51 protein-coding genes, 3 tRNA genes and 1 pseudogene (1 of these 55 running past the window's edge) are annotated in these 57,671 nt (G+C 44.7%); 29 read left to right on the top strand and 26 right to left on the bottom strand.

Annotated elements, in window-relative coordinates:
• Positions 1 to 648, bottom strand: partial view of a class I SAM-dependent methyltransferase gene (locus KUG37_RS08145; protein WP_216935125.1) — the 5' portion only. 129 nt of this gene lie to the left of the window's left edge; 648 of the gene's 777 nt are visible here — the first part of the coding sequence; its start codon is at positions 646 to 648; its stop codon lies beyond the left edge, outside the window.
• Between the two features lie 113 nt (positions 649 to 761).
• Between KUG37_RS08145 and KUG37_RS08140 the strand changes: the two genes are divergently transcribed.
• The 3 genes from KUG37_RS08140 (at position 762) to KUG37_RS08130 (ending at position 3,400) form a co-directional block, all read left to right on the top strand.
• Entirely contained in the window at positions 762 to 2,033 is a 1,272-nt protein-coding gene (locus KUG37_RS08140) for a hypothetical protein (RefSeq protein ID WP_216935126.1), read from the top strand.
• Between the two features lie 125 nt (positions 2,034 to 2,158).
• On the top strand, positions 2,159 to 2,356 hold the full coding sequence (locus KUG37_RS08135; RefSeq protein WP_216935227.1) for a hypothetical protein: 198 nt from the start codon (positions 2,159 to 2,161) through the stop codon (positions 2,354 to 2,356).
• Positions 2,357 to 2,443: 87 nt separating this feature from the next.
• Positions 2,444 to 3,400, top strand: coding sequence for a 2-hydroxyacid dehydrogenase (locus tag KUG37_RS08130; protein ID WP_216940349.1), 957 nt, complete (start codon positions 2,444 to 2,446; stop codon positions 3,398 to 3,400).
• A gap of 65 nt (positions 3,401 to 3,465) precedes the next feature.
• Here the strand turns inward: KUG37_RS08130 and KUG37_RS08125 are convergent, their stop codons facing one another.
• The 5 genes from KUG37_RS08125 to glyQ all read right to left on the bottom strand — a co-directional run bounded on the left by KUG37_RS08125 (position 3,466) and on the right by glyQ (position 8,857).
• Complete coding sequence (locus KUG37_RS08125) at positions 3,466 to 3,948, bottom strand: hypothetical protein (protein WP_216935130.1); 483 nt, start codon at positions 3,946 to 3,948, stop codon at positions 3,466 to 3,468.
• 244 nt (positions 3,949 to 4,192) lie between these two features.
• Positions 4,193 to 4,582: a hypothetical protein gene (locus tag KUG37_RS08120; RefSeq protein ID WP_216935132.1), complete on the bottom strand. Its 390-nt coding sequence runs from the start codon at positions 4,580 to 4,582 to the stop codon at positions 4,193 to 4,195.
• 161 nt (positions 4,583 to 4,743) lie between these two features.
• Positions 4,744 to 5,736, bottom strand: coding sequence for a DUF4062 domain-containing protein (locus KUG37_RS08115; protein ID WP_216935134.1), 993 nt, complete (start codon positions 5,734 to 5,736; stop codon positions 4,744 to 4,746).
• Between the two features lie 68 nt (positions 5,737 to 5,804).
• Positions 5,805 to 7,874, bottom strand: a complete 2,070-nt coding sequence (gene glyS / locus KUG37_RS08110; protein WP_216935136.1) for a glycine--tRNA ligase subunit beta — start codon at positions 7,872 to 7,874, stop codon at positions 5,805 to 5,807.
• Positions 7,874 to 8,857, bottom strand: a complete 984-nt coding sequence (gene glyQ / locus KUG37_RS08105; protein ID WP_216935138.1) for a glycine--tRNA ligase subunit alpha — start codon at positions 8,855 to 8,857, stop codon at positions 7,874 to 7,876. The genes glyS and glyQ overlap by 1 nt, the downstream gene beginning before the upstream one ends.
• A 310-nt stretch (positions 8,858 to 9,167) precedes the next feature.
• Between glyQ and KUG37_RS08100 the strand changes: the two genes are divergently transcribed.
• Complete coding sequence (locus tag KUG37_RS08100; protein WP_216935140.1) at positions 9,168 to 9,965, top strand: transglutaminase family protein; 798 nt, start codon at positions 9,168 to 9,170, stop codon at positions 9,963 to 9,965.
• 253 nt (positions 9,966 to 10,218) lie between these two features.
• Positions 10,219 to 11,337 (top strand): HPP family protein, encoded by a 1,119-nt coding sequence (locus tag KUG37_RS08095; protein ID WP_216935142.1) that lies wholly within the window; start codon positions 10,219 to 10,221, stop codon positions 11,335 to 11,337.
• A gap of 122 nt (positions 11,338 to 11,459) precedes the next feature.
• On the opposite strand, the gene KUG37_RS08090 is transcribed toward KUG37_RS08095, so the two are convergent.
• The 3 genes from KUG37_RS08090 to KUG37_RS08080 all read right to left on the bottom strand — a co-directional run bounded on the left by KUG37_RS08090 (position 11,460) and on the right by KUG37_RS08080 (position 14,225).
• A complete protein-coding gene (locus tag KUG37_RS08090; RefSeq protein ID WP_216935144.1) occupies positions 11,460 to 12,872 on the bottom strand; it encodes a DASS family sodium-coupled anion symporter in 1,413 nt (470 codons plus the stop codon).
• A gap of 76 nt (positions 12,873 to 12,948) precedes the next feature.
• Positions 12,949 to 13,734: a sulfite exporter TauE/SafE family protein gene (locus KUG37_RS08085; protein ID WP_216935146.1), complete on the bottom strand. Its 786-nt coding sequence runs from the start codon at positions 13,732 to 13,734 to the stop codon at positions 12,949 to 12,951.
• Positions 13,735 to 13,949: 215 nt separating this feature from the next.
• Positions 13,950 to 14,225, bottom strand: coding sequence for a PspC domain-containing protein (locus KUG37_RS08080; RefSeq protein WP_216935148.1), 276 nt, complete (start codon positions 14,223 to 14,225; stop codon positions 13,950 to 13,952).
• Positions 14,226 to 14,471: 246 nt separating this feature from the next.
• On the opposite strand from KUG37_RS08080, the gene KUG37_RS08075 reads away from it, so the two are divergent.
• Positions 14,472 to 15,161: a hypothetical protein gene (locus tag KUG37_RS08075; RefSeq protein WP_216935150.1), complete on the top strand. Its 690-nt coding sequence runs from the start codon at positions 14,472 to 14,474 to the stop codon at positions 15,159 to 15,161.
• A 184-nt stretch (positions 15,162 to 15,345) separates the two neighbouring features.
• Here the strand turns inward: KUG37_RS08075 and KUG37_RS08070 are convergent.
• The 5 genes from KUG37_RS08070 to KUG37_RS08050 form a co-directional block, all read right to left on the bottom strand.
• Positions 15,346 to 15,421: transfer RNA gene (locus KUG37_RS08070), tRNA-Lys, on the bottom strand.
• 59 nt (positions 15,422 to 15,480) lie between these two features.
• Positions 15,481 to 15,556 (bottom strand) — tRNA-Lys (locus KUG37_RS08065).
• A 20-nt stretch (positions 15,557 to 15,576) separates the two neighbouring features.
• Positions 15,577 to 15,652, bottom strand: a tRNA-Lys gene (locus KUG37_RS08060).
• Between the two features lie 193 nt (positions 15,653 to 15,845).
• Positions 15,846 to 17,687: a long-chain-acyl-CoA synthetase gene (locus KUG37_RS08055; protein WP_216940348.1), complete on the bottom strand. Its 1,842-nt coding sequence runs from the start codon at positions 17,685 to 17,687 to the stop codon at positions 15,846 to 15,848.
• Positions 17,688 to 17,861: 174 nt separating this feature from the next.
• The gene (locus KUG37_RS08050; protein WP_216935153.1) at positions 17,862 to 21,377 is read right to left on the bottom strand and encodes an Rne/Rng family ribonuclease; all 3,516 of its coding nucleotides are present in this window, start codon (positions 21,375 to 21,377) and stop codon (positions 17,862 to 17,864) included.
• Between the two features lie 765 nt (positions 21,378 to 22,142).
• On the opposite strand from KUG37_RS08050, the gene KUG37_RS08045 reads away from it, so the two are divergent.
• The 7 genes from KUG37_RS08045 (at position 22,143) to KUG37_RS08015 (ending at position 30,000) form a co-directional block, all read left to right on the top strand.
• Complete coding sequence (locus KUG37_RS08045; protein WP_216935155.1) at positions 22,143 to 23,108, top strand: RluA family pseudouridine synthase; 966 nt, start codon at positions 22,143 to 22,145, stop codon at positions 23,106 to 23,108.
• A gap of 222 nt (positions 23,109 to 23,330) precedes the next feature.
• Entirely contained in the window at positions 23,331 to 23,999 is a 669-nt protein-coding gene (locus KUG37_RS08040) for an HAD-IA family hydrolase (protein WP_216935157.1), read from the top strand.
• Between the two features lie 406 nt (positions 24,000 to 24,405).
• The gene (locus tag KUG37_RS08035; protein WP_216935159.1) at positions 24,406 to 25,203 is read left to right on the top strand and encodes a 2-keto-4-pentenoate hydratase; all 798 of its coding nucleotides are present in this window, start codon (positions 24,406 to 24,408) and stop codon (positions 25,201 to 25,203) included.
• A gap of 24 nt (positions 25,204 to 25,227) precedes the next feature.
• Complete coding sequence (locus KUG37_RS08030) at positions 25,228 to 26,124, top strand: acetaldehyde dehydrogenase (acetylating) (RefSeq protein WP_216935161.1); 897 nt, start codon at positions 25,228 to 25,230, stop codon at positions 26,122 to 26,124.
• Between the two features lie 12 nt (positions 26,125 to 26,136).
• Positions 26,137 to 27,156, top strand: a complete 1,020-nt coding sequence (dmpG, locus tag KUG37_RS08025) for a 4-hydroxy-2-oxovalerate aldolase (RefSeq protein ID WP_216935162.1) — start codon at positions 26,137 to 26,139, stop codon at positions 27,154 to 27,156.
• Positions 27,157 to 27,586: 430 nt separating this feature from the next.
• Complete coding sequence (locus KUG37_RS08020; protein WP_216935164.1) at positions 27,587 to 28,861, top strand: OprD family outer membrane porin; 1,275 nt, start codon at positions 27,587 to 27,589, stop codon at positions 28,859 to 28,861.
• Positions 28,862 to 29,139: 278 nt separating this feature from the next.
• Complete coding sequence (locus KUG37_RS08015) at positions 29,140 to 30,000, top strand: alpha/beta fold hydrolase (protein WP_216935166.1); 861 nt, start codon at positions 29,140 to 29,142, stop codon at positions 29,998 to 30,000.
• Positions 30,001 to 30,383: 383 nt separating this feature from the next.
• Here KUG37_RS08015 and hcaR read toward each other — a convergent pair whose 3' ends face one another.
• Positions 30,384 to 31,292 carry a DNA-binding transcriptional regulator HcaR gene (hcaR, locus tag KUG37_RS08010; protein WP_216935169.1) on the bottom strand — a complete coding sequence of 303 codons (909 nt, stop codon included), beginning with the start codon at positions 31,290 to 31,292 and terminating at the stop codon, positions 30,384 to 30,386.
• A gap of 280 nt (positions 31,293 to 31,572) precedes the next feature.
• On the opposite strand from hcaR, the gene hcaE reads away from it, so the two are divergent.
• The 9 genes from hcaE to KUG37_RS07965 all read left to right on the top strand — a co-directional run bounded on the left by hcaE (position 31,573) and on the right by KUG37_RS07965 (position 40,727).
• Positions 31,573 to 32,940, top strand: coding sequence for a 3-phenylpropionate/cinnamic acid dioxygenase subunit alpha (gene hcaE / locus KUG37_RS08005; RefSeq protein ID WP_216935171.1), 1,368 nt, complete (start codon positions 31,573 to 31,575; stop codon positions 32,938 to 32,940).
• Positions 32,937 to 33,455 carry a 3-phenylpropionate/cinnamic acid dioxygenase subunit beta gene (hcaF, locus tag KUG37_RS08000; protein ID WP_216935173.1) on the top strand — a complete coding sequence of 173 codons (519 nt, stop codon included), beginning with the start codon at positions 32,937 to 32,939 and terminating at the stop codon, positions 33,453 to 33,455. The genes hcaE and hcaF overlap by 4 nt, the downstream gene beginning before the upstream one ends.
• On the top strand, positions 33,455 to 33,781 hold the full coding sequence (gene hcaC / locus KUG37_RS07995; RefSeq protein ID WP_216935175.1) for a 3-phenylpropionate/cinnamic acid dioxygenase ferredoxin subunit: 327 nt from the start codon (positions 33,455 to 33,457) through the stop codon (positions 33,779 to 33,781). The genes hcaF and hcaC overlap by 1 nt, the downstream gene beginning before the upstream one ends.
• A gap of 2 nt (positions 33,782 to 33,783) precedes the next feature.
• Complete coding sequence (gene hcaB, locus KUG37_RS07990; RefSeq protein ID WP_216935177.1) at positions 33,784 to 34,599, top strand: 3-phenylpropionate-dihydrodiol/cinnamic acid-dihydrodiol dehydrogenase; 816 nt, start codon at positions 33,784 to 33,786, stop codon at positions 34,597 to 34,599.
• Positions 34,600 to 34,734: 135 nt separating this feature from the next.
• A complete protein-coding gene (locus KUG37_RS07985; RefSeq protein WP_216940347.1) occupies positions 34,735 to 35,700 on the top strand; it encodes a 3-carboxyethylcatechol 2,3-dioxygenase in 966 nt (321 codons plus the stop codon).
• 4 nt (positions 35,701 to 35,704) lie between these two features.
• Positions 35,705 to 36,934, top strand: a complete 1,230-nt coding sequence (gene hcaD / locus KUG37_RS07980; protein ID WP_216935182.1) for a 3-phenylpropionate/cinnamic acid dioxygenase ferredoxin--NAD(+) reductase subunit — start codon at positions 35,705 to 35,707, stop codon at positions 36,932 to 36,934.
• Between the two features lie 300 nt (positions 36,935 to 37,234).
• Positions 37,235 to 38,143 (top strand): DMT family transporter, encoded by a 909-nt coding sequence (locus KUG37_RS07975; protein ID WP_216935184.1) that lies wholly within the window; start codon positions 37,235 to 37,237, stop codon positions 38,141 to 38,143.
• Between the two features lie 186 nt (positions 38,144 to 38,329).
• Positions 38,330 to 39,265: a cation diffusion facilitator family transporter gene (locus KUG37_RS07970; RefSeq protein WP_216935186.1), complete on the top strand. Its 936-nt coding sequence runs from the start codon at positions 38,330 to 38,332 to the stop codon at positions 39,263 to 39,265.
• A 406-nt stretch (positions 39,266 to 39,671) separates the two neighbouring features.
• On the top strand, positions 39,672 to 40,727 hold the full coding sequence (locus KUG37_RS07965; protein WP_216935188.1) for an MBL fold metallo-hydrolase: 1,056 nt from the start codon (positions 39,672 to 39,674) through the stop codon (positions 40,725 to 40,727).
• A 94-nt stretch (positions 40,728 to 40,821) separates the two neighbouring features.
• Here the strand turns inward: KUG37_RS07965 and KUG37_RS14730 are convergent, their stop codons facing one another.
• From KUG37_RS14730 to KUG37_RS07950, 3 genes are all read right to left on the bottom strand, one after another.
• The gene (locus KUG37_RS14730; protein ID WP_254202652.1) at positions 40,822 to 40,974 is read right to left on the bottom strand and encodes a hypothetical protein; all 153 of its coding nucleotides are present in this window, start codon (positions 40,972 to 40,974) and stop codon (positions 40,822 to 40,824) included.
• 135 nt (positions 40,975 to 41,109) lie between these two features.
• Positions 41,110 to 41,553, bottom strand: a complete 444-nt coding sequence (locus KUG37_RS07955) for a thiol-disulfide oxidoreductase DCC family protein (RefSeq protein WP_216935190.1) — start codon at positions 41,551 to 41,553, stop codon at positions 41,110 to 41,112.
• A gap of 107 nt (positions 41,554 to 41,660) precedes the next feature.
• Entirely contained in the window at positions 41,661 to 43,181 is a 1,521-nt protein-coding gene (locus KUG37_RS07950; RefSeq protein WP_216935192.1) for a catalase, read from the bottom strand.
• 642 nt (positions 43,182 to 43,823) lie between these two features.
• On the opposite strand from KUG37_RS07950, the gene KUG37_RS07945 reads away from it, so the two are divergent.
• Positions 43,824 to 44,003: a hypothetical protein gene (locus tag KUG37_RS07945; protein WP_216935194.1), complete on the top strand. Its 180-nt coding sequence runs from the start codon at positions 43,824 to 43,826 to the stop codon at positions 44,001 to 44,003.
• On the opposite strand, the gene KUG37_RS07940 is transcribed toward KUG37_RS07945, so the two are convergent.
• The 3 genes from KUG37_RS07940 to KUG37_RS07930 form a co-directional block, all read right to left on the bottom strand.
• A complete protein-coding gene (locus KUG37_RS07940) occupies positions 44,000 to 44,500 on the bottom strand; it encodes a hypothetical protein (protein WP_216935196.1) in 501 nt (166 codons plus the stop codon). The genes KUG37_RS07945 and KUG37_RS07940 overlap by 4 nt on opposite strands.
• A 42-nt stretch (positions 44,501 to 44,542) precedes the next feature.
• On the bottom strand, positions 44,543 to 46,840 hold the full coding sequence (gene ptsP, locus KUG37_RS07935; RefSeq protein WP_216935199.1) for a phosphoenolpyruvate--protein phosphotransferase: 2,298 nt from the start codon (positions 46,838 to 46,840) through the stop codon (positions 44,543 to 44,545).
• Between the two features lie 88 nt (positions 46,841 to 46,928).
• A complete protein-coding gene (locus KUG37_RS07930; RefSeq protein WP_216935201.1) occupies positions 46,929 to 47,411 on the bottom strand; it encodes an RNA pyrophosphohydrolase in 483 nt (160 codons plus the stop codon).
• Between the two features lie 182 nt (positions 47,412 to 47,593).
• Between KUG37_RS07930 and KUG37_RS07925 the strand changes: the two genes are divergently transcribed.
• Positions 47,594 to 48,244 carry an HAD family phosphatase gene (locus KUG37_RS07925; protein ID WP_216935203.1) on the top strand — a complete coding sequence of 217 codons (651 nt, stop codon included), beginning with the start codon at positions 47,594 to 47,596 and terminating at the stop codon, positions 48,242 to 48,244.
• Positions 48,245 to 48,412: 168 nt separating this feature from the next.
• Positions 48,413 to 48,661, top strand: a complete 249-nt coding sequence (locus KUG37_RS07920) for a DUF2789 family protein (RefSeq protein ID WP_216935205.1) — start codon at positions 48,413 to 48,415, stop codon at positions 48,659 to 48,661.
• A 43-nt stretch (positions 48,662 to 48,704) separates the two neighbouring features.
• On the opposite strand, the gene ovoA is transcribed toward KUG37_RS07920, so the two are convergent.
• From ovoA to KUG37_RS07905, 3 genes are all read right to left on the bottom strand, one after another.
• Positions 48,705 to 50,879 (bottom strand): 5-histidylcysteine sulfoxide synthase, encoded by a 2,175-nt coding sequence (gene ovoA / locus KUG37_RS07915; RefSeq protein WP_216935208.1) that lies wholly within the window; start codon positions 50,877 to 50,879, stop codon positions 48,705 to 48,707.
• A 150-nt stretch (positions 50,880 to 51,029) separates the two neighbouring features.
• A complete protein-coding gene (locus KUG37_RS07910; RefSeq protein ID WP_216935209.1) occupies positions 51,030 to 51,905 on the bottom strand; it encodes a LysR family transcriptional regulator in 876 nt (291 codons plus the stop codon).
• A gap of 193 nt (positions 51,906 to 52,098) precedes the next feature.
• Positions 52,099 to 52,335 carry a DUF2061 domain-containing protein gene (locus tag KUG37_RS07905; RefSeq protein ID WP_216935211.1) on the bottom strand — a complete coding sequence of 79 codons (237 nt, stop codon included), beginning with the start codon at positions 52,333 to 52,335 and terminating at the stop codon, positions 52,099 to 52,101.
• Between the two features lie 261 nt (positions 52,336 to 52,596).
• Between KUG37_RS07905 and leuC the strand changes: the two genes are divergently transcribed.
• The 4 genes from leuC to leuB all read left to right on the top strand — a co-directional run bounded on the left by leuC (position 52,597) and on the right by leuB (position 56,528).
• On the top strand, positions 52,597 to 54,030 hold the full coding sequence (gene leuC / locus KUG37_RS07900) for a 3-isopropylmalate dehydratase large subunit (RefSeq protein WP_216935213.1): 1,434 nt from the start codon (positions 52,597 to 52,599) through the stop codon (positions 54,028 to 54,030).
• Between the two features lie 74 nt (positions 54,031 to 54,104).
• On the top strand, positions 54,105 to 54,755 hold the full coding sequence (leuD, locus tag KUG37_RS07895; RefSeq protein WP_216935215.1) for a 3-isopropylmalate dehydratase small subunit: 651 nt from the start codon (positions 54,105 to 54,107) through the stop codon (positions 54,753 to 54,755).
• Positions 54,756 to 54,842: 87 nt separating this feature from the next.
• Positions 54,843 to 55,406 carry a hypothetical protein gene (locus tag KUG37_RS07890; RefSeq protein ID WP_216935217.1) on the top strand — a complete coding sequence of 188 codons (564 nt, stop codon included), beginning with the start codon at positions 54,843 to 54,845 and terminating at the stop codon, positions 55,404 to 55,406.
• Positions 55,407 to 55,448: 42 nt separating this feature from the next.
• A complete protein-coding gene (leuB, locus tag KUG37_RS07885; protein WP_216935219.1) occupies positions 55,449 to 56,528 on the top strand; it encodes a 3-isopropylmalate dehydrogenase in 1,080 nt (359 codons plus the stop codon).
• A 70-nt stretch (positions 56,529 to 56,598) separates the two neighbouring features.
• On the opposite strand, the gene KUG37_RS07880 is transcribed toward leuB, so the two are convergent.
• On the bottom strand, positions 56,599 to 56,985 hold the full coding sequence (locus KUG37_RS07880; RefSeq protein ID WP_216935221.1) for a hypothetical protein: 387 nt from the start codon (positions 56,983 to 56,985) through the stop codon (positions 56,599 to 56,601).
• A gap of 151 nt (positions 56,986 to 57,136) precedes the next feature.
• Positions 57,137 to 57,518 (bottom strand): annotated as a pseudogene (locus KUG37_RS07875) (hypothetical protein).
• Between the last annotated feature and the right edge of the window lie 153 nt (positions 57,519 to 57,671).

The following is a 57,671-nucleotide window of genomic DNA, read 5'->3' as shown; positions in this document are numbered from 1 at the left end:
GGGCATGGCTGCAATAAAACTGGTCGAGAGCAAGCGTTTGGATACTACCTGCTCCACGGGACCGTGCTGTTGCTGGGTCATTGTGGTTTCTGCATAGGGCTGAAATAGTGTTTGCTGTGCAAAGACTTCGCGCCAGGCACCACTATGAAAGCGTGGGGCATCACCTTCTAAGGGTGCAATACAATCAGCGAGGGCCTGAACCCAGTCCACCCGAGTATCGCGCTGATTCCAGATTAAGACCAAAAAACCATGCGGTTTAAGCACCCGATCTAGTTCTTTCAAGCTGGCAGCGTTGGCAAACCAGTGAAATGACTGTGCACAGAATACTGCATTCAGGCTATGATCAGGCAGGGGAAGCTGATGGCTAACGCCTTCAATCGCATCAATGTCCGGATGAGCCATTTTTAATTGAGCCAGCATTTCCGGAACAGGATCAACAGCAATGATGTGCCTGCTGAGGGGACGTAAATAGGGAATAAATTTGCCGGTACCACTGCCTAAATCCAAAAGATGCGCATCTGCAGCTAAACCCAGCATCTCGTTCAGCCACTGGCTGATTTCTGCCGGATAATCGGGACGTACTTGCTGATATAGCTCAGCAGACCTACTAAAACCCCGTTTTGCTGCAGGATGTAATGATTGTGTCATATTTTGCGCTTTTTAATCTTTTTGATCGATATAAAATAGCATATTCACTTTTTTGACAGCGTTCATTGATTGAATTGTTGTGGAAGGGTTCGATTTACCAGCACGGGAAAGTTATGGACAAGCAGATTGTTTTTGAAGATGAACATATACGCGCGATTTTTATGCCGGGATCTTCTTCAGAACTGATTTTTTCATTTGGCGATTTGATTACCCGTGCCAAGGGCCTCAACATCAATGCAGAAAAGTCACTGGCGAAATTTGAATTTAACGTGCTCGGCATTATGCCCAAGCATAAATCCTGGTTTCCGCAAGGTTCCATGTGGAACATGTTGCAGGCAGTTGCAGAACTTATTGCACCGTTCCAGCAACGGATTGCCTATGGTGGTTCAATGGGGGGCTATGCCGCGATTAAATATTCCCGTACCTTGGGCGTACAACGGGTAGTGGCGATGGTGCCGCAATATTCAATTGATCCGGAAGATGTGCATGATGCCCGCTACAACATGTTCTATCAGCCAGAGCTGAATGCCGGGATGCGGGTTGAGGCCAAGGATATCGACCCTGCTTGCGAATATATTATTGTTTATGATCCCTACTGTGCCGAAGATCGGGCGCATTATCTGAAATTAAAAACACTGATTCCGCATCATCATGTGCTGCATCTGCCTTTTACCGGGCATGATGCGATTGCAGTTCTGGCCAGTTCCGAGCTGCTGTATGACTTTTTAGTGCATGACTATGAGCCTCGCTATTTTTACCAGAAAATGCGCAGGGTCAAGAAAAACAGCAAGTTCTATTACCGCAAGGTGATTGAAAATGTCTTGCCACGACACCGGATGGCTTTAGGGCAGATCCTGAAAAACAATGATCTGCAACTGGATAACCAGTTTTTTGATGCCAGCCAGAAACAGGTAATCCTGCGGGAACTGTTGCAAAATAAACAGGTCGATCAGCATGACCTGCTCAAGCTCGGCATTCATGTGAATTTACCGCAGGAAAACCGTCAGTTGCTGTTGGACCAGTATGGACATGGTCTGGTATTTAATGTCATTAGCCATAAAATAGAAAGTTATGCAGAAGGCGCGATTGCCCTGAATCATAAATTCCTGATTCCAATTTATGCCAAAGGCAATGGTTTATTGAGCATTAATCTGAATGATGAGCGTTATCTGGTGGTAATGAACGACCGTCATATCATGAAACTTGTCAAAGAAAATGATGCCTTGTCGGTCGGTATGCACCCGATTTTAATGAAGCGTTATAGCGATTTTTATATATTTAGCTATAAGCAGCTGAATCTGAGCACCAATGAATATGGCGCTGCTGCTTTTATTGAGGCTAGTGACAAAAATACGCAGTTTGTGACACAGAGTGAAACAAATTAACTAAAATTATTTATAAAAAACAAATACTTGACATGTGATGAGCTTGGCATAATATAGAGAAAAGCGGTAAAAATAATAGACTAATTATATCGCTCCCGATGTTTGAAGCGAAGAAGGGGATCTCTATCATGCAAGCAACTCGGATGATGCAAGTGTGTTTTATCTTCGGTTTGGCTTTGCCGAATCTGGCACATGCAGGAAGTGTGCATCCTGCGGTGATCATGGTCAGTGCGTCCATTATCTTTATGATTATCCTGTCAGTATATGTGGTGTATCGGATCCGCAAGTCACTACGTAATCACATGGATAAACCGCTGGATTAATCCTTTCCGGCTGAAAAAGGTTGAAAAGCCTGAATGACCTGTTTTAAATGACAGGAATAAATTGTCAACAGGATTGAGGGAACAGCCGTGAAAGCCGTTTATTTAGACTATGCTTCTTTAGACCAGCAGTATTTGGACTTTCAGGCACTGCATGCAGCATTTGATCCGCTGGTTTTGTATCCCACGACTTCGGCTGCCGAGATTATGTCCCGTGTGGCCGATGCTGAAGTCATTATCAGCAACAAGGTAGTGATTGATGCTGCCACGATTCAGCAATGCCCTGAGCTTAAACTGATTTTAATCTCGGCAACCGGCACCAATAATGTCGACCTTGAGGCGGCCAAAGCACGCGGTATCGTCGTGTGTAACTGTCAGGCTTATGGCACCTCGGCAGTCGCACAGCATACGATTATGCTGATGCTGAATCTGGCGACTTCATTCCTGAGTTATCAACGTGCATTGCAACAGGGCGAATGGCAAAAGGCCAGCCAGTTCTGTCTGCTGGATGCACCGATTGTTGAATTGGCCGGAAAAATCCTGGGCATCGTGGGTTATGGTGAACTGGGCCATGCGGTGGCTAAACTGGCCGAGGCCTTTGGCATGAAAGTTTTGATTGCTGCGCTGCCAAACCGTGCAGTGGATGCATCCCGTGTGCCATTTGCCGAGCTGCTTGCTCAAGTTGATTTTCTCAGTCTGCATTGTCCACTTAGCGAAGACACCCGACATTTAATCAGTCATGCTGAACTGGAGGCAATGAAAACCAGTGCATTTTTAATTAACTGTGCGCGTGGTGGCATTGTCGATGAAGCCGCTTTGGCTGAGGCGTTGCGAGCAGGCAAGATTGCCGGGGCAGCGACGGATGTTCTAACGGTAGAGCCACCGAAGCAGGGCAATGTACTACTGGACCCTACGATTCCAAACCTGATTGTGACGCCACATAATGCCTGGGGCAGTGTCGATGCACGGCAACGTATTGTGGATCAGATGGTCGAAAATGTAGCAGCATTTAAACAGGGTCAGCCGATTCGTCAGGTCAATGAATAGATCAAGTCGATAACAAGATAACTGTTTTATGCTCTGACAATAAAAAAGCCCGTCACGGGCTTTTTTTATAGATCAGTGATTGCATAACTGGTGGCTGAGCCTGAACCAGATTGAGGCTGCATCTGTGGTGTTGTCGTTTGCTGAGGTGCAGAGGACTCACTCAAAGGCTGCTGCACAATCGGTGCTGCCTGCTGTGAATTACCGCGCCAGACTTCTTTGGTCTGCTGGATTTTCTGACCGGTTTGTTGGGCTGCCTGAGTTGCACCCTGATCTACTTTTTGCAGGGTATCCAAGGTTGCAGATTTGGTATTGCTCCAGGCCCGGTCGACGCCCGGCTTGATTTTGGCAATGCCTTTTTCAGTCACTTCACCCACTTTCTCGGCAGTATTCACTACGCCTTCCTGCGCTTTATAAGCAAAGACATGCAGCAGGTTCGGATTTTCACCATAAGGCTTCACCGGTTTAGTGGGCTGAGTCGTGGTTTGTGCAAATGCCGGAACAGAAAGCATTAAAGCAGTAGTTAAAATAATGGGGGTTTTGATGTTCATTATGCATCGACCTCGAATTCGTCTGAGTGCGGCCTGAGTTTGTTTTTCAGTGTAACGGATAATAAGTCAAAAACAATGAATATCCTGTGAAGGGAGCAGGGCTTTCAGGTCGAATTGTGGCGGAATATTGTAATTTTAAAAGAGAGGATCGTAGATATTAAACAGGAATGTTGGATTGATTTTTAGCAAAATAAATAGCCCTGTTTTTATATGAAAAGCTATATTAAAAACAGGGCCATATTTTTTAGTCACATTGTGTCAGTGCATCTTTGGCAAAATGTTCGCGTAAGCTGACAAAGTTCTTTTGTACGCCAGCATCGTGCAGGTTAAATTTTTGTGCGCTGCTGGTGCCATCGCGCTGGAAAGTTGCAGAGCCGGCATCTATCAGGGCCATGCCTTTAAATGACCACTGTTCAATGACACGGTTATTGCCAATATTGCCGGTAAATTCAATCACGCATTTGTCGAGGAATTTGGTCAGTTTTGCCTTGTTGTTGGTGGTCGCAGGTACAACCTCGAGGTTTTGTACTTCCTGCAAGACACCAATTTGAAGCTGTGGAATTTTGGGTGCAGATGTACACGCTGAAAGAGCAATACCCGCAAGACCAGTCAAAATAAGAGCTTTAAATTTCATATGATTCTTTCTTGTTGAGTGTTGTTGAGATGAGTATAGGGAATAGATGATAAGTTGGCTAGATGACATCTGAGTATTATTCAGTTCATAAAGTAGAACAATATAATTTACTGTTGAGTTTTGAAATTAAATTTTTTAAGATGAATTGTGGAACCAATAAACTAATCATATGACCATAAACTTAATGATAATAGAGATCTTAATTCATTTAGGTCATTTAATAATGAATAATTTTTATTATCAACATGATTTAACGCTAAATTATAAATTTGATCATGTATGGGTAGCCCGCTTTGAATCAATCTTTTGATAAATTCTTTTGGAGAGTCTGAGATTGTTATAAGGTTAATTAAAGTATCGAGTTGTTTATAATTGAGACTTTCTCCATTAAAAAGATAACTAAATATAAATAATTGATGTAATTGTTCTATAAAATGTGCCCTAGTGATTTTCTCATTTTCAGCTTTAATAATATCATTTTTAGATAGTTTATTATCTGCATTGATTAAAACCTCTAAATAATTTTTTAAGGTTAAATTCAGTGTTTCAAGATGTCTAATTTGACTTTGAAGGGATTCAAATTTTTTTGAATTCCCTCGTTTAACTAAGAAATCTTTAAATAATCCAGACCATTGTTCTTTTAGCCATTCTTCTATTTCATTGTATTTCTCAAAGGAAAAAATGGGGTTGTTGTTTGGTTTATTATGGATATCATCAATTAATTTAAAGATATTTATATTATCAACATGGGCATACTTAATTGAATCATTATTTCGATTGTTTTTAAAGGTTTGATATTCAGCATATACGCCTTTTTCAACTAAAATATAAGTTGGAATGTGGTTGTTATGAGCGGTTTCGTATTCTTTCTTTGTAATGCTATTATAATCTGTGTATTGAGTGCTTTCTTTGATTTTGGGTTCATTACTAATAATGGAGCCGTAGCGACCTCCTATAATTAATACAAAAATATCTGCTGATTCGGCTTCTCTATAACAAGAAATATCTAATGGATCATCTCCAATAAAAGCAATTTGTCCTTTTTCAAATAGAATTGATTCATAGCCTAATGAATCAATGAATAAGCTTAAAGATGCCCTTATATGTTTTAAATCATAGTATGTTGAACTTACAAAAATACGTGGTTTTGCCATCTTATATCTCAATAAAAAACCCCACTAAGTTATAGCGGGGTTTAGTTTAAACTTCAAGCAATTAAAACTTAGTGCTGTAATACCGAAATATCAGCCACTTTGGTAAACAACTCACGCAATTGAGCAAGCATACGTAAACGGTTTGCCTTAAGGTCAGCATCATCAGCCATCACCATGACACCATCAAAGAACGCATCCACTGGCGCACGAAGTGCAGCTAGAGCAGATAATGCAGCAGTGTAGTCTTTAGCAGCAAATAACGGCTCAACTACAGGCGTGATTTTCGAAAGTTCAGCGAACAATGCTTTTTCAGCATCTTCAACCAAGCTTGCTTCAACCACTGAACCTTCAGGCGCAGCTTCTTTGGCAAGAATGTTGGCAACACGCTTGTTGGCAGCAGCAAGAGCCGCAGCTTCAGGAAGTTCACGGAAATGATTGACCGCATTAACACGCTTGTCAAAATCCAGCGGTGATTTTGGAGACAAAGCTTGAACCGCTTGAATCACGTCAACAGCAACACCCTGATCTTCATATTTCGCACGGTAACGACCCTCAAGGAATGCCACTGCATCTTTTAAAGTCTTGTCGTGATCTTTCAATACATCGCCATACGCAGCAAGTGCAAGTTTGATCAAATCTTCAATTGAAACATCAAGCTCGTTTTCAGTTACAAGACGCAAAATACCAATGGCAGAACGACGCAACGCAAATGGGTCTTTTGAACCTGTAGGCGCTTGACCAATGCCAAAAATACCGGTCAATGTATCTAAACGGTCGGCAAGGGCAATCGTTGTACCTGTTTTAGTTTTCGGTAAAACATCACCCGCAAATTTAGGGAGGTATTGCTCACCTAAAGACTCAGCCACTTCATCATTTTCGCCTTCAAGACGGGCGTAGTACGTACCCGCGATGCCTTGAAGTTCAGGGAACTCACCTACAAGCTCAGAGGTTAAGTCGCATTTCGCAAGCAGGGCTGCTTTTTCAGCATCTTCAGCCTTAGCACCGGTAATAGGCGCAAGTGCAACAGCCAGTTTTGCAATACGTGTCGATTTGTCCCACAGTGTACCAAGCTCAGCCTGGAATACCATGTTCGCCAGTTTCTCTTTACGAGAAGCAAGCGGTTGTTTCTGGTCTTGCAGGAAGAAGAATTCGGCATCCGACAAACGGGGACGAACCACTTTCTCGTTACCTTCAATGATTTGTGCCGGGTCTTTCGACTCAATGTTCGACACAGTAATGAAGTACGGTTGAAGTTTGTTGTCGCTGTTCACCAGGCAGAAGTACTTTTGGTTGTCCTGCATGGTGGTAATCAACGCTTCTTGCGGAACCGCAAGGAAACGTTCTTCGAAGCTGGCACGAAGTGCAACAGGCCATTCAACCAGTGCTGTCACTTCGTCACGAAGATCCGCAGGGACAATCGCAATGGCGTTGACTTCATCAGCCAAAGCTTTGACTTGTTGATCGATGATCGCTTGACGCTCTTCAAAAGAAGCCACAACGTGCGCCGCTTTTAATTTCGCAAGATATTCATCTGCATGGTTCAGCACAATTGCTTCAGGCGCGTGGAAGCGGTGACCATAAGTCACGTTGCCAGCTTTGTGATCCTGAATCGTTGCATCAATGACGTCGTTGTCTTTCAGCAATACTACCCATTTTACAGGACGCACAAATTCAGTACGGCTTGCTGCAGAACGCATACGTTTTGCGATTGGCAGGTTGTCTAACGCATTTTGCAAGATTTGCGGTAAAAGTACGTCCAGGCTTTGGCCTTTCACATCTTTTAAGTAGCAGACTTTTTCAACTTTACCCGCTTGGAAAGTAGATACTTGATCTACAGTAATACCTTGACCACGCATAAAGCCTTCTAATGCTTTGGTTGGTTTACCTTCAGCATCAAACGCTGCCTGTTTGGCAGGGCCATCAAAACGTTTTTGTGTGTCTGCTTGAGCGCCATCAACATTGATAATTTTAAGCGCCAGACGACGTGGTGCTGCATAGGCTTCAATTGCATCGAATGCCAGACCGGCATCTTTTAAGCCTTTAACGGTTTCAGCGTGCAACGCATCACGTAATTTTTTTAAGCTTTTTGGTGGAAGTTCTTCACAACCCAATTCGAACAAAACGGTATGTTTAGACATTATTTGCTCTCCTTGTGGGCTTCTTTCGCTTCTGCTTCAACTTGTGCTTTTAATTGTGCCAGAACTTCATCACGTAACTGTGGTTCAGCCATTGGGAAGCCAAGCTTCGCACGTGCTGCCACGTAGCTTTGTGCAATTGAACGTGCCAAAGTACGTACACGTAAAATATAACGCTGACGTTCAGTCACTGAAATCGCACCGCGAGCATCCAGCAGGTTGAAGCTATGTGATGCTTTAATGACTTGTTCATACGCAGGCAATGGCAGTTCCGCTTCGATTAAACGCGTTGCTTCAGCTTCGTAGAAGTCGAACAATTCAAACATTTTTTCAACGTTGGCATATTCGAAGTTATAGGTCGATTGTTCTACTTCATTTTGATGGAATACATCGCCATAGGTTACTGTACCGAACTGACCTTTGGTCCAAACCAGATCGTAAACTGAATCTACACCTTGCAGGTACATAGCTAAACGCTCAAGACCATAGGTGATTTCACCAGTCACCGGGTAGCATTCCACACCACCGACTTGCTGGAAGTAAGTGAACTGTGTCACTTCCATACCATTCAGCCAAACTTCCCAGCCTAGGCCCCAAGCACCTAATGTTGGAGATTCCCAGTTGTCTTCTACAAAACGGATGTCATGAACCAGTGGGTCAATCCCGATTGCTTTTAACGAGTCGAGGTAAAGCTGCTGGATATTGTCCGGGTTTGGCTTCAGCACCACCTGGAACTGGTAGTAATGTTGCAGACGGTTCGGGTTTTCACCATAACGGCCATCCTTGGGACGGCGTGATGGTTGAACGTAAGCTGCGTTCCAGGTTTCAGGCCCTAGTGCACGAAGGAAAGTCGCAGTGTGGAATGTCCCTGCACCCATTTCCATATCATAAGGTTGCAAAATGACGCAGCCTTGCTCCGCCCAGTAAGTTTGTAAGGCAAGAATTAAGCCTTGGAAGGTATCAATATGCGATATGGCGCGACTCATGGTCATCCACTTAAAATTAGAGAAAAATTGTGCTCAATTATAAGGACTTTGCAGGGGAGTGGCAAAGGGTTAATGTGAGGATCCTTTTTTGAAAAAAACAAAAGAGACTGAAACGATGCGGGCATGGATCGGCATACTGTAATTTTGGCTTTCATGGTCGATGACCGCGGGTCTGAAAGCAGGAATAAATCAGATGGATGACCTGCTGTAAACTCGAGAGTTATAAAGTTCAACTGATCTAATACGATTGCTGTTGTTAAATTAGTTTAATATTCACGCAATAAAATAATGCTTAAAAATAAGGAAGTTCATGACCACTTACCAAATTCAATGCCATTTAAAATACAAGATAGTGCAACCTACAGAATTTATTTTTATGGTTCAGGCGGCGCATCATCCTGACCAGAATATTCTCGAAGAACAACTGAGCTTTAACCTGCCGGTAGCATGGCATGAATTTCAGGATGCTCAGCATCAAAACCGTCATGTACGGCTACAGGTCGAACCCTGTGAGGTTTTTGAGCTGAATTATACTGCAACAGTGGCTCGGCAACCGGGGATCCCGCTTGAGCTGCAGCAAAATCTGAAAGAAGTGGCAATTCCTGAGCTACCCGATGAAGTACTGCCTTATTTATTGGCCAGTCGCTATTGTAATTCAGACCTGCTGGTCGACATGGCAAACCGCTCATTTGGCTGGATGACACCGGGCTATTCGCGGGTCAAAGCGATTGAACAGTGGATTTATAATAATATTTTTTATGTGTCGGGCAGTTCTGACCAGTTCACCACAGCTACAGATGTGCTCGTGCATCGCGCAGGCGTATGCCGGGACTTTTCCCATTTAGGTATTGCACTATGCCGCGCCTTGGGCATTCCGGCACGCATGGCGGTTGGTTATGTGGAAATTGAAAAGTTTTTACCAGATTTTCATGCCATTTTTGAAGCTTATCTAGACGGTGGGTGGGTACAGTTTGATCCGACCCGTTTGGCTCCGGTCGAAAATATTATCCGGATTGGCACCGGCGTTGATGCCGGAGATGTCGCATTTTCAACCTATTATGGTCAGGTCGAGCTGTTAAGAATCCAGCCCATGATTCAACCTGAGTGAGCAATCAGGTTGTCTTGAAAGGATCTGGAATTATATTTAAACACAATGACTAAAAGGATTTTTTCCATGCAAATGGCGATCGGTGATGGAGCGCTCATGCCGTGAAATCAGGATGAATGTTTTCAACCTGAGCGAACTATTGTTTTAAAAAGCATGTATTCGCGAATGGTGAAAAGATGTAAAACACCGATGCCTTTCATCCGGCTTGGTTCTATAATGCGCAAAATCTGCAAACAATAAGATCAGGCGCACTGTGTTTCATTCCCATCTCGACTGGCTCAACACCCTAAAACCAAACTTCAAAGTCCTTCCGCTCAAAGACCGTTTGCTCTGCGGGGTTGGAGCACTCCTGGGTTTGGTGGTTTCATCCTTGTTGAGCTTATGGATTCTGGGGGATTTTGAAGCCTGGTACATTGCCCCGATGGGTGCTTCTTCAGTCTTACTTTTTGCGGTACCAGCCAGTCCCCTGGCGCAGCCCTGGAATATTCTGGTCGGCAATACCATTGCTGCCATCATGGGTGTGAGCTGTGCCTTGTTGATTGCCAATCCGACTGAAGCCTTTAGTCTGGCCGTGGCCGCAGCAATTGTCCTGATGATGACCACAGATTCCCTGCATCCACCCAGTGGTGCCGTGGCCATTACCGCAGTGCTGGGCGGCCATTCGGTACATGAACTGGGTTATGCCTTTGTATTTTATCCGGTGTTGCTCAATTCAATTCTGCTCATGATAATTGCCATGGTCTTTAACCGGATGATTGGCAAGGATTATCCGCAGCAAGCCCAGTTAAATAGCCGTTCCAAGGATCCGACCCCGACCCAGAAAGTCACGATTCAGCCGCAGGATATTCAGGAAGTGCTGGATCAGCGCACCGAGCTGCTGGACATTAGTGAATATGACCTGCAAAAAATCATTCTGGAAGCACAAAACCGGGCCAATGCACGAGCCGTGAATCAGTTTAGCTGCCAGGATATTATGACCAGGGATGTGGCGACGCTACATGAGCATGATGATATCCAGCATGCGCTGGACAAATTCAAGCAGATGAACCTGATGAGCCTGCCCGTTGTCAATGCTAATGAGCAGCTGGTCGGCACCCTGGCGATGTATCAGGTGGTAGAATGGTTCAAGCGTGCTGCCGATGTACGCAGCAGCTGGGAGCATCAGGTCAAACATATCATGACCCGTAAGGTCATCACGGTACAGCCCTTACAGCCGATTCAGGATCTGGTGCCGTATTTTGTCGAGCGTTCTTTTAACTATATTCCGGTGGTGAGCGAGCAGAAATTATTGGGGATGATCAGCCGGGCAGACATGATTGCCGCGCTGAATCAGGAACTCAATCAGTTCAAAATGCAGGATAAAAGAGATTAGGCGCATGTCAGGAAAACCACCTGACTTTATCTTTGTATGTTGCCGAAAGGTTGGATTTAAGCATAACGATCTCTGGAAATGAAAAAAGCACGCCGAAACGTGCTTTTTTAATAAGGTCGGGCTTAGAGGAAGAACCAGTAAATGAACAGGGAAACAACAAAGATACACATGATATTCAGTACAAAGCCGACTTTCATCATCTCGCTTTGTTTGATATGACCGGTACCAAAGACAATTGCATTTGGCGGGGTAGCTACTGGCAGCATAAAGGCACATGAAGCACCAATCCCGATCACAATCACCAGAATTTCTTTGGGCATACCCATCTGATCGGCAATCGCAGCAAATACCGGCACCAGCAAGGCAGCGGAAGCTGTATTACTGGTAAATTCGGTCAGGAAAATAATAAATGTCGCCACGACAAAAATAATCATTAGCGGAGAAGCATCCCCAAAGGCATTGGCCAGGGTTTGACCCAGCACCAGTGAACTGCCTGAATCTTTTAAAATGGCACTTAAGGTCAGGCCACCACCAAACAGATACAGCACACCCCAATCGGTATTTTCTGCAATCTGTTTCCAGCTCGCGGTACCCAGAATCACGACCAGACAGGCTGCAAAAATCGCCACCCAAGTATCCGGCTGCGAAATGCCGAAAATCTCGGTGAATTTTTTACTGAAAATCCAGGCAATCGCAGTACAGATAAACAACAGCATCGTAGCAATCCGGGTACCGGTCCAGGGAATATCTTCAGTGATAAATTGCACTTTCTGATTCAGTTTTGGGCGCAGCACCAGATATAGACTGGCCAGCATCGCCGGCAAAAGCAGCAACATCATCGGTAAGCCGATTTTCATCCAGTCGGCAAAATCATAGCCGATTGCCTTAGCAGCAATGGCGTTTGGTGGTGAACCGACCATGGTGCCCAGCCCGCCAATACTGGCTGAATAGGCAATTCCCAGCAGGATAAACACAAAGGTTTTGCGGTCTTTGCTGACATCCAGATGCGACAGCAAGCCCAGTGCCAGGGGCAGCATCATGGCAGCCGTCGCCGTATTGGAAATCCACATGGACAGCAGCGCCGTCACTGCAAAAATTGCCAAGACAGAAATACCCAGATGCCCTCCGGACAGAGAAATGATCCACATGGCAATTTTCCGGTCCAGTTTCTGGATATGCAACGCCGTTGCCAGCGCAAAACCACCAAAAAACAGGAAAATGACCGGATCGGCAAAAGTGGCCAAAGCGGCTTGTGTGGTTATCGGCACCAGATCTTCACCGGAGGCCATCGGCATGGCCAGCAATACCGCCATAACGGGTACCAATAGTGCCGTAATGGTGATATGAATGGCTTCAGTCAGCCATAAAATCCCGATAAAGGCGAGCAGGGCCAGACCCTTGCTAGCATTCTGGTCATAGGGCAGGTAAAGATATAAGCCGTAGGCCACGAGAGCCGCAACTAGAATGAGAATCCAGCCTTTAAGCCGTCCTTTGGGCATGGCATTGGTCGGGGTAGCTAGGTTGGTATAAGTCATATGCTCTCCTTGCAAGTTTTTTATTTACATCATTTTTATATGTGAGTTTTTAAGTTTTCTTTGTTTAAAAAATATCCTATTTGAAGATACTATAACCGGATTGTGGTAATAATGCAGCACTTTGCCAGAGGGCATACAGGCCCAGGCCGAAAAGTAAAGTCAGGACAATCCGTTCAAAATGCCGCTGAGATAAGTGATGACGTATTTTTCCTCCGATCCAGACACCAGCAAGGGCGAATACGCTGATCCCGATCAGAATATGCTGCTGATGGGCTTGCAGCGAGATCAGAACAGGAAAGAGCAGAATCAACTGGATCAGTTTGCTGGCAATAAAATTAAGATTAGTGATAATGACAATGTCGGTTTTAGAGAGCTGGCAACTCATCAGATACATCATCAGAAAAGGTGTCATGGCATTGGTCGCACCCCCAATAATGCCGGCCAGCAAACCAAAACAGAGCATGCTGGAAATGTGCGGACTGACCCGCAACGGTCTTGCCCGTAACTGGTCCAGGACATAAAACACAATCACCAGACCCAACAATAATTTTAAATAACCTTCATTCAGCCAGAGTAACAGCTTGACCCCGAGCACGCTGCCAATCAGGCTGCTGAGCACCAGTGGCCAATAGCGTTTTATATAATAGCCCACACTGCTCAACAGAGTATGCGCAGGGTCGGCATTGAGCATGATCAGATTGAGAAGCAAGCAGGGCAGGATGACCAGTGTTACCGCCATACTCAGTGAATATTCACTGGAAAGAACGGCTGTACTCATCATTGGAAAGCCAAATCCGCTTAAACCATGCAGCAATGCAGCCACGGCACAGAGCCAGAGCAGCATCCATTCTGACTGATTCATCTGAAATCCATTTCAAGGCTAGAACATTTAACTTATAGCGAAATCTGCTGAAAAATAAAGCAAAAAGCGGTGAAACAATGTGGAAATCACAAAAAACAGATGAAAAAAAGCCACGCTAACTTGGGGAAATTAGCGTGGCATTAAAAGTTCATCCCATGGAATCGGGGTGAAAGAGGAAGCTCTACGATGAAACTTGTTAAGAAATAGGGTACAGCTTAATAACGTTTATCTTGATTCACAGTACGGACGGGATTTTGATAGCCCTGAGGTTGATGAACGCTGTCATACTCAATTCTGTCCTGTTTTTTCGGCATGATTAACCACAGCACCAGATACACCAAAATACCCGGAAATGCGGCACTCATTATTGAAACGATCACGAAGATAATACGTAATAGATTTGCGTTCCAACCAAAACGTTCAGCAATACCACCCATTACACCTGCAATCATGTTTGAGCGGTTAGAGCGATATAAACCAACATTGGCCATTAAAATCTCCTGGTGAAAATAGGTTTGAATCCTAAAAAAAGTAGATCCTTAATTAAAGAAATGGAGTTAGATCAAACTTTTTAAAGTACTGATTCAAAATAAAATCGTTAAGTAATGTTAACAAAGATTAAAACCGGACTTAAGAGCCACTAACATAGTGAAAATTCTATTGAACTCTTGTGTAAAGTTCATCGACTTTGCTGTGTACTTTTCGCTCGCTATATTTCCTATTTAGGTCTATTAAAAATGAAATTAGATGCATCATTTTGTACATTAAGCCGTTTTTTAAAATGTAGCCTGGTGTTGGGAAGTATGGGGATTTTACCGGCCTGTCATCAGCAACAAGTCAAACCTGAACAGGAGAGTCAAGCAGTTTCAGAAGAGGGTGTAAAAATTTCCGCTGCCAATACCACGGCCGATGTCGTGGCGAGCAGTGCCAAATCACTCACTCAGGTGGCGGCTCAAGCCAGATTACCACTAGAGACAGACTTGAATCCTCCGACTGTTCCAGATGATGCCAAAAAATTTATTGGTCGCTATCATACCGAGATTGAGTGTGATGGACGTTTTGCTCCATGTAGTGAAGGGACTGCCAAATTTATTTTGACTTTATTGCCCGATGGAACGGTGCATCGCAGCATTTTGCAGTATGGCAAAGTCTTTATTGATAATACAAAAAATACCAGTGCAAACAATATTACCTATCGTAAAGAACGCTGGTTTATCAATCCCGAGCGTACTGAGGTGGTGGTAAATCGGAGAGAGGGGGCCAGTTTTTACTATACGATTAAAGACGCTAACCATCTGGTGATGAATCTGGAAAAAATCTATAGTGAAAAGGAAAGAGTCAATCGTGAATTATTTGATCGCGGCTATCCTGCACCCTCTAAGGCTTATGAACTGGTCAAAGATACTTCCTTTCATATCAAACAATAATGTCAGATAAAGTTGGTTGATCTAGTCTAAGATGTTGTTCAAAAAAGATTTAAATTAATACAATAAACGTGAGCTGTTGGAACGCGTGAGCATAAAATCTGGATGCAGAAATACACGACCAGAAAATCGTATTCAATAATTAAAATATAAATAGGTAAATCTGAGAGGGTATTCTAAGAAAGAATGGTGGGCCGTCCGCGACTCGAACGCGGGACCAATGGATTAAAAGTCCACTGCTCTACCAACTGAGCTAACGGCCCATTCTGGGTAATCAAAATGAATTTGATTAAGGTTTCTAAAACTTGATGTTTTAGAATGATGGTGGGCCGTCCGCGACTCGAACGCGGGACCAATGGATTAAAAGTCCACTGCTCTACCAACTGAGCTAACGGCCCATCAAGGGATATCAAAGAAATGGTGGGCCGTCCGCGACTCGAACGCGGGACCAATGGATTAAAAGTCCACTGCTCTACCAACTGAGCTAACGGCCCTGAACCAGCATTCAAGCGTTACTTGAATTTGTAGTGCAAGAAAAACGATAGCGTTTTTCACCACTTTGTTTGATGGAGCGTATTGTAGCAAGATCTCATTTCAGCGCAAGTGAAAAATAACAAAGTTGCCTATGTTTGATTATAAATACAACAATTATGCTTTATCTAAACAAAAAATAGGCAACTTCAGTACTTAGAAGCGATATTGATAGGCTTGGATATTCGCAAAAGTCTCTGCGGTGAGCTCGGAATATGCCGTTGCGCCTGGTAATAACACCAGCAGGCGTTCATCGGTTTTACTCGGATCAAATGCTTGCTCTTTCAATTTATTTTTCTGGTATTTAAAGGTACCTGTAGTCTCAACCTGCTGTTGTACGCGTAAAAATACCGGTACCGCATAAGCCGGTAAGCATTTTCTAAAGCAAGTGGCTATTGCTGCCAAATCGGCGTCATCTAATTCTGCATCAGGTTTCAGGGTAATCGCGGCCATGCCTGCACGACCGTTGGTATTTGGGATCTCTACCCCATACACCACCGCTTCAACAATTTTGTCATACTCGGTCAGCATGTTTTCAACTTCGGTTGTTGAAACATTCTCGCCTTTCCAGCGGAAAGTATCCCCTAGACGATCAACAAACTGGGCATGGCGGAAGCCGATATTACGTACCAGATCTCCGGTATTGAAGTAAGCATCACCTTTGGTAAAAACATCCTGCATGATCACTGACTTGTTTTTTTCCGGGTCGGTATAACCATCAAAAGGCGAACGACGAGTGATTTTACCAATCAGTAAACCGGCTTCTCCTTTTTTGACCCGTTTGCAGTGACCTTTAGCGTCGCGCACCGGCTCATTTTTGTCTTTATCAAAGGCAATAATGGCATACGGTGTCGGTGAGAAACCGACGGTATTGTCAAAATTGAAAATATTGCTAAAACCGACATTGCCTTCACTTGAAGCATACAGTTCCAGCACTTCCTGAATGCCAAAACGGGATTTAAATTTGTCCCAGATATTTGGGCGCATCCCATTACCAATCATCTTGGTTACGCGATGGCCTTTTTCCAGTTCAGATGGGGGAGCATCCATCAGATAGCGGCACAGCTCACCGACATAACCAATCGCAGAAGCATCAAATTTTTTCACATCCTTCCAGAAAGAGGAGGTCGAAAATTTACGTCGAATGGCCAAGGTGCTGCTACCTGCAATGACACCGCACCAGCACACCACCATGCCAGTGGCATGATAAAGCGGCAGGGTACAGTACATGACATCATCTTTGTTTAGATTCAGCACATGCCCATAGGTACCATAAGCCAGGGTCCAGCGGCCATTGGTAAAGATGACCGCTTTGGGCAGGCCTGTAGTGCCAGAAGTGTAAATATAGAACAGACCGTCTTTGCCTTGCACCGAATGGGTGGTTGGCGGATTAAATTTTGGGGAGAGATCGATTTTTTCCGCCAGGTTGATAAAGCCTTCAGGCGCCTGACCTGGATCAGCTTGGGTATTCTGATCTGCAAACCAGTGCAGGCGGTCACTGCTAATATTCAGGTCATCACGAATTTCGTTGACTGCCTGACGACACTCTTCCCCGACAATCAGGGCAATCGGTTTGACCAGATTGATACTATGGGTCAGCACCTTGCCCACTTGCGAGGTATTGACCAGAGCCGACGTCACACCTAATTTGGCCAGACCAATCACACTGGCAATCAGTTCAGGTCGGTTCTCGATCATCACAGCTACGACATCACCTTTTTGGGCGCCCAAGGACAGATAGTAGTGTGCAATCTGGTTGGCCCAGGCATTGAGAGCGGCATAGCTATAGCTTTGGTCTTCAAAACGCAAGGCGATGCCTTCCGGGTTGCGCTTAACCGCTTTTTCAAAAGCCAGACCCAGGCCGGCCGGTGTGTTCGGAGTACGTAAATACGCCTGTCTTAGACCGGTGAGCAAATTGGGCACTTTGGTCAAGAAAGCCGGGAGTTTGGCAGCGACATCTGCAATACCAATAAGATCGTGTGGTTTCATTTCGGTCATGAGAATCCTATTTATTTTTCGTATCCGATACGTTCAATTTATATACAGTAGACGAGCTATCCATCTTTTAACGTTAAAACACTAGTGCAATCAACCTATTCTGCCCAACTCTAGCAAAAAAAACCTAGTCACCGAAATGACTAGGTTTTTTTTATATGACTGCAATTGAGCAAATTATGATTCAGTTGCAGTATTGGCTTTTTTCGGTGGACGACCACGTGGACGACGTGGGCGAGCAGCCTGCTTCTCTGCTTTTTCACGTTCGCTGGCTTCAGTTTCCTCTGGGGTTGCTTCAGCCTGATCCTGGGTCTCTGCTGCAGGAGCTTCTGATTCAGCATTTGCTTCAACTGGCGCAGCATCTTCAGCCTGAGCTATAGTTTCAGTTTCAGGAGCTACATCCACTGGTGCTTCGGTTTCAGTTGCTTGTTCAGCTGGCTGAGCATTTACCGTTTCTTCAGTCGCTACTTCCGTGACTACTGGAGTTTCAGCTACGGCCGGTTCTGCAGGCTCTGCTTTGGCTTCTATTGCTACAGCTGCTTCTGGTACAGCTTCAACTGCCGGAGCTGCTTCTACTTTAGCCTGTTGCTTAGCTTGTTGCAGAGCCTGTTCTGCAGCCTGTTTGGCCAGACGGCGACGCTCACGTGGATCGTTTGCGACACGTTTGTCCGACACCGGTTTTGGTGGAGTCAGATCCAGAACGGGAGCCGGCTCTACTTCAACCTTGGCTACTGTCATTTGAACATCACGAGTGACTGGTTTTTTCTCTGCGGCAGGTGTTGCTGCAGCCACTAGACTCGCGTTGTACTCTTTCGTGAACTTTTCTAAAGCGCGGTTGAAAGTTGGCAATAAACCAAACTGTTCAATCAGCACGGAGCAGTCTTCACCATAGACATGGCGAATCAGGCTACCAATAGTGAACTGCCCCAGAGTCGGCACTTGTGACGGAGTCAACTGCTGAACTGCAGCCTGTTGAGACTGTTTTTCACGCTGCTGACGACGACGCTGACGCGGATCGTTGCTGGCACGTGGTTTTTCAGCACTTGCTTCAGCTGACACCACTTCTTCAGTAGGCGCTGTAAGTGCAGCTTCCACCACATTTTCAGCAGCGGCTTCTTCAACTGGCGCATCTGCTGGTGCAGTAACTTCAACCGCTGGCGTTGCAACTGCCGTATGGTCATTCAATGCCACGATTTCACTTTTCGCCTGGTCGATATTCACCACCAGGGCTGTTGGCATCACCTCTTGACGTGGCGCATCAACCAATTCAACACGAAGTTGCTGGTCATTGACTGCCGGAGCTTCAACGGCTACAGCTACAGGTGTTGCTTGTACTTGCGGTGCCTGCTCATTCAGCACGCTTGGATCGCGGTGGCGATTTGGACGTTCCTGACGTGGCTGGTTACGACGGTCACGACGTGGCACTGTCTGCTGTGGCTGTTGTTCATTGTTTTGAACATCATTTTGCTGAGATGGCTCATTGTGAGGCTGACGGCGAGAATTACGCTTGTTTTCACGTGCTTCATGACGTTGCTCTTGACGAGACACCTGAACAACTTCTTCATGCACCTGATGTTGCTGAGGAGCAGAAGCTTCAGACTGAACCTGCTCACGCGGCTCTCTGTGCTTCGGGTTCGGGTTGCGCGGCTTTTTATTGTTGTGACGAGGTGTTCTTTCCTCACGCTCTGCCGGTTTTTCTGTAGCATCACGTTCCTGCTTATAGGCCACTGTTGATGGTACCAAATAAGCATTGTTCGCAGGTTCTACAACTTGTTGTTGTACAGGTTGCTGTACATGATTTTGTACCTGTTGTACAGCGGGTTGTGCCACAGGTGCAGCGACTTGACCAAACTGACCACGGCTTACGGCACCGCCATTGATCATCTGTTCAATCGCTGCTGCTGCATTGTTGGCAGTACGAGATTGATCAACAGTCGTAGCTTGCTTTTGTACAAACAGGTTTTCTAACCATGCACATGGGCTGGTTGCAGGTGCAGCAACTTGCGCTTGGACAGGAGCTGGTTCAACAACAGGTGCTTGCTGTACATTTGGGTTCTGCTGATTACTGCGGCGTTTATTGTTTCTGCCGTCGTTTTGCTGTGGGGCAGACGCTGGCGCAGCAGCATGCGTATGTTGTTCTTCTTCTAAATGCCATTCAGATGACTCATAACCCAACTCTTTTTCACTTGAACGAGTTGCTTCAGTGCGTTCATAGCTGGTTGGTGCAAAGCCTTCGGCATTATAAGTAATTTCATAATGCGGTGTTTCTAGATGCGGATGCGGCAACACAGTGACACGCACATTTGACGTCTGTTCCAAATACACCAGGGTGTGACGCTTTTCATTTAATAAGAAAGCAGCGATTTCGACTGGAACTTCGACTTGAACTTCACCATGACGTTCACGCAGGGCAATCTCTTCCACTTTACGCATAATCGAAAGCGATAAAGAACGAAGATCACGTACCATACCGGTACCATGACAGCGTGGGCAAACGTAGCCAGTCGCTTCTTCAAGAGAAGGACGCAGACGTTGACGGCTCATTTCCATTAAACCAAAACGTGATAATTGACCGAATTGAATACGGGCACGGTCACTTTGAGTGGCTTCACGAAGTTTCGCTTCAACCATACGCTGGTTGCGATCTTTGGTCATGTCGATAAAGTCGATCACAACCAGACCGCCGATATCGCGTAAACGCAGTTGACGCGCGATTTCTTCAGCTGCTTCGATATTGGTGCTCAGCGCAGTATCTTCAACGTCGCTACCGCGAGTCGATTTTGCTGAGTTAATGTCGATTGACACCAAAGCTTCAGTCTGGTCGATTACGATCGAACCGCCAGAAGGAAGTTTTACTTCACGTTCATAAGCCGTTTGAATCTGGCTTTCGATACCGAAGTGAGCGAATAGAGGCTCATTTAAGGTATAAGTTTTTAATTTGTCTAATTGAAGTGGCATCACCGCTTTTACGAAGTTATAGGCTTCGTTATAAGCTTGCTCAGAGTCAATCAGGATTTCGGCAACGTCATCACGTAAGTAATCACGAATGGCACGTGTCACCACGCCCGCTTCCTGATGTACCAGCATTGGAGATGGGCCAGAACTTGCTGTTTTCTGGATTTGTGCCCAAAGGTCGAGCAAGTGTTGCAAGTCGAGTTGCAGTTCTTCTTGTGAACGGCCGATGCCAGCAGTACGCACAATCACGCTCATGCCGCGTGGTACGTTAAGCGTTGCCAGCATTTCTTTCAAATCTTCACGAACTGTGCCAGAAATTTGACGGCTGATACCACCACCCTTAGGGTTGTTTGGCATCAGTACCAAATAACGTCCGGCAAGTGAGATAAATGTAGAAAGAGCAGCGCCTTTATTGCCACGCTCTTCTTTTTCGACCTGAACCAGAAGCTCGGTGCCTTCAGTGATCAGTTCACGGATATTTGAAGTTTGGCGAGGATCGGCTTTGTAATATGAGTTTGCGATTTCACGCATTGACAGGAAGCCTTGGCGACCTGCGCCGTATTCAACGAATACAGCTTCTAAAGAAGGTTCAACGCGAGTCACGTGACCTTTATAGATATTGGATTTTTTTTGTTCACGGGTACGATTTTCTAAATCAAAATCGTAAAGACGCTGACCAGTGACAAGTGCAACGCGAATTTCTTCGGCATGTGTTGCATTAATCAACATACGTTTCATGGGTGTAACACCTTATAGTGATACACAGCAAAAAATCGCTATACACGTAGCTAACATCACACATCACGGATCAATGGCTCAAATCTGCAATGAAATTCATTGTGGTTTGAGTCTTTTCTGACCGAGCTCTATTTAATATAGATGGGCTTCGGTTTTTGATTCACGTATTGATGATGGCAATACGGCTTCAATCTCTAAACGATTAAAGTCACCTGAACGCTTCACTGGCGGACGAGCGGTGCATTGGATGTGTGTAACTTTCACTGTCACATTGCTCGAAGATCATCCCTTCTTTATAGAAAGTGTCTTGATACGGAATTGTCGTCGTACCTTTACAAACTGTGCAGATCCAATGCATCAACGCTGTAGCCTGAAGTCGTCTTCAGGTTGCGACTAATCTGATGTGTATCAGTTTACGTTTAAAAACCAACAAAGTTGGCGACATATTTTTTAAGACAAACTGATTTATGTACCTGAGGTACAATTAAACGCAACAGTTTGCTTTGTTTGCCGATATAATAAGCCTTCGGCGCGGCATAATTCTTTGGGGACCTTCCCGTATCATGTGAGTCTTTAATTGAACAATCAAGTTCAGAAAAATCTGAAATGATTCAACTTTTACTCACAAACGATGGTTTCCGTGCGCTGACTATATCAAACCTTGCATCATCTGCCTATGGGCTAAGCTTATGTTTCTTGTGTAAAGCATAACCTGAGTGGTCAGTTTTTAAACAATTTTAGTATTTTTTGGGTCATAGTAACTGTATGAATTCTACGCAACAATGGCAAAACGTCACTTGGTTTGAAGTGGATGAACATCAAGATGGACAACGCATCGATAATTTCCTGTTTAGTCGTCTGAAAGGTGTGCCAAAAAGCCGTATCTATCGTCTGATTCGTGAAGGCCAGGTTCGCGTCAATAAAAAACGCATTAAAGCCGAAACCAAACTGGCGATTGGTGATCAGATTCGCGTTGCGCCAATTCGTTATGAAATCAAAGATGAAACCGATGCGCCTGTTTCAGACAAGGTTGCACAAAGCTTACTCAGCCGTATTGTCTATGAAGATGAAGGCTTAATGGTTGTTAATAAACCATCTGGCATTGCAGTACATGGCGGGAGTGGTATGGCCTATGGGCTGATTGAAGGTCTGCGTGCTGCCAGTGGTAAAAAATATTTAGAGCTCATTCATCGAATTGACCGTGATACCTCAGGTCTGGTGATGATTTCTAAAAAGCGCAGTACGCTAAAATTACTGCAAGATATGCTCCGTGAACATAAAATCAAAAAAACCTATGTCGCTGTGGTTAAAGGGCAGGTCAGTCTGGATAAACAGCTGATTGATGCACCTTTACATCGTTATGAGCTGGCCAACGGCGAGCGCCGGGTTTGTGTCTCACCGAAAGAAGGTAAAGAGTCTAAAACCCAGTGGAATGTACAAGAACGCTTTATGCATGCCACACTGGTATATGCATCTCCGCTTTCTGGTCGTACCCACCAGATTCGTGTGCATGGTCTCAGCATTGGTCATCCGCTGGTGGGTGATGAAAAGTATGGTCATGAAACCGAATATCGTGGGCCAAAACCACGCCGTTTGTGTTTACATGCAATGCGTCTGGATATTCCGGGATATCCAGTGATTGAAGCACCTTTACCGGAAGATATGCAGAGTTTGGTGGCACAACTTCGTGCGCAGAAGGCGGATAAGCCTGCGGCTTCTTCTGAATATTAATGGGTAAGACCTCTCCCTAACCCTCTCCTAAAAGGAGAGGGAATGTTATTAAATTAAATCTTTTCATGAATATAATGTAGTCCATTTTATTCCAATGAAAGTTTAATCCTGAATTTATTTGGTAAGGAATCTTCCTCTCCTTAAAGGAGAGAGCCGGGGAGAGGTAAATGAGTTTGCTCTGCAAAGAGTGGATTGAAACTGAATCAAATTTAGGAACCTGATATGAACTCACCTGTAAAACTGATCATTTTTGATTGGGATGGCACTTTATTTGATTCAGTCGGTCAAATCGTGGCGAGTTTGCAATTTGCAGCACAGCAATTTCAGCAGCCCTTAAGCGATGAAGACGCGAAAAGCATTATTGGCTTAGGTTTGCCTGAAGTGGCACAGCGTTTATTTCCGGCAGTGCCTGAATTACATACAGATATTTTGCAAGCCTATTCAGAGCATTATGTGGCGAATTCATCAGGAGATGCCTGGTTTGAGGGCGTGGCGCATATGCTTACGGATTTACAGCAGCAAGGCGTAAAACTGGCTGTGGCGACTGGAAAAAGCCGTAAAGGTCTGGATCGGGTATTAAAACAAACCGATAGTGTTGAGCTGTTTGTTGCGACGCGTGCAGCCAGTGAAACGAAGTCCAAACCACATCCTTTGATGCTGGAAGAAATTCTTGCGGAAACTGGCGTGCAGGCCGAACATGCGATTATGGTCGGTGACACTTCTTATGATCTGGAAATGGCACAAAATATTGCCATGCCAAGTGTTGGCGTAAGTTATGGCGTGCATGAGCCTGAACTTTTGGCTCAATTTAATCCAGTCTGTATCGTGGATGATGTGGCCGCTTTGCATACTGCACTGTTGGCTAAAGTCCAATGGAAACAAGCGGTTTAATCTATTATCGTGGTGGCAATGAAATACAAGTATTTCCTCAGCTTAAATTTGCTGGGGAGTGCTGCAGATTTCAGCAATTATTCTTATCTTTTAGTCTAAACTTGTCATTATGCTGATTTTATTCGGTCATATAACTGCCGTTATTTTGCTAAATCATAGTATGCTTTAAATAATAACTTCCTGTTTAATATTGATTTTTATAAATATTCCTTATAGATAATAGCTATAGCAAAAAATAAAATAACTATTGGCACAAATGCCAGATTTTTCCCATCCTAAAACTGTTTATTCATATGCCCATCTAGGAACAGCTGTTCATTCTGGTGATTGGAAAGGTCATCTGGGAGCATTTTGTCTGTCTTAGCTTCCGGCATAAGCCTCATTTTTGCAGTTTAAGGAAACATTGATGTCGAATTCTGCTGTCGTTGAATCAGTTGCACAAGCACTTCGTAGCGCTGAATTATCACAAACTGCGATCGCGCCGATTCGCCCGGAACTTGGCGGTGAAAGCGCTGACGTAGATATCGCCTATGCCGTTCAGGAAGTGAATACCGAACGTGCCTTGTCTGAAGGTCGCCGTCTGGTCGGTCGTAAAATTGGTTTGACTTCTAAAGTCGTTCAAGCGCAACTGGGTGTAGATCAGCCGGATTTTGGTATGTTATTTGCCGACATGGCCTATGGCGATGGTGAAGTAATTCCAGCCGGTCTCTTGATTCAGCCGAAAGTTGAAGCGGAAATCGCATTGGTGATTAACCAGGATTTAACCAAAGAAAAACACACCTACGCAGACATTATCAGCGCGACTGATTATGCACTGCCTGCAATTGAAGTGGTCGATAGCCGTATCGAAAACTGGAAAATCAGCCTGATTGATACTGTGGCAGATAACGCATCTTCTGCTGCATTTGTATTGGGTTCTCAGCCAGTCAAACTAGAAAATCTTGATCTTGTGAACTGCAAGATGGTGATGACGCGCGGTGAAGAAGTGGTGTCTCAAGGTGTAGGTAAAGCCTGTCTTGCAAACCCCTTAAATGCCGCAGTCTGGCTGGCAGATGAAATGGTACGCCGTGGCCGCCCACTGTTAAAAGGTGACATTATTTTAACAGGTGCTTTAGGTCCAATGGTTGTGGCTCAACCAGGCGATGAATTTAAGGTTGAGATTGAAGGCTTTGGTTCAGTAACCGCTGCATTTGCTGCTGAATAATCAAGATTCCAAGAGAGTACATTCATGAAAAAGATTAAATGTGCAATGATCGGTCCAGGGAATATTGGTACTGATTTGCTTTATAAATTACAACGCAGCGAATGGTTAGAGCCAGTCTGGATGGTGGGGATTGACCCAACGTCTGAAGGTCTTGCGCGTGCAGCGAAAATGGGTTTAAAAACCACGGCTGAAGGTGTAGACGGTTTACTGCCTCATGTACTTGAAGATAACATTAAAATCGCATTTGATGCGACTTCTGCATACGTTCACGCGGAAAACAGCCGCAAGCTGAATGAACTTGGCGTTTTAATGATTGACTTAACGCCTGCTGCGATTGGTCCATTCTGCGTGCCACCGGTCAACCTTGAAGCATTACTTGCACAAGGTGAAGTGCCAAACGTCAACATGGTGACATGTGGTGGTCAGGCAACCATTCCGATGGTGGCTGCAGTTTCTCGCGTACAGCCTGTTGAATATGGCGAAATCATCGCAACGGTATCGACCAAGTCTGTAGGTCCGGGTACCCGTAAAAACATCGATGAATTCACGCGTACCACTGCGGGTGCGATTGAGAAAGTTGGCGGCGCGAAAAAAGGTAAAGCAATCATCATCATTAACCCGGCTGAGCCACCGTTGATGATGCGTGACACCGTGCATTGCTTGGTTGAAGGTGAGCCGGATCAGGCAGCGATCACAGAGTCAGTGCATGCGATGATCCAGGAAGTTCAGAAATACGTACCAGGTTACAAACTGGTAAACGGTCCGGTATTTGATGGCAACCGTGTGTCAATTTACTTAGAAGTTGAAGGTCTGGGTGACTTCCTGCCGAAATACGCAGGCAACCTGGATATTATGACTGCAGCAGCTGCGCGTACTGCAGAAATGTTCGCAGAACACGTGTTTAACACTGCTGAAGCTTAAAGGAATACCAAAATGTCTAAGATTATTGTTCATGATATGACTTTGCGTGATGGTATGCACCCGCAGCGCCATCAAACCACTGTTGAGCAAATGATTGCGATTTCAACCGCACTTGATGATGCCGGCGTACCTTTAATTGAAGTAACCCATGGTGACGGCCTTGGCGGTTCATCCGTGAACTACGGTTTTGCTGCTGCAACAGATGAAGAATATTTGTCTGCTGTTGTGCCACGTATGAAAAATGCAAAAATTTCTGCATTACTTCTACCTGGTATTGGTACGGTCGATCATTTAAAAATGGCACATGAAATTGGTGTATCTACCATTCGTGTTGCGACTCACTGTACTGAAGCAGACTGTTCTGAACAGCATATTACTGCTGCACGCAAACTGGAAATGGACACTGTCGGTTTCTTGATGCTGGCGCACATGGCAACGCCAGCTCAATTGCTTGAAGAAGCAAAAAAGATGGTGTCTTATGGTGCAAACTGTATCTATGTGACTGACTCTGCAGGCTATATGCTGCCGCACGATGTAACTGATCGTGTTGATCATTTACGTCAACACCTGGATCCAAGCATCGAACTTGGTTTCCACGGTCACCATAATCTGGGTATGGGCGTGTCGAATACTGTTGCTGCGGTACAAGCCGGTGCAGTACGTGTCGATTTGGCATCTGCGGGTCTGGGTGCGGGTGCAGGTAATACACCACTTGAGTTGTTCATTGCTGTTGCAAACCGCATGCAAATGGAAACTGGCGTAGACCTGTTCAAAGTACAAGACGTTGCTGAAGATCTAGTCATTCCAATGATGCACAACCCGATCCGTGCCGACCGTGATGCGGCAACTTTAGGTTATGCTGGTGTTTACTCGTCATTCCTGTTGTTCGCAAAACGCGCTGAAGCGAAGTATGGCGTATCTGCACGTGAAATCCTGATGGAACTTGGTCGCCGTGGTACGGTGGGTGGTCAGGAAGACATGATTGAAGACTTGGCATTAACCATGTCTAAAGCACGTGAGTTACAAGCTTAATTTTTAATGCAGTCGCATTTAAAATAAGGTCAATAAAAAAGCATCCAGACTGGATGCTTTTTTATTTTTAATTCTGTTGAATAATATATTAAAACTCTGACTTCAGATATTTTAGCTATAGCGCTATATTAAGATTATTTGAGTTTTATTTTTTCTTTAAACATAAAAACGATAAATAAAAAATAGAGGCGCAAAGTTTTTAAAAAATTTACTCTTATTAATAAAAGAAACAAAATATTAAATTAAATCTTTGGTCAAATTTTTAGTTTTATTAATCGGTTTAAAATCTAACAGATTTTGTGCTTGAACAGGGCTCTGCAATAGGGCGATCTAAAAGAACAAAAGTTTAATACTGTAGTCGGATTTTTTATTTAAATCGACTTACGCATGATGGCGGCATGGATTTTATCTGCTGAATGGGGAACTCATCATGCATCGTCACCACTTATGGATAGCAATACTTGCTGCAACAGCAACTTTAGGGACAACTGCAGGGAATGCAGATTTTATTGACGACAGCAATGTTCAACTGAAGTTTAAAAATTTCTATTTAGACCGTCAGTATCAAGATGACTATTCCGCACGAAACTGGGGTTCGTGGTCACAAGGGATAACTCTGGATGCTAAGTCTGGTTATCACGATATTGGCGGTGGTGTGCAGGTCGGGACTGATGTTCTGGTTCAGCATGCAGTTAAACTCAAAGGTCGTGATAAAAATCCGGATTGGGTTTTACCGCATGATGGTAAGAAATCAAAAGACCATTTCGGTAAAGTCAACGCAACCTTAAAAGCCAAGGTTTCAAAAACTGAATTAAAAGTAGGTGAGTTGCTTCCGGTTTCTCCTGTTTTAGTGTTCGATCCATCGCGTCAGTTGTTAACAACTTATAGCGGTGCATGGTTAGAGTCGAAAGAGATTAAAGATACTAAACTCACTTTGGCTTATGTGGATAAAATTAATAACCGTTATGACAATCAGTTCCGTGATTTAACTTTATTTGCACCTGTTAAAGGCCTAAAATATTACGATAATGGTGAAGCTTCTGATGGGATGTGGATTGTAGGTGTAGACCACCAACTGACCAAAGAAGTGGCTGCAAGTTACTGGTATGCCGATGTTCAAGACATTTACCAGCAGCATTATCTGGGTGTGAATTACAAAACCGGGTTAGGCGAAAAAACCAAATTAGATAGTAATGTGCGTTATTTCAATAATTCGGGATCTGGCGATAAATTGTATGGTGAGATCGACAACCAGGCATTATCGGTAGCTGCAAAAATCAATCATGGTGCGCATACGGTAGGTGTGGGTTATCAGCAAATGTTTGGTGACAGCAGCGCATTCCCGACATTGGGAGGCTGGGTGCCACAGCCTTATTTGGCGAACTGGGGAGTAGCGACTTTCACCGCGCCAGAAGAAAAGTCATGGCATATGTCTTATAGCTATGACTTTTCTAAAGTTGGCTTGAAGGGGCTGAATACAACAGCAGTTTATTTCAAAGGCTATGATCAGAAAGGGACTGGGGCATATCAAGGTCAGAACTTCAATACGGATGAAGTGAATGCGATCGTCAATTACACTGTGCCAGAAGGTAAATTAAAAGGTTTGGGCGTACAGGGTATGTATATTGATGTGAATTTTGCCAATCCAGCAAAACCAGACCTCCAAGAATACCGTGTAGCAACCACTTATAGCTATAAATTCTAATAGAAGCGCATTTTAAAGGCAGTCAGTCTTCTGGCTGCTTTTTTGGCTTAAGAATTTAATAAAAGCCTTAAATTAAATAGGGTTTATTTAAAATTAATAGATAAAACAATGACTTAAATTATATATATTTTGTAGGATGCAATCGTAATTTTGTATCAGTTTGCTGCGGTTGAGCGGTTAATATAAGGGTGTACACAAGTCATTTTAATGAGTCAACTTGACGTCGAATTCTTGAAAATAGAGGGACACGCAAGCTAAAGACTGTAAGAGGAAGCACTATGAGCACTGTTCAAATCCCTGACTATCAAACAGATCCATTCTTTGGCTTAGAAGACAAATGGATTGAAACCGCTGAAGGCGAGTTGACCCATTACCACGAAATTGGTGAAGGTACGCCTATTCTATTTTTACATGGTTCAGGTACAGGTGTATCGGCTGCGGCAAACTGGTGGTTAAACCTACCACAAATTGCTGAGCAAGCACGTTGTATCGCCATCGATACCATTGGTTATGGCCAAACTGTCGTGGCACCAGGGACTGCTTATGGAATCCGCGCTTGGGTTGATCATGCGATCCGCACGCTCGATGCTTTGGGCATTGAAAAAACCTGGTTAGTGGGTAACTCTTTAGGGGGCTGGCTCGCTTTCCAAATGGCGCTTGATTATCCAGAACGTATTTTGGGTATTGTGTCGATGGGTACAGGTGGCGCGAAACAAACGGCTGCACTAAAAGCACATGCAAACCCGGTGTTGACTGAAGAAGGCATCAAGAAAACATTGTCTATGTTTGTGGTGAACAAAGACCTGATTACAGATGAACTGGTTGCTGTACGTTTTGCTTCTGCGAAAAATGATTATGCATCTGACCGTCTGATGGACGTGGTTGGCGCACGTGATCGTGACCGTTTCGAATTTCCGCTGGATTTCGAAAAAATGAAAGACATTACTGTGCCAGTGCTGTTGATTCATGGTACGCAAGACGTGGTGATTCCAGTATCACGTACTTGGGATATTCTCAATGTTGTTCCAAATGCAGATGCGCATATCTTTAGTCAGTGTGGTCACTGGTCTCAAGTAGAAAGAGCAGATGAATTCAACACAGTGATTAAAAACTACCTGGCTGTACACGGCGTAAAATAAGCCCCATACAGTTTTAAAAAAAAGGATGGCTCAGCCATCCTTTTTCGTACTTAAAATATTTAACCGAATATGGCTAAATGAGAATCATGATCATTTATCTGGGTGGATTCAAAAATCTAATGACTTTTAGCGACTGGTTAAGTTTGAACTAAGAAAAACCCGAATTAAATTTTATTAGACTTAAGTGGTAAATGGTGCATATTTAGAGTGAAAAAGACATGATATTTGACAGGGCAAAACTGCAAATTTAAGTTTTGGTAATAGATCTTTATCAGAAAATAGAATTAAGAGTAAGTTCTTTAGCAAAAAATAATAAAACAAAAAGCATATGCTTATCAAAAGTTGAATGGCATATGCCTAATCAGAGAGGGCTTAGGGGGAGGTTAATTCTGTTCGGCGCGGTTTATATCCAGATAGAACACACGAGTCAAAAGCTCCAAGAATTTGCTTACGGCATAGGATTTGTTGTTTTTATGGTAACTGACATACAGGTCTAAATACGGCAGTTCTACGTCCAGAGGACGAATCACAGTATTTTCCATGGTCAACGGAGCAATATAGCCCGGCAAAATGGTACATCCCAGGCCTATGCCAATCGAATTGATGTTAAATAAAATATTATCAGCCTTTTGTACAATATTAAATTCAATTCCGTTGGCCTTGGCAAAATCCAGAATCGTATGGTGCAGGGTAAAAGACTGCTCTGCTGATGGAATAATAAAATCAATACCATTCAATGCCTTAACAGGAATTCTTTCATATTTTGCTAAAGGGTGATCTTTAGGCAGGAGAAAAATCAGCGGTTCACGAATCACGAACTGGCTTTCAATTTCATCGCTATTGAAATTATGACGGGTAAAGGTCAGATCCAGATCACCTTTTTTTAACAGGCGCATTTGTTCATTGTTGTTCAGGCTGAGCAATTCAATTTTTAAATCCGGATTTTGGACACGCAGATTTGGCAAGATATACGGGAAAATTTTCATTTCGGCCACCGGGACAAAACCAATCCGTAGCATTTGCTGCTTGGCCTGTGACACCTGACGTGCCATGGCAACGGCCTTGTCTGCTTGTGCCAGGGTCAGGCGAGCCTGTTCTAGGAATACTGCGCCTTCTTCGGTGAGTTCTACTTTACGTTTGGTCCGGTTTAGTAAGCGCACGCCGACATCTTCTTCCAGATCTTTGATTTGCTGACTTAAAGAAGGTTGTGCGGTAAAAAGCTTAAGTGCTGCCTTACTGAAGTTTAATTCTTCAGCGACAGTAATAAAGTAGCGAAGGTGTCGTAATTCCATGTCATCAACCCAAAGAGTAATCCAAAAAATGTCTTACTATAATTTCCTCAAAGTATAATCTATAAACAACTATGTCGTGAAGATTATTTTGCCATTCATAAACTAAATGTACTGACGGGATTAATGGATGTTTTAATATAAAAATCTACGTTCTTAATAATTGCTTAAAGCTATTAATTAAAACAAAAAAAATATTTCCCCAAAACCCGCCTAAAATCCATTATCCATTCGAATTGAGTCTATTTACTTTGTGCCTTGATGGGTCACAGGAGAGCTTTTCATGAGTGGAAAAATTGATGTGCGTGAAATCGACGCTTTAGTCGATGCACAAAATGGACGTATCACTCCATCTATTTATACAGATCCAGATATTTACGAATTAGAACTTGAACGCGTTTTCGGCCGTACTTGGTTGTTCCTTTGTCATGAAAGCCAAATTCCTAAGGCTGGTGACTTTTTCAACACCTACATGGGTGAAGATCCGATCATCGTGGCACGTCAAAAAAATGGCTCAATCAAAGCATTCTTAAACCAGTGCCGTCACCGCTCTATGCGTGTGAGCTTCGCAGACTGTGGTAATACCCGTGCATTCACGTGTCCATACCACGGCTGGTCTTACGGTATTGACGGTTCTTTAAAAGACATCCCGCTTGAAGAGCGTGCTTACCCGCAAGGTGCATGCAAAGAACAATGGGGCTTGGTCGAAGTTAACCGTGTGAAGTCTTACAAAGGCCTGGTATTCGCTTGCTGGGATGAAACCACGCCTGACCTAGAAGAATACATGGGTGATATCGCTTGGTACCTAGACGGCGTTGTAGATCGTCGCCCAGGTGGTACAGAAATCATTGGTGGTGTACACAAGTGGGAAATCGAGTGTAACTGGAAATTTGCGGCTGAACAGTTTGCATCTGACCAATATCACGCATTGTTCTCTCACGCATCTGCAATTCAAGTGCTTGGTGCGAAACCAGACGACGAATCCTCTAAGAAATTGGGTGCTGCACAAACGGCTCGTCCTGTTTGGGAAACTGCCAAAGACGCGATCCAGTACGGTTCACGTGGTCACGGTTCAGGCTTCTTCTTCACAGAGAAACCAGATGCAAACGTATGGGTTGACGGTGAAGTTGCAAACTACTTCCGTGAAACTTATGAAGAAGTGAAAGAACGTCTAGGTGAAACTCGTGCACTGCGTCTTGCAGGTCACAACACCATGTTCCCAACATTGTCTTGGTTGAACGGCACTGCAACACTTCGCGTATGGCACCCACGTGGTCCAAACAAAACTGAAGTATGGGCATTCTGTATTGCCGATGCTGAAGCGTCTCAAGAAGTGAAGGAAGCATTTGAACGTTCTGCGACTCGTGCCTTTGGTCCTGCTGGTTTCCTAGAGCAAGATGACTCTGAAAACTGGATCGAGATCCAAAAAGTTTTACGCGGCTATAAAGCGCGTCAAAACAAACTCATTATGGAAATGGGTAAAGGCAACGAGAAATTCCGTGAAGATGGAATCCCGGGTATTACCAACTATATCTTCTCTGAAACTGCAGCACGTGGCATGTATCGCCGCTGGGCAGATTTGTTGATCCATGAAAAATGGGAAGACGTAGAAAAAGCAGCTGATGAATACGAGAAGGAGCTAATGAAATGAGTCAGATTAGTTTAGAACTTCATCATCAAATTAGTCAGTTTCTCTATCGTGAAGGCAAAGCGCTAGACGATTGGAAATTCCGCGATTGGCTGGATATGTTGGCGGAAGATATTTCTTATACGCTACGTACCACGCCAAATGCACAAACCCGTGACCGTCGTCGTTCAGTTGAACCACCTACAACATGGGTGTTCAACGATACGAAAGATCTTTTAGAGCGTCGTGTAGCTCGTCTTGAAACCGGTATGGCTTGGGCTGAAGAGCCTCCTTCACGTACAACTCACATGGTGAGCAATGTGATTGTTGAAGCAACCGAGATTGAAGGCGAATATGACGTGTACGTGACTTATCTTTTGTACCGTACCCAAAAAGAGAAAGACATTGTCATTTACTGCGGTAAACGCCATGACAAGATCCGTAAAGTTGAAGGCGGCCTCGGCTTCCAGATCTTCAACCGTAAGATCATGCTTGACCAAGCTACTTACAGTTCACATAACCTGAGTGTATTCTTCTAATGAATAAGATTTTTGTTTGCCAAGTTGACGAATTGGACGAAGGCGATGCATTGAAAGTGGATTGCGGTGTAAACGGTATTGAAGCGCTTGCAGTATTCAACAACGGTGGTGAGTTCTTCGCAATGAATGACCGCTGTTCACATGGTAATGCGTCTATGTCGGAAGGTTATCTTGAAGACGACGGTACGGTTGAATGCCCACTGCATGCAGCCCGTTTTTGCTTAAAAACAGGTCAAGCATTGTGTCTACCTGCAACTGATCCAATCCAGACATTCCCAGTGATTGTTGAAGATGGTCAGTTGTTTGTAGAAATGGCAGGAGAGTAATCATGGGTTGGCTACAAGGCGAAGTTGCACTCATCACCGGCGGTGGTTCGGGTTTAGGTTGGGCATTGGTTGAACGTTTTCTGGAAGAAGGTGCCCAAGTGGCCGTTCTTCAACGTTCAAAAGCAAAAGTGGATGCCTTGAACGAACACTTTGGTGGTAAAGTTCTTGCGATTGAAGGTGATGTGGCCAGCTATGAAGACAACGTTCGTGCAGTGAATGCCACGGTAGAACGTTTTGGTAAACTCGACTGCTTCGTCGGTAATGCCGGTATCTGGGATCATTATGCCGATATCGTCAATACCTCAGGCGAGCAGCTGGAAAAAGCCTTTGACGAGATTATGGGTATTAATACCAAATCTCTGATCTTGGGTGCAAAGGCTGCACTGGATGCATTGATCGCTTCTGAAGGTTCTATCATATTTACTTTGTCTAATTCGGCACTGTACTCTGCTGGCGGAGGCCCTGTATATACTGCATCTAAGCATGCAGGAGTGGGTATTATGAAAGAATTGGCCTACGAGCTTGCGCCTAAAGTACGAGTGAACGCGGTTGCACCATCAGGTATGAATGTGAATATCAAAGGCGCGGCATCGCTGGGTCAGGAAAATGTTGGCCTGCTTGATGCCCGTGATCCTGAGAAAATTGCACGTGGCATGCCGCTGAATTTCCTGCCTGAACCAGAAGACATGACAGGTTCATATGTGCTCTTGGCTTCTCGTGCCAACAACCGTCCGTTGACTGGCGTTCTGATCAATGCAGAATGCGGTCTCGGGATTCGTGGTTTACGTCAGCCACGTGCCGGTTTCTTTGACGAATAAACATCGCTTTTCAAAAATCTCCCCTGACCCCTCTTTCTTAAAGAGGGGGATGCTCCCTCCTTTTTTTAAAGGAGGGTTGGGGTGGATTCAGCTTTTAACTTTAAGGATAGAAAGCTTTCCTTTTTGGAGTCTCTCATGGCCGTTAAACTTATTTGTGCATCGCACAGTCCTTTAATGGAATTTGCTTCACCACAGGAAAAGCGTAAAGAACAAGCCGTTCGTGATGCTTTTGAAAAACTCTCTGCTGAAGTAAAAGCTTACGACCCCACCCTGATCATCACTTTTGGTCCTGACCATTTCAATGGTTTCTTCTATGACCTGATGCCAAGTTTTTGTGTCGGTATTCGCGCCAAAGCCGCGGGTGACTGGGATTATGGTAAAGACAATGATCATATCGATGTACCTGAAGACAAAGCTCTAGGCTTAGTTCGCCGTGTCTTGGATGAAGGTGTTGATGTTGCTTACTCATATCGTATGCAAGCGGATCATGGGGTGACTCAGCCCTTACATTTCCTGTGTGAAGGCCAGCTTGATCGTTATCCAACGATTCCAATTTTTATTAATGGCGCTGCAGCACCGATGCCAACCACCAAGCGTACCATCGCTTTGGGTCGTGCAGTAGGTCAATACATCAAATCTCTAAACCTTGAAAATGAGCGTGTGCTTATTTTAGGTACTGGTGGTTTATCGCATGATCCACCGACACCGCAAATGGGTTCGGTTCCTCCTGAAGTGGAAGAATTCCTGATTGCAGGGCGTTACCCCTCAATTGAGGCACGTAATCATCGCCAAGCCAAAATCATTGCGGTCGGTCAGAAACTGGCAGCAGGCGATACCTCGGTTGCAGTGCCGCTCAATGCCGATTGGGATCGTGCATTGCTAGAAACCTTCAAGAAAGCGGATTTTGCGACATTGGAAGCGATGACTGAAGATGAAATTCGTCGTGACGGTGGTCGCGGTGGTCAGGAGGTTCGTTCTTGGATGGCGGCATTTGCAGCATTGCATGAAATGGGTGAGTACGACATGACCACGCATTGCTATGAAGACATCAGCGAATGGATTGCCGGCTTCGGTATCGTATCTGCAGATTTAAAAGGTTAATAAAATGAGCAACGTAAACAACATCGTGATCGTGGGTGCTGGTCAAGCAGGTGCGAGCGCAATCTTAGAACTTCGTGGCAACAAGTATGAAGGTAAAATCACCTTAATTGGTGATGAAAGCCATCTTCCTTATGAGCGCCCACCGCTGTCTAAAGATGTGATTCTCAAACCTGAAGACACCAAGATCGAAATCCTGTCAGAACAGAAACTGGCAGATTTAGGTGTGACTACGATTCGCGGCAATGGCGTACAAAAAATTAACGCTGATGCGAAAATGGTGGAACTCCAAAACGGTGACGTTGTTGCTTATGACAAATTGCTTTTAGCAACAGGCGGTGCAGCACGCCGTTTGCCAAACTTCGATGCCTTAGGTAAACATGTTTATACCTTGCGTAACTTGGAAGATTCTCAAGCCCTTGTGCCTGTACTTCAAGCCGGTCGCCGTATCATTTTAATCGGTGGTGGTGTGATTGGTCTTGAGCTTGCATCATCTGCACGCTTTAAAGACTGTCAGGTCACTGTGATTGAAATGGGACCGATGGTAATGGGGCGTTGTTCACCGCGTATTTTGAGTGAATTCCTGCTCGAGCAGCAACGTCTTGCGGGCATAGATGTACGTCTTTCGACTCAGATTGCTGATTGCAAGCTTGAGGGTGAAGAAATTGTCGTGACCCTCGAAGGCGGTGAAGTGCTACGTGCAGATGCCGTGATTTACGGGATCGGCATTATTCCCAATGCACAGCTGGCTGTAGAAGCAGGTCTAGATGCAGATTTTGCCGTACATGTGAATGAAAACTGCCAAACCTCAAATGCTGATATTTATGCAGCAGGCGATGTTGCATCACAACTGCGTGCTTGTGGCAATCACCGCCGCGTAGAAACTTGGGAAAATGCCAATCTTCAAGCCGGTATTTTTGCACGTCATGTGATGGGTGTGGAACATCCTACGCCAAATCCGGCCTGGTTCTGGACTGATCAGCTGGAGATCAACTATCAGTTTGTCGGGGATATGTCTGCTGCAGAATGGCATAATCGCGGAGAGATTGATGCGGCACAAGGCGCTGCATCCTCATTTGTCTTGTTTGGTGTGACGGATGGCTTGATTGTGGGTGGTATTACGGTCAATGCTGCCAAAGAAATGCGGCATTTGAAAAAACTGATTAGCAAGCAAGCGGTATTTGAAGCAGATAAATATCTAGATTTGAGTCAAGATCTTCGTAAGCTGGTCAAATAATCTCGCTTTACAAAAAAGCAGACCATGGGCAACCTAGGTCTGTTTTTTTTATGATTGTTGAAAAACTCAAAGACGCATTTGACGATTTCACAACCTCAAATGCTGTGTAAAAGCAACTGCTAGCGCGAAGGTGAAGCCTCACTTTTGAAAGATCAAAAGTGACAAAAATCTTTTGCTAAACTGAAGATACATCCCTATATCTCAGTTTAGCGGCGGCATCCATGCCACCAAGTGAAATAGATTTTGGCTGGACTTCATGTGCCGTGGTGCTTCTGAATTTATATTGAGATAGAACCATTTATGACTTCGAATTCCTCTCCCATACTGGTGACGGCAAGTATTTACGCTTTATTGGTGCTGATCTGGGCTGCAACACCGCTGGCGATTGTCTGGAGTGTTGCCGAAATTCACCCGATGTGGGTGCTGATTATCCGCTATTTTGGTGCTTCGATTATTGCGCTATTCCTGCTAAAGATCATGCGTGATCCGCTGCCATTTGATAGCACTTCGATGAAAAGTTATCTGGCGGGCAGTCTGAATCTGATTGGCGCGCAGCTGTTTATTTATCTGGCTGCTAACTACCTGACCTCAGGTTTAATGGCACTTATTTTCGGATTCTCACCGCTGATTGCCGGTCTGATCGGTCATGTAATTTTAAAAACCCATAAACTGGTCTGGCTGCAATGGCTGGGGATGGCGGTGGCTGTTGCTGGCTTGTGTTTTGTTTTTGCCGATTCGGCAGACAGCAAGATCAATCCCTGGGGCGTGGTGCTGATGCTGATCAGTATGGTGTCTTATATCAGTTCGATTTTCTGGGTTAAACAGATCAATGCACCTTTGAGTCCGATGTCTCAGGCTACCGGTTCACTTCTGGTGTCGGCATCCGGTTCACTGCTGCTGATTCCATTCATCTGGCAGCATATGCCGACTCAGCTACCCGGCACACAGGCGCTGATCGGTTTTGTATTTACCATGGTCATGTCCTCAATTGTGGCGATGCTGTGCTATTTCTGGCTGATTCGCCGATTAGCCGCATCCACCGTGTCTTTGAGTAATGTGATGACACCAGTGATCGCCTTGGTATTGGGGGCGACGCTAAATCATGAAATCATCAGTAGTCATGCTTTTGCAGGCATTGCGGTGGTGATGTTTGGGATTATTCTGTATTTCTGTAAAGAATGGCGTGAGCAATATTTTTCTAGACATTAATCTGGTCATCAATGAAAAGGGCAAACGCCCTTTTTAGGGTCTGGGCTTTTCTAAAGGCAGACTGGAGGTGCGAGAACAGCACGACGAAACAACAATTTGTAAAACAACTCGGCAGTCAAAACACTTTAAGATGCAAGAAATAAGATTAATAAAAACTTGATCAAAATTATTTAGGACAGTATCAAGATGTCTGAATCCAATAAAATTGTCGTATATGCAGCCATGTTTGGAAATTTAGCGATTGCCCTCGTTAAATTTATCGCAGCCTATCTCACCAATAGTTCTGCAATGCTGAGTGAAGCTGTCCATTCGGTGGTCGATACCCTGAATGAAATTCTGTTGCTATATGGAATGAAGAAAGCCCAAAAAACTGGAGATGCCAAGCATCCGTTTGGCTATGGTCGTGAACTTTATTTCTGGGCTTTCATTGTGGCCCTGATGGTTTTTGCGCTGGGTGCCATCGTCTCTATATTTCAGGGTATTTACCATATTATCCAGCCTGAAGAAATGCAGAATCCTCTGATCAACTATATCGTGCTTGGCATAGCCATTTTATGTGAAGGATTTTCATGGTTAGTGGCATTAAAAACGTTTCGTAAACAAAAAGGAAATATGGGATATTTTGAAGCCTTTCGACGCAGTAAGGATCCAACTACCTTTACCGTTTTATTTGAAGATACTGCCGCGCTGATCGGCTTGTTGATTGCTTTGGTCGGTATCTTTCTGGCCCATCAACTGAATATTCCCGAGCTGGATGGGGTGGCCTCAATTTTAATTGGTGTGGTGCTTGCAGTATCGGCCTGGTTTCTGGCACGTGAAACGAAAGGCCTGTTACTCGGTGAAACTGCAGATCCAAAACTGCGGGATAATGTATTGAAGATTGCTCAACAGGATGCTGCGGTTTTTAGCGCGAATGGGGTTTTGACAGAGCAGATGGGTGCGCATCAAGTCATTGCATCCTTGAGTCTGGAATTTAAAGATGGTTTGACCTCCGATGAAATTGAAATCTGTGTAAACAGGATCGAGGCCCAGATTAAACAATTGCACCCGGAAATTATTGCACTATTTGTGAAGCCTCAAACCAAGGCGGTGTGGTTGGAACGAACCCTAGGTCGTATATAGGGACATGAAAAATCGCTTGAGGGCAGTTTTTCGATCTCAGCTCGCTTCTCTAGCACGCCTAATGTGATGCTACCGTTGTAGCAGATGCACTCTGTCAGGAAATTACCAATGGCGGTCATACCTCTGTCAAAATGAGCCTATCCATGTTTGGCAGCATTTTGTATTTTTAGACAGAAGGGCGTGAGCAATATTTTTCTCGATAATCCAGTGCTTCCCTAAGCTGAAGGTATTTTCCCAGTATGTTTTTATTAAAAATAACAAAAACATACATGATTAACTGTGAGGGATTTCATACTATATTGCTATGCGCCTGTTTTTAGTTTGTATGCTAATTAAAAGATACTCCACTTGACCCTTTCAAGCGGATGCTGTCTTGCATATAGCGAATAATAAATAGTGGATATTTATGCAAGATTTTTTTAAAACTAAAAAATTTCAGTTAACCACGCAGTCCAGCTGGAAACATGTCTGGTCTAAGCCGGTATTTGAGTATCTGCATTCCGATCATTTTGATGGTCAACGCTTCTATAATCCGGAATATTCCCCATTATCGCGCAGTCGCTTTGATTTATATAAATGGCTGGTTACCCGAAAATCCAGTACCTGGAATGTCAACCTGGATGAGGAGCGTACCGAGTTTTTTGCACGTCCACGTGCCTTGCCGCAGCATCGTCCTGATGCTCCTTTAGATGACTGGCAAATCTGGTTTATTGGTCATGCCACCGTGCTCATTCAGATCGGACCCTATAATTTCCTGACCGATCCGGTCTGGGGCGAATATGCCGGTCCTTCTGCCTCTACTGGGCCGCAGCGCGTCATTCCGGCAGGTATTGCCCTGGATGAGCTGCCACATATTGATGCTGTACTGCTTAGCCATAACCACTATGATCATATGGATCTGGCCAGTCTGGAATGGCTGCATACAACTTTTCAGATGCCAATTTATACCGGTCTGGGCAATGCCTGGTATTTGCCAGAACATTACACCGTGCACGAAATGGACTGGTGGGAAAACGCATTTTTTGAAGAGATCCGGATTGTCTATACACCGGCACAACATGCCTCAGGGCGCGGCATACGCGATCAGAACTCTTCACTCTGGGGAGGCTTTTCTTTATTGCATGGCAAGGAGCATTGTTTCTTTGCCGGAGATAGTGGCTATGCCTCACATTTTAAGGAAATCCGCAAACGTCTGGGTGCACCGCGGATTGCCTTGCTGCCGATAGGCGCTTATGAGCCGCGTGAACTGATGCGCGCTATTCATATGAATCCTGAAGACGCTTATCATGCCCATCATGACTTGCAGGCCAAATGCTCACTGGCCATTCATTACCGCACTTTTCAGCTGACTGATGAAGACCGCGATGCACCCGAACATGACCTGCATGAAATTATCAAGCATTCCTCCAAGCTGATTAATCCGTTTTACTGCATACGTGAAGGCAAACGGATTATTGTCTAAGGATTTGCTGTTCCTGTTGAATGAGTTGTATGGCAATCACAGAAAGCATCAGCATGGCGATATTCATCAAGACAGAGTTGAAGGCTGCGCCAAGTTATAAGGGCGCAGTAAGGGCAATCAGCAGCAGTAATCCTGCAAGTCCTATGATATTCCATCCATGTAATACAATCGATCTGTTCCATTTCAAAAAACATAAGCCAAACAGCATTTCACATATGCCAGAAAAGCCAACCCAGACTTTGGCCAGTGCCAGCTCAAAGCCCAGGTTGTGCCAGATCGTGATTTCAGCAGGGGGACTGGAACAGAATTTTTGGAATCAGTCCTTGATGGAGCCAGAGCATCGCCAAGCTAAATGGTGCGAAGTGCTTGAGTGAAAACAGGCTTAGGATTCACGAATAGCATTTTCCAGAAAATGGCGTTTATTTTCGCTGGATGGAATCAGGCAATAATCGGTTTTGCCAAATAGCTGGTAGCGATTTAAAGCAACCCCACGATATAGAAAATCGCGGATAAAGCGTGGAACGAAATAACCTGCGCCCATTAAATTAAATGGAAAACCGATATGCTGCAGCACCTTCAGTAATGCCGTCGATTCGGTATAAAGTGTGCCATCTTGAATGACGAGCATCGTGGTGTAATGTTCAGTGGACATCTGATAATGCTCGAGCAGGGCAACACCTAAAGGGGATTGGGCGGAAACCAGTTTAAACTGTATTTTTTTATCGTATTTAATCAAGAATCGTGCCCAGCCATTACAGATCACGCAAACAGCATCAAATAAAATGATGTTGTGTTGTTGAATGATGTCTTCAATATTCGGGTGCATTGTTGTATTTCTTTTGGCAAAAGGTTGTTTCTATAGTGCTAGATGTCCTAATAAAAAACCACCCGAAGGTGGTTTTTATACAGTTTCTATAACAGGTTTAAATGGGCTTAGAGAAAGCTAGCTAAACCTTTGGCTGGATCAGTTTCGCGTGCCGCCTGAGCATCTGCTACGGTCATCCCGAGTGCCTGTGCTACGCCTTCGCCATAGGCCGGGTCACAGCTATAACAGTTACGGATGTGACGGTATTTGATGAAATCTAGCGCATCACCCATTGCTCCGGCCGTGTTATTGAACAGAGCCTGTTTCTGCTGGTCATTCATCAGATTGAACAGGGCACGTGGCTGGCTGAAGTAATCATTGTCATCTTCACGGAAATCCCAGAAATCGGCATCACCAGTGATTTTCAGTGGTGGCTCTTTAAATTGAGGTTGTTCCTGCCACTGGCTGAAACTGTTCGGTTCATAATGTGGCAATGAACCATAGTTGCCATCCATACGGCCCTGACCATCACGACGATTAGAGTTTACAGGACAGCGTGCAGCATTGACCGGAACCTGTGAATGATTCACGCCAACACGGTAACGCGCTGCATCGGCATAGTTTACCAAACGCGCCTGTAGCATACGATCCGGTGAGTAACTGATCCCCGGTACCAGGTTACTTGGTGCAAAGACAGCCTGTTCTACATCCTGGAAATAGTTTTCCGGATTGCGGTTCAGCTCGAACTCACCGACTTCAATCAGTGGATAATCACCCTTCGGCCAGACTTTGGTCAGGTCAAATGGGTGATAAGGAACTGTTTCAGCTTCCAGTTCCGGCATGACCTGAACATACATTTTCCATTTTGGATAGTCACCACGTTCGATAGCATCAAACAAGTCGGTCTGGCTACTTTCACGGTCTCTGGCGATCAAAACTTCTGCTTCAGCATCGCTTAGATTCTTGATAGCCTGTTGAGTACGCATATGGAATTTTACCCAGAAGCGTTCATTCTGGGAATTGATAAAACTATAGGTATGACTACCAAAACCATGCATATGGCGGTAGCCATCAGGAATACCCCTATCCGACATTACAATCGTGACTTGGTGCAGGGCTTCAGGCAGCAATGTCCAGAAATCCCAATTATTGGTAGCACTGCGCTTGTTGGTTTTCGGGTCGCGTTTTACCGCTTTATTCAAGTCAGGGAACTTGCGGGCATCACGCAGGAAAAACACCGGGGTGTTGTTACCAACCAGATCCCAATTGCCTTCTTCAGTATAGAATTTCAGGGCAAAACCACGGATATCACGTTCTGCATCGGCAGCACCGCGTTCACCGGCCACCGTCGAGAAACGCGCAAACATGTCGGTTTTCTTGCCGACTTCCGAAAAAATTTTGGCGCGGGTATACTGGGTAATATCGTTGGTCACGGTAAAGGTACCAAAAGCACCTGAACCTTTGGCATGCATACGACGCTCTGGAATCACTTCACGAACAAAGTTGGCCAGTTTTTCATTCAGCCATAAATCCTGGGCGAGTAAAGGTCCACGTGCACCTGCCGTCATACTGTTCTGGTTGTCGACTACAGGCGCGCCAGCTTCAGTGGTCAGGTGGGTCACAGGGCATTTTTTAAAATCTTGGCTCATCTTTCCTCTCCAAGTTTTGAATATCTTGTAGCGTTTATCCAGTATTCACAAAATATTAAGCTATATGCATAGGGCATCAGGTATTACGCTATTTTCAATATCTTGATATAAATGCTGTTGGGGCACAAAATGGGATTCACAGGATATAATTGAGTAATGTCACTCAAAAAATATTATTAAAGTTAATAAAGTCTAAAATATTGAAAATTAAATGGTTACTTTGTAAAAATAGCGAGTTTTCTACTCGCTGACAATATCAAATTCTATTTATTTTGCATAACTCAAATAATGAATGGGATTAAACGAAAATAACAATATTCAAGTCCCTAATATGTTTTTATCCCAGAATAAAAATAATAAATGAATAGATCTTTTTAAAATAAATTTTATAACTGATTTATTTTAAATGGTTTTTTAATTGGGTTTTGTTTCTCTGAAAAAATTCAGAAAAAGAATGAATGGAATAATAATATTTTCTGGCCATAACTTTCATTTCTGCATACAGAAAATCCTGTCTCAATGGTCTTTTTTTTTAAAAAAGCATTGGCAAATATGCTTGAAAATTGTCCAAGATGGCGTATCATTATTTTCCCCACTCGCGTGGGAGCTCACTGAAATATAGTTAAAAGGTGAAAGTACAACATGGCCAAGAAGAAAACAGTCGAGCATGTGGTGATCCATAATTTTGTGGCAAAACACATGCATGAAGTCAACAAAAGTCAGGTTTTTGTAGATCGAAAGAAAAATGCAAAATGTGGCTACAACAAGCACAGACAAGGGCGATATTCCATGGAAGATCGCCCTTTTTTAATGGCAGCTTAAGGTCTGTACGGTGGTTGGGGGCGACGCGGTGGCTGTTTGGGATTGGTTTTAACTGGAGAGAGTGGGGCGACAGGCCGGGTACTACGGGTTTGTGAATTTTGATTGGAGCGTTGGGATGGTGTTGGGGGTTCATCTGCGATGAAGTCATTAAATAGTTGATGCAGTCTGCTTTGAACAGGTGGTTTGTGCTGAGAGGAATGAGGCTGTGGTCTGGTCTGCTGAAAACTGGCAAATTGATCTTTTTGCTGGCGATAGAGTTTGGCCGCAATCACAGAGGGATCATTTCGGCCTAAACGCCGTCGTTGCGATGCCGAAATTTCAATGCCCAATAATGGGGACATTTTTGGCCGATCGGCATAGCTGCTGGCTCGATTGCTGGCAGGACGTGTATAAGATGAACCGGAATAATCAGCATTTTTCCGGGCTCGCAAGGCAGGTGCAATAATGACAATATAGAACACTATAATTATCATGAACAGGATAACCAGAAATTCCATAACCACCTCTACTGCTGTCGAGGGACTGGAAAAAGTCCCGTATTAAGCACCCACCATACGCGTGGCTGATTTCACCATATCTCCCAGGCCATGGGTTCTGAAATAATATTCTAACCAGCTTTTTACCATCAGCGGATTGTCCATTTTTAACACATGTTGCAGTAATTCCTGTGCATCACTCATCGGAACATGACAAATGGTTTTACGTACCTTTAGGATATTGCTCGAACTCATCGACAGGGTATTAAAGCCCATGGCCATGAGCAAAACCGCAGAAAGCGGATCACCTGCCATTTCACCGCAGATACTGACCGGTTTTTCATTACGATGACAGTCCTGTACCAGACGGGTCAGGGCACGCAGCACGGCAGGGTGTAAATGTGAATAGACATTGGCAACCCGTGGATTATTACGATCGACTGCCAAAAGATATTGGGTCAGGTCGTTGGAGCCGACCGAGAAGAAATCGACCAGTTCGGAAAATTCATCAATCTGATAGAGCACGCTGGGAACTTCCACCATAATGCCGAGTTTCGGCTTGTTCACCTTGACCTGCTCCTCTTCCTGAATCGCAACGTAATCACGTTCTAACAGGTAGAGTGCTTCCTCGACTTCACTGACACTGGTCACCATTGGCAACAGAATATGCAGGTTGTTCAGCCCGATACTGGCTTTGAGCATGGCGCGAATTTGTGATGAAAAAATTTCTGGATGATCCAGGGTAAAACGAATGCCACGCCAGCCCAGTGCCGAATTTTCTTCTTCAATCGAGAAATAGGGCAGGTCTTTATCTGCACCAATGTCTAGAGTTCGCATCACCACCGGTTTATTGGCAAAGTGACTGAGTTGCTGGCGATAGATCGCGCGTTGCTCTTCTTCACCTGGGAAACGGTCGCGTAGCATAAACGGAATTTCAGAGCGGTATAAACCAACGCCTTTGGCACCGCGCTGCACGCCACGGACTACATCAATCATCAGGCCGGTATTGACGAACAGTTTTACCGCTATGCCATCCGGGGTAATCGTATCTTTGGTTTCGTACTGGCGCAGATCTTTAGCGATCTGTTCTTCTTCTTTTTGAATTTCTTTATAGCGACTGCGTAGGCGACGTGGCGGATTAATAAAGACCCGACCCTGATGCGCATCGACAATCATCTCCACATCATCGAGGGTATTAATCGGCAGTTCAGTTACACCGACTACAGTCGGAATGCCGAGGGCGCGCGCCACAATTACCATATGCGAGTTCATCGCACCTTCAGTGGTGACGATCGCAGCAATTTTATCCACTGGCAGTTCAACCAGCGCGGCCGTCGAAATTTCTTCACCAATCAGGATGCTTTCATCGGTCAGTTCACGGTGACTGGCATCGGCTTCCTGTAAACGCGCCAGAATACGCCGACCCAGATCTTTCAGGTCTGCTACCCGTTCACGCAAATACTCATCTTCCATCTGGAAAAATTGCGCCACATGATTGTCAATCACAATCCGTACTGCACCTTGTGCCCAGTGACCTTCACGAATAAAAGCCTTAATTTCTGCAGGCAGGGCATTTTCATCCAGCATACGCAAGAATACGCTAAACAGTGCGCGCTCTTCAGCCATGAGCGCATCCTGCATCTTGTCATCGAGCCACTGAATTTCTTCACGGACCGAGTTCAGTGCGCTATCCAGTAGCATCAGTTCTTCACTGATGTCATCGGCTTCCCGTTCCGGCACAGCAGTAAGATCCGCTGGCGGATAGAGAATCACCGCACGGCCTAAGGCAATCCCCCCAGAACCGGAAACACCCTGAAAGGTTTTATAGGCGGGCAGGTTGCTCGGCTTACGAAATACATCAATATTGCCCACCGCATGGGCATGTGCAATCACACCAGAGAGCTGTGCGCACAGTGTGACCAGAAAGGATTCGGCGGCTTCAGAAAAGTCTTGGGACTCTTTATTCTGAACTACCAGCACGCCCATGACCTTACGACGGTACATGACTGGAACGCCAAGGAAAGAGTTGTAAAGCTCTTCACCGGTTTCAGGCAAGAACAGGAAGCGTTCATGTTTGGGAGCATTGTCCAGATTGACAATTTCCTCACGCTGACCCACCAGACCCACCAGACCTTCACCGGTCTGCAGAGACACATGGCCAACAGATTCCGCATTCAAGCCTTTTGAAGCCATGAGTAGATAACGCTGATTACGTTCATCAAGGAGGTAGATTGAGCAGACATCGACTTGCATGGCCTCAGCCACATGTTTGACCATGATATCGAGCGATTCATGCAAACTGGTAGACGCATTGATCTCCTGAACAATACGTCTCAAGGTGTCCAGTTGCATATTCGACATAAGGTCTGCTCCGTGTTAAGAAAATTTCAGTGATGAGTTTATTTATAACAATAGCCGAGTAAAAAATCTGCATAATTTATGCGATTTTTTAAGGTTTTTGCTGGGGAAGTTGCTGACACAACTCCACCAGGGCTTTGCGGTAAACATCACGTTTGAAATTCACGACTTGACCAAGTGGGTACCAGTAACTGACCCATTGCCATTGATCAAATTCGGGCGGATCAGACAAATTCAACTGAATATTCTGTGCCGAGGCCGTCAGTTTGAGTAAAAACCACTTTTGTTTTTGACCAATACAGACCGGATCAGAATCCGTACGAATGTATCGATGTGGCAAACGATAGCGCAACCAGCCTTTGGTTTGCGCAATGATCTGGACGTGTTCGGGCAATAAGCCAATTTCTTCTCTCAGCTCACGATACAGTGCCTGTTCAGGGGTTTCTCCATACTGGATACCTCCTTGTGGAAATTGCCATGCATTATGACCAATGCGTTTTGCCCATAAAACCTGTCCAGCGTCGTTTGCCAAAATGATCCCGACATTCGGTCGGAAACCTTCAGAGTCGATCATTTGGCTACCTAAAAATTGTTTAATTTATGCCTTTGCCATCGGGGAGCATTATTTCGTTATCCAACTCGAAAAAAGCAAAGTTTAAAAATGTTAAAATTGCTATGATCTTAACGAATTTCTATCGACTAGCGGAGATAGATTTACAATTTTTTTCTTAAATTTCAGTTTTTACGAGTATTTTCATGAAATTGGCGCTATTTGATCTTGATCACACCTTGTTAAACACGGATTCGGATCATTCCTGGGGAGAGTTTTTGGTCAGTGAGGGCCTGGTCGATCCAGTTCAGCATCGCGCCATGAATGACAAATTTTATGACGATTATAAAAAGGGCCAGCTGGATCCCTATGCCTATAATGAATTTGTATTTCAGTTTCTGACCCAACATGACCATGATTATCTGGTTGAATTACATAAATTGTTCATGCAAAAAGTCATTCGTCCACAGATGCGTCCCGAAGGTTTTAAGGCAATCGAGCGCCACCGTGAAGCGGGGCATGCCTTAGTGGGGATTACTGCAACTTCAGACTTTATTACCGCCCCTATTTTTCGTGAATTTGGGATTACTGAAATTATTGCCACCAATGCTGAAGTCATTGATGGAAAATATACCGGTAAGGTCATCAATACGGCGTGTTATCAACAAGGCAAGCTGGTGCGTCTGGAACAGTGGCTAGAAGGTCGCGATGTGACCGAGTCTTGGGCCTATTCAGATTCCATTAATGACCGTTTCTTGCTGGAATACGCAGACCATGCGATTGCGGTCAATCCGGATGATCGCCTGGAAGTTCTGGCTAAGGAACAGGGCTGGGATATACAGGACTGGTCGCTCTAAGAATTCCAAATTCATTCATGTGACCTATTCAGCACAGCTTCGGTTGTGCTTTTTATTTGCCTGAATGCAATGTGAGTATTAATGTTTTTTCACAGTCCACTTGCATCGGACATGCTATGCTCGAAAAACAGGACATGAAAACAATGGAAAAGTTTGAGGTGTAATGATATGACTCACGTTCGACCGCGTATGACACATCTGTTTCAGCAGCTTGGCCTGGACTCCACTGCGGAAGGCATTGAAAATTTCATTCATGAACATCAACTGCATAAAGATCTGACTTTGCTCGATGCACCCTACTGGTCAGAAGCCCAGCGTCAATTTTTAACCGAAAAAATTGCATCGGATGGTTCATGGGCAATTGTGGTAGATCAACTCAATGAATCCCTGCATGAAAACTCAACCAGTGAAGGATGAGATAAAGGCCAATCATACGATTGGCTTTTTTAGAGCATAACCTTTAGCGAACTCGTTTCCAGATTGTGACTTGTGACAGGCTATGTTGATACTTTCTTGCCGTTTCACGAATTACAAAAGGCACATCCTGAGGCTCGTTCACGAGTTCAAAATGCTGAGTTAAAATATTGGAAATACCAGTCAATGTCGTGATGTTTCCCCCATCCTGCTGAAAACCGCCCAGCCATTCACTACGCGCAGTATGTTCTTCCAGCCAGGTATAAGGCGAGCTTAGCATTAAAATTCCACCCATATTGATACGCTCATGAATGTGCGCCAAAACGTCTTTGGGATGATGCAGCCGGTCAATCAGGTTGGCCGCCAGAATAAAATCATAACCGCTGAAATGCGCTTTCAGATTACAGGCATCCGCCTGAAAAAATTCTATTTTAGACACAAGCTGATCCAAACCCACATCTGCAAGTGAACAGCTTTTATCTTCATTGATTTCACCTTCTACTGGTAGCTTATAACGTACCTTGTTGCCTTGGGCCAGATAGTCTGCCTGCTGAATAAAACGTGCAGAAAAGTCCAGACCGGTCACCTGATCAAAATACCGTGCCAGTTCAAAGCTGGCGCGGCCGGTGGCACAGCCAATATCCAAGGCCCTATGACACGACGTTTCCTGAAAGTACGGTTGTGCCAAAATAACCAAGGTTTTGGCAAAATTAGCTACGTCAAAATATTCGGCGCCGTACTGGAATTCCAGATATTGAGAGACCAGCTGGTCGCTTTCATACTGTGAAGGAAATTGTTGCAGAGCTTGATCAGAGGCAACATAGCGAAAGCCCGTGTGCTGAAAGAAATGCCGTCTGAAGGCATAACGCGAACTATATAGGGCTTCATTACCGGCCGAAATCCAGGAGCCACCTTTTATCAGGTTGTGGCGACCGTCAAAGGTCGGGCTGCTGAAATCATCATAAAATGGATGCACCTGAAAACCCTGAAATGGATAGATCGGAGTTTCAGTCCACTGCCAGACATTGCCTTGAATATCATAAAAATCGCCCTGCTGAAAATGATCAACCGGGCAGGAGCTGGTGCCGTATTTCAATTCGATATTGGCCTGTTCAGGACTCGGTAAATGTGGATCGAGGTCAGAAACTGCATACAGGCGATACCACTCATCTTCAGTCGGTAAGCGAATGGTTTTTTCAAGCTGTTGCGATTTCCACTGACAAAAGGCCTTGGCTTCATGATAATTTACTTCTACCGGCCAGTCCCAAGGCATCGGGACTTCTTCCAGCATCAGTCGCAGTGACCAGCCCAATTCAGTTTTGCGCCAAAAAACCGGATGGGTCGCTTGTGAAAATTGCAGCCAGCCTAGACCTTCTTCATTCCAGTATTGTTCGGCCTGATAGCCTTCTGCTTCGACAAATGCCAGAAACTCCTGATTTGACACCAGATATTTGGAAGCTGCAAAAGCCTCAACCTCGGCTTCATGCTGGCCGTATTCATTGTCCCAGCCATAAAATGGAGAGTTGAAATCTTTCTGCAGATGCACTTTGCCTTCAGGCACAGCCAGCAAGCTGTTATCCGGGGCAATACCGGTAATGATATTGGCGCGCCACTGCGGATGCTGGCGTACATGTTCCAGAGCATGCTGGCGAATCAGCACAGAAGATGTTTCCAGATGAATCCGTTCATGCTCAATACCCATAATGAGCGTCCACCAAGGGTTCTGCCAGCTCAAGGGCAGAGTCAGCGGGGCATGCTCGAGAATGTTCAAGATCAGGGCGCGCACCTGATGCCGATAATCGCGAACTGCCTGCACGGTAGGCCAGGCATGATGCACTTCATCTAGATCGTCCCAGCCCATTTCGTCCACACCGATCGCGAAGATACTTTCAAAATGCGGATTCACACGTTCGCTAATCAGTTTGCTGAGCAGCAGTTTATTGACAAAAAAAGTCGCAGTATGCGCAAAATAAAAAATTAGCGGATGACGTAAGGTAATAGGCTTGATAAAAAAAGTATCTTCATGTTTCAAGCATTCAAACAACTGTTCGTAGGTGTCAAAGGTATTCAGGAAATATTCACGCAGGCTGTGTCTAGCAGTCTGTTCATCGGCAAAATCAAGCGCAGGCGTAGGCAGCAGCATCGGTTTGGCCGAAAGCCATGGGCTGCTGGCATTTGTTTGATTTTTAGAGGGGGATTTTAGGGGGGAATCGAGCTGCATCCGTCAGGCTCCATCGAATAATTTTAAGCATTCCTTTGCCTTGCAAAAGAATGGAATTATCTTAAAAATACTCGAAAGATATCGCCAGATGGGGGGTATTTAGGTAACAAAATGCTGCACCGTTTCGGATGCAGCATGATTAGGATCAGTTTAAATAGACAGGGCAGCACCCTGCATGAGCTGAACCAGAGCCTGTGCCGCTTTGGACTGAGTACGGCCCGGATGCCAGACCATACCCAAACGACGGTTCATTTCCAGATTAATATCCAGCTGGTGCAGGTCGTGATTGACCAGAGTTTTTGGCAGCACAGACCAACCCAAACCAATCGATACTAGCATCCGGATCGACTCCAGCGGATTATTGCTCATGCTGACTTTCGGTTTAATGCCCTGTTTTTCAAATTCGGCCAAGGTGATCTGTGAGGTATAAGTCTGTGAAGAAGGTAACAGGCTTGGGTAGTCGAGCAAATCTTCCAGACACAGGTTTTTTTGCTGCGCCAGCGGATGAAAAGGTGCAACCACAAAGACCAGAGGATCATTCCAGATGGTCACATAATTCAGACGTGCATCGCCCCGTGGCGGTAAGGTTAAAAATGCCAGTTCCAGATCACCGGCAATCACCTGTTCATGCGCCTGTTCGGAATCAACAAAATGCACATCCAGGGTCACGTCTGGGTATTCCTGAACATAACGACGCAAATGGCTTGGAAGATGATGCAGGCCAATATGATGGCTGGTACCTATTTTCAGTTTGCCCTGTACCTGACCTTGTTCATGGCTCAAGGTATAATGAATATCACCCAGTTCATTCAGCCAGTTTTTCACTTTAGGCAACAGGGAGTGCGCCGCATGGGTGGCCTGTACGCCACGTCCGGCAGACTCAAACAGCTTGACCCCAAAGTATTCTTCCAGACTGTGAATACGTTTGGTGACTGCAGGCTGGGTAATAAAAAGCTGATCTGCGGCCAGAGAAATCGAACCGGTTTCCATGACTTTTACGAAGGCTTCAAAGGCTGCGAGATTCATCTTAATCACCTATAAAGAATTTTTATGTGTAAGTCTATTATTGTTATATTTTAAGAATAAATCAAAGCAAAATAGGCTTATCTATGTTGATTTGTTGAATTACTAAACATTTTCAAAGATTTGGTGTTTTCAAAAACTAAAAAAGACTGCTTTTCTCAGGGCAGTCTTTTATTCAGAACCTCGACAGAAGATATCAGGCGGTGATGTCCTCATTCTGCTGTCCGTTGTTACGTTCCCAGATTTTCTCATGGAAGAAGAAAGCAACGGCCTGTACTGTTGGTTCTAATAAGCTGAGGGCAATTGCCATAGTTAAACTGCCGGTCACCAGGTAACCTACAATCATCGCTACCGTAATATGCATAATGTAATAGCTGAAAGTCTTTTTAAACATACGTTGGTTGTTGTCTACAAAGCGTTGAATATGTGCCATGTCGAAGTTCCTCAAAAGTAGTTATCTCTGCCGATGAACAAATAATAATAATTCTCATTTAGTTTGTAAAAACGAATATTTTTAATAAAAAGATCGGAAAATTAGATTTATGAAAATATAATGAAAGCATGCTTTAATTGAGCTGTTAAAAGATTCCAAAAAGTTTTTTAACTGATAAAAATGATAAATTAGATTTATGTGATTGCAGCGATATAATCAAATTAGAGAAAGAATTTCCCCAGTCCAGTGGAGTACATCGACATGGCAGGCGCAACCCAAACAGCAAAAACATTATATGACAAATTGTGGGATGACCATTTAGTAACGCAACGTGACGATGGTTCTGCCTTATTGTACATCGACCGTCACTTATTACATGAAGTGACCTCTCCACAGGCATTTGAAGGCTTACAGCTTGCCGGGCGTAAGCCATGGCGTTTAAGCGCGAACATTGCTACACCGGATCATAACGTCCCGACCTCGAAAAAAGAGCGTGAACAGGGCGTTGCCGGAATTGAAGATGAAACGTCGCGCATCCAGGTACAAACCTTGGATGATAACTGCAAGACTTTCAATATTGTTGAATTTGATATTAACGATATCCGTCAGGGGATCGCGCATGTGGTCGGGCCGGAGCAAGGCTTGACCTTGCCAGGCATGACTGTGGTTTGTGGTGACTCACATACGGCAACACATGGTGCTTTTGGCTGTTTGGCGCATGGTATCGGTACATCAGAAGTTGAACATGTATTGGCGACCCAGTGCCTGGTTCAAAAGAAGATGAAAAACATGCTGGTGCGCGTTGATGGCAGATTAGGTCAGGGCGTGACACCGAAAGATGTAGTTTTGGCGATTATCGGCAAGATTGGTACGGCTGGCGGTACCGGCCATGCGATTGAATTTGGCGGTCAGGTGTTCCGTGACATGTCGATTGAAGGTCGTATGACTGTGTGTAACATGGCGATTGAAGCCGGTGCACGTGTGGGTATGGTCGCTGTTGATGACAAAACCATTGAGTATGTCCAAGGCCGTCCGTATGCCCCGACTGCAGAACAGTGGGATCAGGCAGTAGCTTACTGGAATACCTTGCATTCGGATGAAGGTGCATACTTTGACAGGGTAGTTGTATTGCAAGGTGAAGAAATCGAGCCGCAAGTGTCTTGGGGGACTTCTCCTGAAATGGTCATTCCAGTGTCTCAGGCAGTACCGACTCTGGAACAAGCCAAAGACGAGGTACAACGCAATGACTGGAACCGTGCTTATCAGTATATGGGTTTAAATGCGGGTCAGGCCTTGGCTGAAATTCAACTAGATCGTGTTTTTATTGGCTCATGCACCAACTCGCGTATTGAAGATATCCGTGCTGCGGCTGAAGTGATTAAAGGCCGTAAAGTTGCAGCTTCAATTAAACAGGCGATGGTCGTTCCGGGTTCTGGTTTGGTTAAACAGCAGGCTGAAGCTGAAGGCTTGGATCAAGTATTTTTGGCGGCTGGGTTTGAATGGCGTGAACCCGGTTGTTCCATGTGTTTAGCGATGAATGCAGACAAGTTACAACCGGGCGAGCATTGCGCATCGACTTCAAACCGTAACTTTGAAGGTCGTCAGGGCAATGGCGGTCGTACCCATCTGGTCAGCCCGGCCATGGCAGCAGCCGCTGCAATTGCCGGTCACTTTGTTGATGTCCGTTCATTCTAGTTTAAGCCCTCATTCAAACCTTCTCCTCATGGGAGAGGGCTAGGGAGAGGTTACGGGTTCATTGGGAAATAAACATGAAAGCTTATACCGTAGAACAAGGTATCGTTGCACCATTAGACCGTGCCAATGTCGATACAGATTTAATTATTCCAAAACAGTTTTTGAAATCGATCAAACGTACCGGTTTTGGTGACAACCTGTTTGATGAATTGCGTTATCTGGATGAAGGCTATCCGGGGCAGGACAATTCAGTTCGTCCGCTTAATCCGGATTTCGTCTTGAACCAGCCACGGTATCAGGGTGCGAGTATCTTAATTTCACGTGCCAACTTTGGTTGTGGTTCAAGTCGTGAACATGCGCCGTGGGCATTGAGCGAATATGGTTTCCGTACCGTGATCGCGCCAAGTTTTGCCGATATTTTCTTTAATAACTGTTTTAAAAACGGGATGTTGCCAGTGATTTTGGCAGAAGAGATTGTTGAGCAGTTATTTAAAGAATGTGCAGCAGATGAAGGCTATCAACTGACGATTGACTTGCAGGCACAGGAAGTTCGCACGCCAACAGGTGAAAGCTTTAAGTTTGAAGTTGATCCATTTCGCAAGCATTGTCTGTTAAATGGTCTGGATGATATTGGCTTAACTTTACAGGTAGCAGATGACATTCGTGCCTATGAAGAAAAAACCCAACAATCACGTCCATGGGTATTTGCTGAAATTCATGGATAAATCAGCGACAATTGTCATAGCATGACTGCGACGCCCTTGCTAATATCGAAAGATTATTGAGTCTTTTGATTGGGTAAGACAGACATTATGGCGAATTATTGGAAACAGTGGCTTGCTTTAAGTACAGTATCGGTGCTGATGACTGCATGTCAAAGCATCGATACGATGAAGCTCAGACATGCCAAAGCAAATATCGAGAGCAAAAACAATGCCCTGATTTACTGTACAGGGACGCCAGATTGCCAGTTTGAGCGCTTAAACCAGACCATTATTGTCAAAGCTGACAATGGCCGCATCAGTGATGCAGCGCAAAAGCAAAAACTGGTGCGCTTGCAAGCGAAAAATTTAAATCAGGTCAATCCGATTTACTTGTCTGTACCTGCAGGACAGCATGAGTTGGTGGTTCGTTTTTATCCGATCACCAAGGATAAAGCAGAAACCTTGCATGTGTTTCACCACTTTCAGGCCACTAAAACCTATACCTTAAAAATGTTCCGCGACCGTAGTGCGCGTAGCAGCAGTTTATTAAATGCCTCGGCACCGGATCCGCTCTGCGTAGATCTGGTACAAGAGCAGAAAACCATTCGTCGTTTTTGCAAACCCTATAACGTGGTCAATGGCATCGCAGAGTTTGTAGAAAAGAAAATTTAACCCTTGTCAGGTCTGAATCTGACATTTTAAACGGAAAATCTCATGTCTAAACAAATTTTGATTTTAGCTGGTGACGGCATCGGTCCTGAAATTGTCAAAGCGGCAGAGCAGGTGCTGACTCGTGTAAATGAAAAATTTAATCTCGATTTGACATGGGAACAGGGTTTACTCGGTGGTGCAGCAATTGATGCCCACGGTTCTCCGTATCCTGAAGTGACTTCTGAGCAGGCCAAAAAAGCCGATGCAATTTTACTGGGTGCAGTCGGCGGTCCAAAATGGGATACGATTGAACGTTCAATCCGTCCGGAACGGGGTTTATTAAAACTGCGTAGCGAACTGAACCTGTTTGCCAACTTACGTCCAGCAATTCTGTATCCACAATTAGCTGATGCTTCAAGTTTAAAACCTGAAATCGTGGCGGGGCTGGATATCCTGATTGTGCGTGAATTGACGGGTGGTATTTACTTCGGTCAGCCACGTGGTATCCGTGAACTGGAAAACGGTGAAAAGCAAGGTTATAACACTGACATTTATTCAGAGTCTGAAATTAAACGCATTGCAAAAGTAGCCTTTGAAATGGCTAACCTTCGCAGTGGTAAAGTCTGCTCGGTCGATAAAGCCAACGTACTTGAAGTGACTGAACTGTGGAAACAGACCGTAACTGCACTGAAAGAAGCTGAATATCCTGAAATTAATTTATCGCACATGTATGTCGATAATGCCGCAATGCAACTGGTACGTGCACCGAAGCAGTTTGACGTGATTGTCACCTCTAACCTGTTCGGTGATATCTTGTCGGATGAAGCAGCGATGCTCACCGGTTCAATCGGTATGTTGCCATCGGCATCTCTGGATGAAAATGGCAAAGGTATGTATGAGCCTTGTCATGGTTCTGCGCCAGATATCGCCGGTCAAAACCTGGCAAATCCATTGGCGACAATTCTGTCGGTTGCGATGATGCTACGTTATACCTTCCGTGAAGAAGCGGCTGCAAAAGCGATTGAAGATGCAGTAGGTCAGGTCTTGGATCAAGGCTTGCGTACGGCAGATATCATGTCTGAAGGCATGCAAAAAGTCGGTACGGTTGAAATGGGTCAAGCGGTAGTTGCTGCATTGAGCTAAGCCAGTTTTGATTAAAAAACGCAGCCTTGAGCTGCGTTTTTTATGGCTGGAATTTCGAATCTGAAAATGATTAACAGGTTCGACCTGAAGTACGGACAGCTGTTGCAATATTATTTTTTAATAAAAAAGTAATTTTACATTGCAGATCAACATCATAGCTATCTGCAGGGCTGATAGGGATGGGGACGGGTCCATTCCCTGCTGAAGGCAAAGGAATAGAAATAGGACGCTGTACCACATAGCTTAATTGATTGGCACTCAGTTTGGGGCCACTGACCTGTTGATAACCCAGGCGTTTCAGATCCAGATTTTGATCGATAAACTGACTGCTTTGTCCAATAAACTGCTGCAAGTAAGCTTCCCGTTCAGTTGGGGTGGTGGTTGGTGAATGTGTACAACCGGTCATGCCGATGACTATACCCAAGAGACTTAGGGATACTCGATGAGATAACAACATAATTCACTCCTGCACAGGACTGACTGAAGACTAGTGTAGGCAGAAAATGGCAGGGTTATTGTTGTAATTTGACACACGGTTTAGAGCGGTATACTGATGAGTTGGATCCCTAATTTACCCCATCCAGGCTCTGAACTTCACTGAATGCAGTTCAGCAAGCTCTACCGGTATAACGAATGTCTTGAACAATTTCACCTTTCAAGTCAAACCAGATGTGGCATTTCATCTCAATATTATAACCCCCATTCGAGGTTGTCGGCATTGGTGCACCCATCAAGATGCTTTGACTAATATTAGGCGTACCCATCGGAATATTTATATCCCGGAAAATAGTGTAGCTGAGAGATTCTGTTGTCTGAATCGGTGTCTGGGAGGTTTTAAATCCCATGGCACGAAGATCAAGTTGGCTGCGAACCTGTGCTGCAGTTTGACCGACATAGGGCTGTAGAGACTGATTACAGATGCTGATTTCCGCCTGTGGCACATGCAACGAGAAACAAGCTGGGAAATAGGGTCAAGCACTTCATATTCATTGTTTTTATACACGTTATTTTAATTACTTAGATTAGCATTTGAAGTGCAACACCATGTTGTTGCCATAATACCTGACTCGGACTTTTAAAGCCGAGTCTTTTTCTTGGACGATGATTTATACGGTCAGTGATTTCTGAAATGTATTCATCCGT

It is taken from the genome of Acinetobacter sp. BY419, assembly GCF_019038395.1.
In the GTDB taxonomy this organism is placed as follows: Bacteria; Pseudomonadota; Gammaproteobacteria; order Pseudomonadales; family Moraxellaceae; genus Acinetobacter.
The sequence above is the reverse complement of the archived record's forward strand: the minus strand, read 5'-3'. Positions and strand labels throughout refer to the sequence as shown.

Coding starts and splice junctions, on each gene's coding strand:
- KUG37_RS08140 (WP_216935126.1), top strand. CDS start 762: ATGGACAAGCAGATTGTTTTTGAAGATGAACATATACGCGCGATTTTT.
- KUG37_RS08125 (WP_216935130.1), bottom strand. CDS start 3,948: ATGAACATCAAAACCCCCATTATTTTAACTACTGCTTTAATGCTTTCT.
- KUG37_RS08120 (WP_216935132.1), bottom strand. CDS start 4,582: ATGAAATTTAAAGCTCTTATTTTGACTGGTCTTGCGGGTATTGCTCTT.
- KUG37_RS08115 (WP_216935134.1), bottom strand. CDS start 5,736: ATGGCAAAACCACGTATTTTTGTAAGTTCAACATACTATGATTTAAAA.
- glyS (WP_216935136.1), bottom strand. CDS start 7,874: ATGTCTAAACATACCGTTTTGTTCGAATTGGGTTGTGAAGAACTTCCA.
- glyQ (WP_216935138.1), bottom strand. CDS start 8,857: ATGAGTCGCGCCATATCGCATATTGATACCTTCCAAGGCTTAATTCTT.
- KUG37_RS08100 (WP_216935140.1), top strand. CDS start 9,168: ATGACCACTTACCAAATTCAATGCCATTTAAAATACAAGATAGTGCAA.
- KUG37_RS08090 (WP_216935144.1), bottom strand. CDS start 12,872: ATGACTTATACCAACCTAGCTACCCCGACCAATGCCATGCCCAAAGGA.
- KUG37_RS08085 (WP_216935146.1), bottom strand. CDS start 13,734: ATGAATCAGTCAGAATGGATGCTGCTCTGGCTCTGTGCCGTGGCTGCA.
- KUG37_RS08080 (WP_216935148.1), bottom strand. CDS start 14,225: ATGGCCAATGTTGGTTTATATCGCTCTAACCGCTCAAACATGATTGCA.
- KUG37_RS08075 (WP_216935150.1), top strand. CDS start 14,472: ATGAAATTAGATGCATCATTTTGTACATTAAGCCGTTTTTTAAAATGT.
- KUG37_RS08055 (WP_216940348.1), bottom strand. CDS start 17,687: ATGACCGAAATGAAACCACACGATCTTATTGGTATTGCAGATGTCGCT.
- KUG37_RS08050 (WP_216935153.1), bottom strand. CDS start 21,377: ATGAAACGTATGTTGATTAATGCAACACATGCCGAAGAAATTCGCGTT.
- KUG37_RS08045 (WP_216935155.1), top strand. CDS start 22,143: ATGAATTCTACGCAACAATGGCAAAACGTCACTTGGTTTGAAGTGGAT.
- KUG37_RS08040 (WP_216935157.1), top strand. CDS start 23,331: ATGAACTCACCTGTAAAACTGATCATTTTTGATTGGGATGGCACTTTA.
- KUG37_RS08035 (WP_216935159.1), top strand. CDS start 24,406: ATGTCGAATTCTGCTGTCGTTGAATCAGTTGCACAAGCACTTCGTAGC.
- KUG37_RS08030 (WP_216935161.1), top strand. CDS start 25,228: ATGAAAAAGATTAAATGTGCAATGATCGGTCCAGGGAATATTGGTACT.
- dmpG (WP_216935162.1), top strand. CDS start 26,137: ATGTCTAAGATTATTGTTCATGATATGACTTTGCGTGATGGTATGCAC.
- KUG37_RS08020 (WP_216935164.1), top strand. CDS start 27,587: ATGCATCGTCACCACTTATGGATAGCAATACTTGCTGCAACAGCAACT.
- KUG37_RS08015 (WP_216935166.1), top strand. CDS start 29,140: ATGAGCACTGTTCAAATCCCTGACTATCAAACAGATCCATTCTTTGGC.
- hcaR (WP_216935169.1), bottom strand. CDS start 31,292: ATGGAATTACGACACCTTCGCTACTTTATTACTGTCGCTGAAGAATTA.
- hcaE (WP_216935171.1), top strand. CDS start 31,573: ATGAGTGGAAAAATTGATGTGCGTGAAATCGACGCTTTAGTCGATGCA.
- hcaF (WP_216935173.1), top strand. CDS start 32,937: ATGAGTCAGATTAGTTTAGAACTTCATCATCAAATTAGTCAGTTTCTC.
- hcaC (WP_216935175.1), top strand. CDS start 33,455: ATGAATAAGATTTTTGTTTGCCAAGTTGACGAATTGGACGAAGGCGAT.
- hcaB (WP_216935177.1), top strand. CDS start 33,784: ATGGGTTGGCTACAAGGCGAAGTTGCACTCATCACCGGCGGTGGTTCG.
- KUG37_RS07985 (WP_216940347.1), top strand. CDS start 34,735: ATGGCCGTTAAACTTATTTGTGCATCGCACAGTCCTTTAATGGAATTT.
- hcaD (WP_216935182.1), top strand. CDS start 35,705: ATGAGCAACGTAAACAACATCGTGATCGTGGGTGCTGGTCAAGCAGGT.
- KUG37_RS07975 (WP_216935184.1), top strand. CDS start 37,235: ATGACTTCGAATTCCTCTCCCATACTGGTGACGGCAAGTATTTACGCT.
- KUG37_RS07970 (WP_216935186.1), top strand. CDS start 38,330: ATGTCTGAATCCAATAAAATTGTCGTATATGCAGCCATGTTTGGAAAT.
- KUG37_RS07965 (WP_216935188.1), top strand. CDS start 39,672: ATGCAAGATTTTTTTAAAACTAAAAAATTTCAGTTAACCACGCAGTCC.
- KUG37_RS07955 (WP_216935190.1), bottom strand. CDS start 41,553: ATGCACCCGAATATTGAAGACATCATTCAACAACACAACATCATTTTA.
- KUG37_RS07950 (WP_216935192.1), bottom strand. CDS start 43,181: ATGAGCCAAGATTTTAAAAAATGCCCTGTGACCCACCTGACCACTGAA.
- KUG37_RS07945 (WP_216935194.1), top strand. CDS start 43,824: ATGGCCAAGAAGAAAACAGTCGAGCATGTGGTGATCCATAATTTTGTG.
- KUG37_RS07940 (WP_216935196.1), bottom strand. CDS start 44,500: ATGGAATTTCTGGTTATCCTGTTCATGATAATTATAGTGTTCTATATT.
- ptsP (WP_216935199.1), bottom strand. CDS start 46,840: ATGTCGAATATGCAACTGGACACCTTGAGACGTATTGTTCAGGAGATC.
- KUG37_RS07930 (WP_216935201.1), bottom strand. CDS start 47,411: ATGATCGACTCTGAAGGTTTCCGACCGAATGTCGGGATCATTTTGGCA.
- KUG37_RS07925 (WP_216935203.1), top strand. CDS start 47,594: ATGAAATTGGCGCTATTTGATCTTGATCACACCTTGTTAAACACGGAT.
- KUG37_RS07920 (WP_216935205.1), top strand. CDS start 48,413: ATGACTCACGTTCGACCGCGTATGACACATCTGTTTCAGCAGCTTGGC.
- ovoA (WP_216935208.1), bottom strand. CDS start 50,879: ATGCAGCTCGATTCCCCCCTAAAATCCCCCTCTAAAAATCAAACAAAT.
- KUG37_RS07910 (WP_216935209.1), bottom strand. CDS start 51,905: ATGAATCTCGCAGCCTTTGAAGCCTTCGTAAAAGTCATGGAAACCGGT.
- KUG37_RS07905 (WP_216935211.1), bottom strand. CDS start 52,335: ATGGCACATATTCAACGCTTTGTAGACAACAACCAACGTATGTTTAAA.
- leuC (WP_216935213.1), top strand. CDS start 52,597: ATGGCAGGCGCAACCCAAACAGCAAAAACATTATATGACAAATTGTGG.
- leuD (WP_216935215.1), top strand. CDS start 54,105: ATGAAAGCTTATACCGTAGAACAAGGTATCGTTGCACCATTAGACCGT.
- KUG37_RS07890 (WP_216935217.1), top strand. CDS start 54,843: ATGGCGAATTATTGGAAACAGTGGCTTGCTTTAAGTACAGTATCGGTG.
- leuB (WP_216935219.1), top strand. CDS start 55,449: ATGTCTAAACAAATTTTGATTTTAGCTGGTGACGGCATCGGTCCTGAA.
- KUG37_RS07880 (WP_216935221.1), bottom strand. CDS start 56,985: ATGTTGTTATCTCATCGAGTATCCCTAAGTCTCTTGGGTATAGTCATC.